Source organism: Campylobacter sp. BCW_4332 (assembly GCF_001763175.1).
Taxonomy (GTDB): Bacteria; Campylobacterota; Campylobacteria; order Campylobacterales; family Campylobacteraceae; genus Campylobacter_D; species Campylobacter_D jejuni.
Window position 1 is genome coordinate 114,430 of sequence record NZ_MJYF01000037.1, and the last position, 57,671, is coordinate 172,100.

Below are 57,671 nucleotides of genomic sequence, written 5' to 3' on the forward strand. Positions count from 1 at the left end.
TGCAGGGTGTAAAGATGTAGTACATTTGCATGGCTTTTTGCCTGAACTTCGCTGCTTAAAATGTGAAGAAATTTTTAATATAGGCTATGAAAAAATTACAGATAAACAATGCCCAAAATGCAAAAGCAAGAATTTAAGACACAATATAGTTATGTTTGAAGAGCAAGCTCCTGCTTATGCGACGCTTTATTCTTTGCTAAATCAAACTTCGCTTTTTATCAGCATAGGCACAAGTGGGGCGGTTTTGCCTGTAGGGCGTTATGCTTCAATGTGCGAAAAAAGTATTTTAAATATCTACGAAAAAGATGCGAATTTAGAGCGGTATTTTGATAAAATCTATATAGAAGATATTATAAGCGCTATTGATAAAATTGCACTTGATATAGAAAATTTTATGAAAGATGGTAATGTTTGATTCTTTTTTAAGTGGAGTTTTTTTGGGCTTTGGAGTGAGTGTGCCTTTTGGACCTGTAAATATTTTGATTTTAACTTATGCACTAAAAGCTTTTAAAAATTCCATAGCTGTTGGACTTGGAGCATTTAGTATAGATATGCTTTATCTTTTTTTGCTTCAATTTGGGCTTTTAAATTTTTTAGACAATGTTATTTTTATGCGTTCTTTGGCGATTTTTGGTTTTTGTTTTTTAACCTATATGGCGTATTTGATGCTAAGAAAAAAGAAAGAAAGCTTAAATTTAGAGCATAAAGAATTTAAAGAAAGTCTTTTGAAAAGTTATATTAAAGGAGCTTTTTTAAATGGCTCAAATCCTTTTGTGATAGGATTTTGGCTTAGTGCTGCAAGTGTGGTTTTAAGTAGTGATCATGCTTATTTGATGACTTTAGGGCTTGTTGTGGCTATACTTTTTTGGGTAAGTGCTTTAGCCTTTGTGGTGGCAAGATATAGTCATGTTTTTAGTGCAAAAGTTGTTTTTATAATTAATATAATTTCAGCTATAATTATAGAGTATTTTGCTCTTAATTTATTATATAAAACTTTCTTAGGATAAAAAATGAATGCAAAAGAATTTTTAATCGAGCTTTTAAAATTTAAATCTGTTACGCCAAATGATGATGGAGCTTTAAATTTCATCGCTATGGAACTGAGTGATTTTGAAGCTTTTTTCATAGAAAAAGAAGGCATTAAAAACCTTTTACTCACTAAAAAATTTAAAGATGAAGGCGAGCATTTAGCTTTTGGTGGGCATGTAGATGTGGTGCCTGCAGGCGAGGGTTGGAGTAATAATGCTTTTGCGCCTGTGGAAAAAGAAGGCTTTATCTATGCAAGGGGTGCTCAAGATATGAAAAGCGGAGTAGCAGCCTTTGTGGATGCGGCAAAGAATGCGGATTTTAAAGGAGCAAGACTTAGTCTTATTTTAACAAGTGATGAAGAAGGCGAAGCTATATATGGAACTAAGGCTGTTTTAGAATGGATGCAAGAAAGAGATATGCTACCTGATTATGCTGTGGTTGCCGAGCCAACCTGTGTTAAAAAAATCGGCGATAGTATTAAAATAGGGCGTCGTGGTTCTATCAATGGAAAACTTTTAATCCGTGGAAAACAAGGGCATGTTGCTTATCCTGAAAAATGTATCAATCCTGTGCATGATTTTGCGCCAGTTTTAAAGCTTTTAGCGGGTTTTGATCTCGATCCTGGAAGTGCTGAATTTAGTCCTTCAAAAATCGTTATAACTGATATTCGCGGAGGTATAGGGGTGTGTAATGTTACTCCAAATGATTTAAAACTTATGTTTAATGTTCGCAATTCCCCTGATACAAGCTTAGAAGATGTAAAAAGTTATGTAGAAAAAATTTGTCATGGTTTAAACTATGAGTTAGAGCTAAAACAATCAAGCGAAGCTTTTTTGACAAATATCGATAATAAAATCGTTCAAAAAATGAATGAAAGCGTTCAAAAAATCACTCATGAAGTGCCAGAGCTTAATACCAAAGGCGGTACAAGTGATGCAAGGTATTTTGCAAAATATGGTGTAAAAGTAGTGGAATTTGGGGTTTGTAATGATAGAATTCACGCTATTGATGAAAGAGTAAGCATAGAAGAATTTGAAAAGCTTTGCCTTGTTTTTAAAGACTTGATAGAAAATTTTTAAAGGTTTAGGATGATTATCAATGGACAAAAGCTTGAGTTAAAAGAGCTTAAATTTATGGATTTTATCAAAGAAAAAGGCTTGAAAATAGAACTTATCGCTTTAGAATTAAATGGAGAAATCATACCAAAAAGTGAATTTGAAAATTTGATTTTAAAAGAAAACGATAAAGCTGAAATCGTAAGCTTTGTAGGAGGCGGTTGATGAGAGTGAAATTTAATGGCAAAGAACTTGATACAGACTTTAAAACAAGTTTGGAATTTTTTGAAAATATCAGCAAAAATGAAAATGATGTATGGATTATCAATGGTTTTGCAACAAAAGAGAATATCGCTTTAAACGAAGATGATGAGCTTTTTTGTATAGAAAGAAATACTTTACCTCCAAAAGATGCACTAGATGCTATGATGAGAGCAAGACACACTCCAAAACTTCATGATAAACTTAAAAATGGGCGTGTGGCAGTTTGTGGTTTGGGCGGACTTGGATCGCATATAGCGATAAATTTGGCAAGAAGTGGTGTGGGATTTTTAAAGCTGATTGATTTTGATGTGATTGAGCCTAGTAATTTGAATCGTCAAGCTTATCGTGTAAGTGATTTGGGTAAATTTAAAACCGAAGCTTTAAAAGAGCAAATTAGCGAGATTAACCCTTATATCAGCGTTGAAATTTGCACTTTAAAAATCGATGAGGATAATTTAAAGTCTTTGCTTAAAGATATAGATATAGTTTGTGAAGCCTTTGATAGTGCTATCGCAAAAGCGATGATGGCGCAAAATTTTCATAGATTTTACAAAGATAGTATTTTAATTTGTGCTTCAGGGCTTGCGGGCTATGGTGATAGCAATAGCATACAAACAAGAAAAATTGCTAAAAATTTCTATGTATGTGGGGATTTGGTAAATGGTGCTAAGCTAGGAAATGGACTTATGGCACCAAGGGTAAATATTTGCGCAGGACATCAAAGCAATCTTGTTTTAGAGCTTTTAGCAAATAAGGAGTAAAAATGCAAGAAAATTTAAAAAATGATAAATTAAAAATAGGCAAATACGAGTTTGATTCAAGATTTATTTTAGGTTCTGGAAAATATTCGCTAGAGCTTATAAAATCAGCCATAGAAGAAGCTAAAGCGCAGATTATTACTCTAGCCTTACGCCGTGCAAATACAGGGGAAATTGCTAATATACTTGATTATATCCCTAAAAATATCACACTTTTACCCAACACTTCAGGCGCAAGAAACGCCGATGAAGCCTTACGCATTGCAAGGCTTTCAAGAGAGCTTGGTTGTGGAGAACTTATCAAGATAGAAGTGATAAGCGATAGTAGGTATTTGCTGCCTGATAATTATGAAACGATTAAAGCTTGTGAGCTTTTAGCTAAAGAGGGTTTTACACCCCTACCTTACATGCATGCTGATCTTTACGCAGCTAGAGCTATGCGTGATGCAGGAGCTGCGGCTATCATGCCTTTGGCAGCACCTATTGGGAGCAATAAAGGCTTATGTGCTAAGGAATTTATACAAATTTTGCTTAATGAAATTGATTTGCCTATCATTGTAGATGCGGGCATTGGAAGTCCTGCACAAGCTTGTGAAGCTATGCAAATGGGAGTAAGTGCAGTGATGGTAAATACAGCTATAGCTGAAGCTAAAGATATAGCCTTGATGGCTAAAGCTTTTTCTTTGGCAGTAAATGCGGGAAGAGCGGCTTTTTTAGCAGGTTTGGCAAGTGTGAGCGAGGCTAAAGCAAGTTCTCCATTAACAGGCTTTTTAAGGGATTAATCATGCAAGATTATATGCAGCATTTACCTCACATGCAGGAAATAAAAAGCGAAATTTTAAACAAGGTTTTAACTCAAGTTCAAAGCTATGATGAGAGTCAATTTAGTGCCAAAGATGTTAAAAATGCTTTAAATCAAACACATTTAAGCATAGAGCATTTAAAAGCCTTGCTTTCAAGTGCGGCAGAAGATTTCATAGAAGAATTAGCCTTTAAATCCGCTAAAGTCAAGCAAAAATATTTTGGAAATTCTATCTCTCTTTTTACTCCGCTTTATTTGTCAAATTATTGTAATTCTAAATGTGTTTATTGTGGTTTTCAAAAAGGCAATAAAATCGCAAGAGCTAAGCTAAATGAAGCTGAAATTCACGAAGAAATGCAAGCCATTGCTAAAAGTGGTTTAGAAGAAATTTTAATGTTAACAGGCGAGGGTAGGGAGTTTGTAAGTGTAGAATATATAGCAAATGCTTGCAAGATAGCTAGAGAGTATTTTAAGGTTGTAGGCGTTGAAATTTATCCTATGAATGAAGAAGAATATAAAATTTTGCATGAAAAGGGTTGTGATTATGTGACTGTTTTTCAAGAAACTTATAATCCTTTAAAATATTCTAAAATTCATTTAGCTGGCGAAAAACGCATTTTTCCTTATCGCTTTAATGCTCAAGAAAGAGCTTTAAAAGCGGGTATGCGTGGAGTGGCTTTTGGGGCACTTTTGGGTATAGATGATTTTAGAAAAGACGCTCTTGCTACGGCACTTCATGCACATTTTTTACAACAAGCTTATCCGCATGCTGAAATTTCTATTTCAGTACCACGTTTAAGACCTATTATCAATAATGCCAAAATCCATCCTAAAGATGTGAGTGAAAAACGCCTTTTGCAAGTACTTTGTGCTTATAGACTTTTTTTACCTTTTGCGGGCATTACCATTTCAAGTCGTGAAAGAATAGGTTTTAGAGATGAGGTTATCAAGCTTGGTGCTACTAAAATGAGTGCAGGAGTAAGTGTGGGTATAGGTGAGCATAAGGGCGAGAAAAAGGGTGATGAGCAGTTTGAAATTTCAGATGATAGGAGTGTAGATGAAATTTTAAGCATGCTTAAAAGATCAAATTTGCAAGCTGTGATGAGTGATAGCATTTATGTGGGATAAAAAAATCATCGCCATAAGCGATAGAAAATGTGTGCAAATAGACTTCTTAAAGCAGATTGAAAAACTTTCTAAGGCTAAGGTAGATGCTATAGTTTTAAGAGAAAAAGATTTAAGTGAATTTGAATACTATGACTTAGCAAAAGAAGTTTTAAGCATTTGTACAAAGCAAAAAGTGACTTGTTTTTTACATTCTTTTGATAAGGTTTGTTTAAAATTAGGGCATCATTATTTTCACGCGCCGCTTTCTTTGCTAAGAAAAGAGCCTAAATTAATAAAATATTTTCATATACTTGGCACTTCAGTTCATAGTAAAGAAGAGCTTTTAGAGGCGATGAGCTATAAGGTAAATTATGCTTTTGTAGGACATATTTTTGAAAGTTCTTGCAAGGCGGGTTTAGAATCTAAAGGGCTTGATTTTTTAAAATCTTTGCTTGAATTTAGTCAAATTCCACTTTATGCTATAGGTGGTATCAATGTTCAAAATATAGAAAATTTTAAGGATATAAATATAGCAGGTATTTGTATGCGTGAAATTTTAATGAAAGAAAAAGATTTAAAAACATATATTCAAGTTTGCAAAGAAAGATTATCTCGTGAGTAGTATTCAAAAAAAGATTTTTTGGCTTAATTTTTTCATCGTTGTGATTGTAGCTTTTAATCTGCGTGCTCCTATTACGGCTATAGGGCCTATGATAGATGTGATTAAAGATGCGTATGACTTAAATTCTACTTTTGCAGGAGTGCTTACAAGTTTACCTTTGATAGCCTTTGGAAGTATTTCTTTTATAGTGGGATATTTTTCACCCATTAGGGCGATTATCGTTGGGATTTTTTTAATCTTTATTGGCGAAATTTTGCGTTCTTATACAGGGATATATGGCTTATTTTTGGGTATGTTAGGCATAGGTTGTGGTATAGCAATCGCTAATGTTTTATTGCCTAGTTTTATTAAAGAGAAATTTCCTAAAAAAATAGCAAGTATGATGGGGGTTTATAGTCTTATTTTAAGCATTTCTTCTATAGTAGGAGTGGCTTTAGCTATACCTTTGCTTAGTGTGTTTGATTTAGCAGGTGCTATGGTTTTTTGGGCGGTTTTTTCTTTTGTAGCTTTGGTGGTTTATTATCCTCAAGCTAAAAATGGTAGATTTTTTCGTGCTAAGAAAAAAAGTTCTAAAAAAATCAATCTTTTTACAAATGCAACCACTTGGAAGATTACCCTTTTTATGGGATTTCAAAGTTTTTTAGCTTATTCTTTGTTTTTTTGGTATGTTCAAATCGTTGTAGAAAAAGGTTTTGATAAAGAATTTGCTACAAATATGGTTCTTTTTGCTCAACTTGTTGCAGCTCCAGTGTCCCTTTTTGGCCCATTGCTTTTAGGAAAATTAAGACAAAATTTACATACTTTTTACATAGCTAGTTTGTGCAGTATGTATGTGATCGCTTTTGTTATGCTCTTTACTTTTGATAGTAAAATTTCTATTATCATCAGTGCTTTTATCATGGGTTTTCCATGGGGTGGAGTTTTTGGCATTGCGTTGCTTTTTATTGCACAAAAAAGTTCAAGTACTCAAGTAGCAGCGAGACTTTCTGCTTTAGCTCAAGGTTTTGGGTATTTAATCGCAGCACAAGGACAATGGATTATAGGTTTTTTGCATGACAAATTTGAAAATTTTTCACTTGCTATTTTGATGTTGATTTTTGTAGGGATTTTGGTAAATATCTTTGGATATTTATCGTATAAAAGCCAAGTTATTAGATAGTGCTTTTTCTAGTAAAATATCCCCACCATTTTTTTGTGCTATATTTTGCAATCTTGTAGAAATATCTTCTAAGTTAAGTTTTAACATTGCTTTGAAAAAATCATCAAGATTGATCGAATCTTGCGTGAAAATTTGACATAAAGCTTGATCCTGTAAAAATTTAGCATTAAAGTATTGATGATTTTTAGCTGCATAAGGATAAGGTATAAAAATAGTGGGTAAAGTATTAGCACAAAGTTCAAAAAGAGTACTTGCACCTGCTCTTGATATAGCTAAATCCGCATTTTTCATTTTTTCTTCCAAATTTGAACTAAAATCAAAAATATCAGCTTGGATATTTAAGCTTTGATAATGTTTTTTACACTTTTCAAAATCATTTTTTCCGCATTGATGGATGATTTTGATGTTTTGCTCTTGAAGCTTTGGGGCGAGATTTAAAGCTAATTCATTTATAAAGCTAGCTCCTTGTGATCCTCCTAGGAAAATAATATTTTTTAATTCTGTGCGAGTCCTAGCATTATCAAAAAATTTATTTGCCACAGGATAAGGACTAAATTCTTTTTCAAAGGCGCTAAAAAATTTTGTAGCGAAAGGTTTTAAAAGCATGTTTAAAGAGCCACTTTTTGAATTTTGCTCGTGTATAAAAAGAGGCAAATGTGAGGATAAAGCCGCAAAAGATGCGGGAGCTGCACTATATCCACCTACACTAAAAACGGCTTGGATGTGGTATTTTTTAAAAATTTCTCTACAATCTTTGGAGAGTTTTAAGGTGTGGAGTAAAGAACTGATTTTGCCAAATTTGCTTTGATTAACCACTCCTTTAGAGCTTAAAAAAATTTTTTCCTTAAAGCGTACTTCATTTTCAAACCAAGCTTTATCTTGACCATTTTGACTGCCTATATATATACATTCTATATTTTTTTTAATCGCACTTTCTAATAAGCAACGCACTATGGCTAAATGCCCTCCAGTTCCGCCACCTGTTAAAGCTATTGTCATAATTTAACCTTTTTTGAAATCATTAATACATATCCTATGCCTATGCAAATTGCCCACATTGAACTTCCTCCATAGCTTAAAAGTGGAACCGCTACACCTTTTAGTGGAGTAAGAGAAATAATACCAAAAGCATTCATAAAGAAAGAAAAAAGTAAAAGTAAGGCTATGCCTGAACAAAAAATAAAATCTTGTTTAGCTTCGCATCTTCCTGCAATTCTAAAAATTCTTAAAATCATCCAAAGATAAATATAGCAAATAACTCCAAGACCTAAGAGTCCTATTTCTTCAGTAATTCCTGAAAGAACAAAGTCAGTATGCACTTCACTTAAAAAGCCTAATTTAAAAGTTCCAAGTCCTAGGCCTTCACCAAACATTCCTCCATGGGCTATAGCATTTAAAGAGTGCGAAATCTGATAAGGTTCGCTGTTGCTACTTACTCTCAAAGCATTTGCTAGCCAATCAGGAAGCATAGGTAAAAAAGCATCTTGTATATTCCCCCACCAAGAAGCGATTCTTTGAATTCTTCTTTGGTTGCTAAAAATTACCATTATACCTATCATCATAATGATTAAAGTTCCAAAAGCAAAAAGCCTTTTACTAGCTCCTGCAAAAAAAGCTAAAGCTAGAATCAAAAAGAAAGAAATTACGCTTTGTCCTAAATCGTTTTGAGTGATATAAATATATCCTATAACTATAGAAGCTAAGATGCAATAAGGTAGAAGAATTAAAGCCTCGTGTCTGATAGCTTTTTTGCTATCATCAATACGCCTTGTATAGCTCCATGCTAAAAAATAAATCAATCCTATTTTAAAAAATTCCACAGGAGAGATAGAGAGTGGGCCTAAGCGTATCCAGCGTTTAGCTCCTCCGCTAGCTGTTGCTAATGCAGAAGGTAAAAATGGTAAAATGATAATAAAGATAAAAGAAATAATCAAAATAGCTAAAATAATTTTTTTAGAAAGTGCTTTATCAGGATCCAATCGAGAAACAAAAAACATTATAAGTATGCCACTAATTCCAAAAAAAAGCTGACGAATAAAAAAATGAAACTCGCTATAGTCAAGAAAAAGAACAGTAAAAGCTGTAAGAGAGTATGAAAATACTATTCCTATGGTGATTAAAATACAACTTAAATAAAATAATCTTTTATCAGCAACCATTATAATTATAACTTTTCTTTATTGGAATTAAAATTTTAAAAAGTTTTATTATAACTAAAATAAATTAAATTTTTTGCTAAGTTTTTGTAAGGAAAATTTGCTAAAATTAACAATAAAAATATAACAAAAAAGGCAAATTATGAATCAAATCCATAAAATTCTCATAGCAAATAGAGCTGAAATAGCTGTTAGAGTAATCCGTGCTTGTAGAGATTTACATATTAAAAGTGTTGCAGTTTTTACAGAGCCTGATCGTGAATGTTTGCATGTAAAAATCGCAGATGAGGCTTATCGCATAGGAACGGATGCTATAAGAGGATATTTAGATGTTGCTCGTATTGTCGAGATTGCTAAGGCTTGTGGTGCTGATGCGATCCATCCTGGTTATGGATTTTTAAGTGAGAATTACGAATTTGCTAAGGCTTGTGAAGATACTGGAATTATTTTTATAGGTCCAAAATCTGAAGTAATCCATAAGATGGGAAATAAAAATATCGCTCGTAAGTTAATGGCTAAAAATGGCATACCTATTGTTCCAGGGACTGAAAAATTAAATTCCTATAGCATGGAAGAAATTAAAATTTTTGCTGAGAAGATTGGTTATCCTGTTATTTTAAAAGCTTCAGGTGGTGGAGGTGGACGCGGAATTCGCGTTGTTCATAAAGAACAAGATCTTGAAAATGCCTTTGAATCTTGCAAAAGAGAAGCTTTAACATACTTTAATAATGATGAAGTATTTATGGAAAAATATGTAGTTAATCCTAGGCATATAGAATTTCAAATTTTAGGAGATAACTACGGAAATATTATCCATCTTTGTGAAAGGGATTGTTCTATCCAAAGAAGACATCAAAAGGTAATTGAGATAGCACCTTGCCCTGGAATTTCAGATAATCTTAGAAAAACCATGGGTGTTACAGCTGTGGCAGCTGCTAAGGCTGTAGGTTATACAAATGCTGGAACTATAGAGTTTTTGCTTGATGATTATAATCGCTTTTATTTTATGGAAATGAATACAAGAATTCAAGTTGAACATCCAATTACTGAAGAAATTACAGGTATTGACCTTATTGTAAGACAAATTCGTATTGCAGCAGGAGAAATTTTGGACATAGAACAAAGCGATATTAAACCTAGGGGTTTTGCTATTGAAGCTAGAATTACTGCTGAAAATGTATGGAAAAATTTTATTCCAAGTCCTGGAAAAATAGGAGAATACTACCCAGCTCTTGGACCATCTGTTAGGGTTGATAGTCATATTTATAAAGACTATACTGTGCCGCCTTATTATGATTCCATGCTTGCAAAGCTTATTATTAAAGCAACAAGTTATGATTTAGCGGTTAATAAACTTGAGCGTGCTTTGAAGGAATTTGTGATTGATGATATTAGAACAACAATACCATTTTTAATTGCTATTACAAAAACAAGAGAATTTAGAAGAGGGTATTTAGACACCTCTTTCATAGAAACACATATGCAAGAATTATTAGAAAAAACAGAAGATCGTCATCAAGAAAATAAAGAAGAAGTTATAGCTGCAATAGCTGCTACGCTTAAAAAAATACGAGAAAGTAGAGAATAATAGATGGATTTTTTAGACAGTCTTAAAAGTATTAAAAAAGAAATGCAAGCTAACGCCAATACTCCAAAATTAGCGAAGAAATCAAGCAAGAGTGGTGCAAGTGTAAAAAATTTAGAAAAACTAGCTAAAGATATTCGCGAAAAAAATCAAGAAGCAAACATAGATAAGGAAATGCAAGAAATTTTCTTAAAGCAAGAAAAACTACAGGATGAATTTTCCGGATTTATCAAAAATGCAGATATTAAGAAAATTTAATGCTTGAGATTGGTTTTTGTACTCTTGAAGATCAGTGTCCTTACTTAAAAGATAAACGCTCAAGAATAGAGTATAAATACATTGAAAATTGCCCTAAAGAAATCAATAATGGGCTAATAAAACGAGGTTGGCGTCGTTTTGGTAGGTATTTTTCACGCCCTATTTGTAAAGATTGTGATGAATGTTTAAGTCTTAGAATTTTAGTTAATGAATATAATTTTTCAAAAAGTGAAAGAAGGGTTATAAATAAAAATATTAACACCAAAGTTATGCTTAGAACACCCAATTTAAGCAATGAACATTTGTTTTTATATGATAAATACCATCGTTTTATGGAAGAAAAAAAGAACTGGAAGCGTTATGATTTAAGCTTTAAGCAGTATTATAATCTTTATGTCGATGGTTTTATGAATTTTGGATATGAGCTTGCATTTTATATAGAAGATAAGCTCGTTTGTGTTGATTTGATTGATATTTTAGAGGATGGAATTTCAAGCATTTATTGTTTTTATGATCCTGATTTTTCGTATTTTTCTTTGGGTAAATTTTCTTTGCTCAATGAAATACAAATAGCTAAAAAAATGAACTTAGATTATATTTATCTTGGGTATTTTGTAAAAAAGTGTCAATCTTTATCTTATAAAGCCGATTATACACCCAATGAAATTTTAAAAGGCACTAAAGAGCTTTTTGAAAATGAGGTTTTATGGGAGAAATAGATGCAAATCGTGCAAACTTTAGAAACTATCAATGTTAATACAGATGATATTAGCGTATTTCAGTATTTTAAAGACTTGATTACCAAAAATTTCACAAAGGTCATAGGACGAAAAAATAAAATTTTTTCTTTTTTTGAAGAAAATGAAATTCCACAGCGTCGTTATTTCTTAAAAGTTTTAGATCAAAAATATCGCAAAAGTACAAATGAAGGTATAGAGAATTTACAAGATGCTCATTTTAAAACTTTTAGATTAAATTTTGAGCAAAATAATATGCTTAAGCCTATGTTGTTTATCAAGATTGATTTTGCTGCGGGTAGAATTTTGATGAAGTTAAGCTCTAATGAAAAATTATTTGTTACCTATATAAGAAATTATTTTCAAGATCATAATATAGAATATAATGAAATGACAAATATTCTAATTTTAGAATATAAAAACGAGAATACTCTTGAACTTTTTGAAGCTTTTGCAGATGAGAGCGAGCATTTAAAATATTGCGTGAATTTTGAAGTTGACCGAGAAGAGTATAAAAAATTTCGCCAAAATATTCACAATAAAGAAAATATGAAATGGAAATTTAATGCTTTAGCTAAGCTTTTTAGTAATTATTTTAATACTTTAGAATGTACTCCGCAAAATGATCTTAGTGAAATCAGACAAAAATATTTGATTTTGGTAAAACTTTATCATCCTGATTTTCATCAAGGAAAAAGTGCAATAGAAAAAGCTTACGCAAGAGAACAGTTTGAAAAAATACAAATCGCCTATGATAACTTAAAAGCACTTTATAAGAATAATACTTAAAAAAATTAAATTAATCATTTTGGTTAATTTAATTTTTCTCTCTCATAAATTTTTCTTAATTTGTTATCTAGTTTAAAACAAAATTTAAAAAGTGCAGGTACTACGAGTAAGGTAAGCAAAGTCGAACTTATAAGCCCAAAGATAATGGCTATTGCCATAGGAGAATTAGCTTCATAGCCCGCACCCCTTGAAAGAGCGAGTGGGAGCATAGCAAAAATCATAGCAAAAGTTGTCATCAATATAGCCCTTAAGCGTGATTTTCCAGCGATTAAAAGAGCTTTATCGGGATCTAAACCTTCATGACATTTTTTATTAGCTACATCCACAAGCAAAATAGCATTTTTCCCCACCATACCAAAAAGTAAGATGATGGCAATAAGTACAAAAAGCGAAAAATTATGCCCCGTGATAAAAAGCCCTATAGAAGCTCCGCCAAAGGCTAAAGGCATGGTTATCATGATGATTAAAGGCAGAATAAAACTTTCATAAAGTGCGGCTAAAACAAGATAAATTAAAACAAAAGCAAGTACTACTGCCATAGCAAAACCTTGCACGGTTTCACCTAAAAGATTGATAAAGCCTGAAAAAGCATAGCTAAGACTTGCATTATTGTTTAAAATTTTATCCATATTATCTAGTAAAAGTTTTTGCACCGATCCTAAAGAAAGATCATTCACTCCAGCTGTGATTTTCACAGAGCGGTTTTTATTGTAACGATTGATAGTTTTTAAATCCTTACTGTATATAAAATCCACCACGCTTGAAAGTTCTAAATTTACACCTTGGTTGTTTTTAATGCTAATGCGTTTTAAAGCTTCTATGTCTTTTTTAAATTCTGGAGCAAAACTTAGTATAATATCATCTTTTGAATTACCTCTATCCATACTTCCTACGCTAAGTTGCGAGAAAGAATACCCTAAAACCCCAGCGATATATTCAGGATTGACATCTAAAAGTTTGGCTTTTTCTTTGTTGATGTGTAAGGCTACTTCATCTTTTGTAGCATTAGCATTATCGCTTATATCTACAATGCGTGCATTAGTGCCCAAAATTTCTTTTGCTTGAGAAGCAGCTTCTTTTAGAGTGTTTAAATCATCTCCCAAGATTAAAAACTGCACGGGATCATCAACGCCTGCACCTTCTATCTTTGGAAGTTCTAAAATTTTGATTTTTAAACTTTCATCTTGAAATTTTTGACGATACAGGCTTACTATAGCGCTTTGTCTTAAATTTCTTTCGTCTAAATTTTTAAGTTTAACATAAATTTTAGCCTTTGTAGCATCTTTGGCATCATCATAGCCTACAAGTAAAAAAGCGTATTTGACATTGCTATCATTTTTGATTTTTTCAAGCAAATTTAAACTTTTTTCTTTCATGGCTTCTAAACTTAAATCCTTTTTGCTTTCAAGTAAAACTTGAATTTCGCTATCATCTTCCATAGGTAAAAAATCAAGTCCTATACGGGTAGCTAAAGCAAAAGAAAGCCCTACAAAAACAAGAGTGGCTAGGATAAATTTTGCTTTATTTTGTAAAATTTTATAGAGTAAATTTTCATACTTTTGCTCTATTTTTTCAAAAAAAACTTCTGTTTTTTCATAAAACTTACTTTCTTTTGGATTTAAAAATCTTGCTCCAATACTAGGTATTAAAAATACAGAAACCAAAAAGCTTATCACTATCCCACTTGCAACGCTTATGCCTAAGGCATTGAAAAAAAGCCCTGGTATAGAGTTCATATAAGAAATAGGGATAAAAACACAAAGTAAAACTATACTGATGCTTAAAACGCTAAAACCTATTTCGTTGATACCTAAAAAAGCAGCTTGTAAAGGCGGATAAGTTTTTAGTTTTTTAGCAATATTTTCAATCACTACTATAGCATCATCGATAAAAATTCCTATGCTTAAGGTTAAAGCTATGAAAGTTAAGCGGTTTAAATCATAGCCTAAAAGATCGATAATAAAAAAAGTTGAAATGATAGAAGTAGGTATAGCTATGCAAGCAATGAGAGTTGCACTTAAATTTCTTAAAAATAAAAATACAATTACAAGGGTTAGAAAAATCCCCAAAACCATATCAAAAATCACTTGAGAAAGATGCTTGTGGATATTTAAGCTTTTATCGTAAAGCACATTAATGCTTATATCTTTTGGAATTTGTTTTTCTAAAATAGGCAAGGCATTTTTGACATTTTTAATCATTTCAAGGGTGTTATAATTTGTGATTTTTCCGAGTTCTAAAAGCACCCCTTCTTTACCTTCGTATAAAGCACTTTGTTTTTCATCTTCATAAAGGCTTGAAATATTAGCAATATCGCTTAAAAATACTCCTGTTTTTATGCGAAGATTGCTAAGTTCTTCTAAATTTGTGGCTTCAAAATAGCCTTTGATGATATAGTTATCTCGATTGTTATTAAGTTCGCCTAGGGCTTGTTTAAAATTTTGACTTTTGATGATATTTGCTACATCAAGGGCGTTAAGATTGTATTTTCTAAGTTCATTTGGTTTTAATTCTATGCGAATTTGGGGTTCTAAAAAACCCTTAGCTTCGATTTTACCTACTCCTTCAACTCTTTGCAAAAAAGGTTTTATTTTATCATTGATTTCGCGCATGAGTTGTAATTTATCTTTAGAATATAAAAAAAGCGAAATAGCAGAACCAGAATCTGAGCTGATTTTTTCAATTTCAGGCTTAGAAGGTAGGCTTAAAGTTCCTATTTTATCACGCACATCATTAGCAGCTACTTCAAGATTTTTACCTAGTTTAAACTCGACTACACTCACACTAAAATTATCATACGCAGCTGAGGTTATGGTCTTTACTCCATCAATCTCACTTAGAGCATTTTCTATTTCTTTAGTGATTTTTGATTCTACGAAATTTAAATCCCCATTTACCTTGCTTGTAATCTTTATAAGAGGTATGGAAACATTAGGAAATAAATTTACACTCATGCTAAAAGCAGAGATTAGCCCAAAAATCATAAGAGCTAAGAAAAACATTAGCACAGTAATTGGTCGGTTTATAGCTAGTTTAAACATTTTTAATCTTTAGTGATGATTCTACCTTCGCCAAAAAGCCCTGGTGTTAAATTTGTAGTTTGCACTTCAGCATAAATTTTTCTTGTTTTTACTTCTATACTTGGATAGATAAGGCTGATTTTTCCTTTCAATTCTGCACCATTTTGATCGATTTTGTAAAAGAAATCATCGCCTAATTTAACTTTATCTTTGTATTTTTCATCAAAACTTAAAATCAGTTTGCTTTGTGGATAGGAAAAAATTTCTATTAAAGGTTGAGCTACTCCTCCTACTCCTTCACCCACTTGTATAAATTTATTTGCGATAATAGCATCATAAGGTGCGCGCAATTCTTTTTTTGTCATGATATTTTTATAATAAGCTATATTGATTTTTGCTTTGTTTAAATTTAAATTAGCTGCATCAAACTTAGCTTTCATATCTTCATAGCTTTGTTTGTCTATAACATTTTCTACAGCTTTGATTTTTTGCATTTTGCTTTTGGTATTTTCGTATTCTACAAGAGCAAGTTGATAAGAATTTTGGGCATTTTGAAGAGCTATTTTTTCACTTTCTTGATCAAGAGCAAGTAAAAGTTCTCCTTTGCTGACTTTTTGTCCAATTTCTACAGGAATTTTTTGAACTAAACCTATGCTTTCAAGGGCAAGTTTACTTTGTTTTGATGCTTCTACATTGAAACTTGCATAAATTTCTTCGCCAAAGGCGCAATTAAAAGCAAGAAGTAAAAATAGAATTTTTTTCATTCTTTAACCTTTGAATTAAGATCTATACCTGCATTAAAATAATAATTTGCTTTAGTAATTTCAAATTCATTTTTAGCAAGCTCTAAATCGCTTTGTGCTTTAAATTTAGCCTCTAAAGCTTGAAGATATTCCACATAAGAAACAAGTCCTGCTTGGTATTTTTTATCTACACTTTCAAAAGCTAAATTTGCAGCATTTAAGCTAAGATTAAGAGCTAAAATTTGTTCTTGTAAAACTTTTAAACTTTTGTCTAAATAATTTAATTCTTCTTTATTTTTTCTCTCACTAAACCTTGCGTTTGCATTGGCTATTTGAACGTTTAAACGCTCTTTTTCAACTTCTTTAGCCCTTGCATTGAAATCAAAAATTTTCCATTCCATACCTAAAATAAACTGATTACCTTGAGAATATTTTTCTAAGAATTGATCCGCTAAATTTGCAAAAGGAGCCGGAACTTTTGGATTATAATTGTTTTTATAAAAGTTAAAATTATCTTGAATATAAAATTTTGGAAAATATTCAGCTTTTGCTAAATTTACACTTTCTTTAGCAAGATTGATTTGTTCTTTAGCTATCATTACTTTATAGTTTTGACTTTTTTCTTGTTGCGGATTTTCTAAAAAAGCATTCCCTTGCACTTTAAAATCTGTATCGCTTAAAATTTTAATCTCTTTTTGTATATTGGCAAGTTTTAATTCATTTTGACTGAGCTCTAATAAGCTTAAATGATATTTGGCTTTAATGCTTTCAAGTTCATGTTTAGGGCTAAGTCCTGCATCGTAAAATTTTTGCAATCTTTCAAAAGTTGATTTTAAAAAAGCTACTTTTTGTTGATTGGCTAGTAAAATTTTTTCAAGACTTAGGGTGTTAAAATAAAGTGTGATTGCATTTAAGGCAAGGTAATTTTTGCTTTGTTCTTTGTCTAAAAGGCTTAATTTTTCTTTGCTTTCTAAAGCCCTTAAATTGGCCTCTCTAGCACCCCCATCAAAAAGCAAAAAATTAAGAGAAACTTTAGCAAATAAACTTTCTTGTGGATCGATAATGAAGCGATCTTTATTGTTGGCTACATAAGCTGAGTTTAGACCAAGAGAGGGTAGGTAATTTCTAAAAGCTTGTTCTTTGTCCAAATTTGCTTGTTCGCTTTGCATTTGTTTAATGAGATAGGATTCGTTATTTTGACTTAGTGCTATAAATTCGTGCAAATTAGAAGCTAACATTGCTAAGGGATAAAGAGCTAAAAACATAGCTGATTTTAAATATTTTTCAAACATTTGATATTTTAGTATGCTTTATATAAATTTCAATTGAAGTTTTTTATATAAAATAAAATTTATTTGTTTTAAACATAAATTTTGTTAAAATCCTAGCTTTAAAATTTTATATTTAGGATGAAATTTTGTCGGTAAAAAATATTAGAAATTTTTCTATTATAGCTCATATAGATCATGGAAAATCTACTCTTGCAGATAGGATTATTAGCGAGTGTGGTGCTATTAGTGATAGGCAGATGAGTTCACAAGTTATGGATACTATGGATATAGAAAAAGAGCGTGGTATCACTATAAAAGCACAATCGGTGCGTTTAAATTATAAATTTAATAACGAAAATTTTGTTTTAAATCTTATTGATACTCCTGGCCATGTGGATTTTTCTTATGAAGTGAGTCGTTCTTTGGCAAGTTGTGAAGGGGCTTTACTTGTAGTAGATGCTTCTCAAGGTGTTGAAGCACAGACTATAGCTAATGTTTATATAGCGCTTGAAAATAATCTTGAAATCATTCCTGTGATTAATAAAATCGATTTGCCTAATGCTGATATTGAAAAAGTCAAGCATGAAATCGAGCATATTATAGGTATAGATTGTAAAGACGCCATTTGCGTGAGTGCAAAAACAGGAGTGGGTATAAAAGAGCTTATAGAAACAATTATTACTAAAATCCCTGCACCAAAAACAGATGATGAAGCTCCTACTAAGGCTTTAATTTATGATTCTTGGTTTGATAATTATTTGGGTGCTTTGGCTTTAGTTAGGATTTATGAAGGAAGTATTGCTAAAAATGATGAAGTTTTAGTCATGAGTACGGATAAAAAACATATAGTTCAAGATCTTTTTTATCCTCATCCTTTAAGCCCAATTAAAACTCAATCTTTACAATCAGGTGAAGTAGGCGTGGTGGTTTTAGGGCTTAAAACTGTAGGTGATGTACAAGTAGGCGATACTATTACTTTAGTAAAAAACAAGGCTAAAGAAGCCATAGGCGGTTTTGAAAAGGCTAAAGCTTTTGTCTTTGCAGGACTTTATCCTATAGAAACGGATAAATTTGAAGATTTAAGAGATGCTTTAGATAAGCTAAAACTTAACGATAGTTCTATTACCTATGAGCCTGAAACTTCTTTGGCTTTAGGCTTTGGTTTTAGGGTAGGGTTTTTAGGACTTTTACACATGGAAGTGATCAAAGAAAGACTTGAAAGAGAATTTAATCTTGATTTAATTGCTACAGCTCCAACTGTGACTTATGAAATTTATCAAACCGATGGAGAACTTGTTAAAATTCAAAATCCTAGCGAGCTTCCTCCTGTTAATAAAATCGATCATATAAAAGAGCCTTATGTTAAAGCCACTATCATTGCTCCAAGTGAATTTTTAGGGAATTTAATCACTCTTTTAAATCGCAAAAGAGGAGTGCAGGTTAAAATGGACTATATCACACCTGAGCGTGTTTTGCTAGAATATGATGTACCTTTAAATGAGATTGTGATGGATTTTTATGATAAATTAAAGTCCTTAACAAAAGGCTATGCGAGTTTTGATTATGAACCTATAGAATTTAGAGTAGGGGATTTGGTAAAACTTGATATTAAAGTGGCGGGTGAAAATGTTGATGCGCTAAGCATTATCGTGCCTAATGAGAAAGCACAAGGTAAAGGAAGAGAGCTTGTTAGCGCTATGAAAGAAATAGTTCCTAGACAGCTTTTTGAAGTGGCCATTCAAGCAAGTATTGGAAATAAAATCATCGCAAGGGAGACTGTTAAATCCATGGGTAAAAATGTGACAGCAAAATGCTATGGTGGGGATATTACTAGAAAAAGAAAGCTTTTAGAAAAGCAAAAAGAAGGTAAAAAAAGAATGAAAGCTATAGGTAAGGTAAATTTACCTCAAGAAGCTTTTTTGAGTGTTTTAAAGATAGATTGATGATAAATTTAAAACTTGGCTTGAAATTTGCTTGTATTTTTAATACAATTTTAAAATAATTTTCTAAGGAGAAAAAATGTTTAAAAAATTTTTGATTTTTATAGCGCCTATTTTATTTTTGAGTGCTTGTGCAACTAAACAAGATACTTTTGCTCAAGTTAATCAAATTTCTAGAAATTCTCAATGCAGTTCTTGCGAAAGTCCTGATGGCTTTGAAGCAAAGATTAAAGGGCTTTTATACATTAGCGATGTTGGAATTCAATGTTGTGCCAATAAACGCACTTTAGACACTGGTATTGCTTTAAAAAAGGTTTATTTGCATAGATTTTATGATTTAAAAGAAGGACAAAAAGTTTTAAATGCTAAAGGGAAAAAGTTATTTGTTGATGTGAATTTTAATGCGGTATTTTATACTTATTTAAAACAAGAACTTGAAGCTAGAGGAATAGTTGTGCTTGACAATAACGATCAAAATTCACCTTATGTGAGTAAGATTGATTTAGAATTTATATCTTATGGAGCAACTCAAGATACTACAGGATTACATTCAAAACTAGTAGGAGTTTTACAAGTTAGCGATATAAACAAAAATAAGAAATTTACAATCCGCACCAAGCAAGATGTACAAGGTTTCGATGATCTAAAAGAAACAACTTTTTATACTCATTTGTTAATAAAACAAATGGCAAATAAAGCAGCTAGTTTAATCTCTGAACTTTGAGGTGTATAAATTGCGGAGCTTTTGCTCTGCTTTGCTTTTGTGATTTATGTGAGCTAGAGCTTTCTGAATTTTCCTTAAATGTAAGAAAGCTTGATAATAATTTCAAAGTCTATTCTTTTTATAAATACCATGAGATACAACACTTGCTTCACTCTAAACATTATTTTTATGGTTATTTCGTTTATAAAATGCTTGCTAAATTAAGTTTTGCAAAATTTAAAGATTTTTTTGATCCTAGAATGACAATTAATGTTATAGCTTTAGATGATAAGGTTGAAGATATGCTTTATTCACATTCTGCTATTTTAGCTAGATATCTTAAAACAAAATTTGTAAAACCTGTTTTTAATATTTTAAAAGCACAAAATCATATTAAATATTCTGGAAAAAGTTTAGAATTTCGTCAAAAACATAAAAGAAATTACAAACTCTTAAAAACCATTCACGAACCTGTAATTTTAGTAGATGATATTGTAACGACTGGTTCTAGCCTTTTGGAAGCTAAAAAAGTTTTAGAAGAAAATAAAATTTCTGTACTTTTTGCTCTTGTTTTAGCTGATGCAAAAGTTTAATATGCTATAATCAAAACTTTGAACTAATAGAAGGATTTTTATGGAGAATATTTTTAGCAAAGATTCTGATATTGAACTTGTAGATATAGAAAATTCTATAAAAAGTAGTTATTTAGACTATTCTATGAGTGTTATTATAGGTCGTGCTTTGCCTGACGCAAGAGATGGTTTAAAGCCTGTTCATAGAAGAATTTTATATGCTATGCAAAATGACGAGGCAAAAAGTAGGACAGATTTTGTCAAATCAGCCCGTATAGTGGGTGCTGTTATAGGTCGTTATCACCCACATGGAGATACAGCAGTTTATGATGCTTTGGTTAGAATGGCTCAAGATTTTTCTATGAGATATCCAAGTATTACAGGACAAGGCAACTTTGGATCTATAGATGGCGATAGCGCTGCTGCGATGCGTTATACTGAAGCAAAAATGAGCAAACTTTCTCATGAACTTTTAAAAGATATAGATAAAGATACGGTCGATTTTGTTCCAAATTATGATGGTTCAGAAAGTGAACCTGATGTTTTACCTTCTAGGGTTCCAAATTTATTACTAAATGGTTCAAGTGGTATAGCTGTAGGTATGGCGACAAACATCCCACCTCATAGTTTAAATGAGTTGATAGATGGAATTTTATATTTGCTTGATAATAAAGATGCAAGCTTAGAAGAGATTATGCAGTTTATCAAAGGTCCAGATTTTCCAACAGGTGGAATAATTTATGGTAAAAAAGGTATTATAGAAGCTTATCGCACAGGGCGTGGTCGCGTGAAAGTGCGCGCTAAAACTCATATTGAAAAAAAGACAAATAAAGATGTTATTGTTATAGATGAGCTTCCTTATCAAACCAATAAAGCTAGACTTATAGAGCAGATTGCAGAGCTTGTTAAAGAAAAGCAAATTGAAGGAATATCTGAAGTAAGAGATGAGAGTAATAAAGAAGGAATCCGCGTTGTTATAGAGCTTAAACGTGAGGCTATGAGTGAAATTGTTTTAAATAATCTATTTAAATCTACCACTATGGAAAGTACTTTTGGTGTGATTATGTTGGCAATTCACAATAAAGAACCTAAAATTTTCTCTTTGTTAGAACTTTTAAATCTTTTCTTAACCCATAGAAAAACAGTTATTATTAGAAGAACGATTTTTGAACTTCAAAAGGCAAGAGCAAGAGCTCATATTTTAGAAGGTCTTAAAATTGCACTTGATAATATAGATGAAGTGATTGCTTTAATTAAAAACAGTTCTGATAATAATACCGCAAGAGATTCTTTGGTAGCTAAATTTGGTCTTAGTGAGCTTCAAGCTAATGCTATTTTAGATATGAAACTGGGTCGTTTAACAGGACTTGAAAGAGAAAAAATCGAAAATGAACTTGCAGAATTAATGAAAGAAATTGCAAGACTTGAAGAAATTTTAAAAAGTGAAACCTTGCTTGAAAATTTAATTCGCGATGAATTAAAAGAAATTAGAAGTAAATTTGATGTGCCACGTATTACTCAAATTGAAGATGATTATGATGATATTGATATTGAAGATTTGATTCCTAATGAAAATATGGTTGTAACTATTACGCATCGCGGTTATATTAAGCGTGTGCCTAGTAAACAATATGAAAAGCAAAAACGAGGCGGAAAAGGAAAATTAGCCGTTACGACTTATGATGATGATTTTATAGAAAGTTTCTTTACGGCAAATACACATGATACGCTTATGTTTGTAACAGATCGTGGACAGCTTTATTGGCTTAAAGTTTATAAAATTCCTGAAGGCTCAAGAACGGCTAAAGGAAAAGCAGTGGTAAATCTTATCAATTTACAAGCTGAAGAAAAAATCATGGCTATTATTCCAACCACGGATTTTGATGAGAGTAAATCTTTATGTTTCTTTACTAAAAATGGTATTGTAAAGCGTACAAATTTGAGTGAATATCAAAATATCAGAAGTGTAGGAGTTAGAGCGATCAACTTGGATGAAAATGATGAGTTGGTAACTGCTATTATTGTTCAAAGAGATGAAAATGAAATTTTTACCAGTGGTGGTGAAGAAAATTTAGAAAATCAAGAAATTGAAAATTTAGATGATGAAAATTTTGAAAATGAAGAAAGTATAAACACACAAGGTAAAATGCTCTTTGCAGTAACCAAAAAAGGTATGTGTATCAAATTCCCACTTGCCAAAGTGCGTGAAATCGGCCGTGTAAGTCGTGGGGTGACGGCTATTAAGTTTAAAGAGAAAAATGACGAATTAGTAGGTGCAGTTGTTGTAGAAAATGATGAGCAAGAAATTTTAAGCATAAGCGCAAAAGGTATAGGAAAACGCACCAATGCTGGAGAATATAGATTACAAAGCAGAGGTGGTAAGGGTGTAATTTGCATGAAACTTACAGAAAAAACTAAAGATCTTATTAGCGTAGTTATAGTAGATGAAACTATGGATTTGATGGCTCTTACAAGTTCAGGCAAGATGATACGTGTTGATATGCAAAGTATTAGAAAAGCAGGGCGTAACACAAGTGGCGTCATCGTTGTTAACGTGGAAAATGACGAGGTGGTTAGCATCGCTAAGTGTCCTAAAGAGGAAAATGATGAGGATGAGTTAAGCGATGAAAACTTTGGTTTAGATTTGTAATAAGTTTAAAGTTGGAACGCTTATTGCTTTTTATTTTACTAATTACAATATTTTGAAGGTGTAAAAATGAAAAAAATTTATTTTATGCTAGCAATAGCAGGAATTTTCGCTGGTTGTGTACCAAGTGCAAACAGTGCAACTAAAAATTCAAGTGCAAATAGCACTGCTCCATCTCAAGATGTTATCGTGCAAAAAGTCGATAAAGATGATGTGCGTGATATTATCAGAGAAGAAAAAATGTTGGCTCCAGATGCTAGCGAAACGGAACTTAGTTTTACAGCAGTTGGTGAAGGGATTGCTCCGATGAATACAGTTTCTACTGCTCAAGCCCTAGCTTTAGCAAAAAGAGCAGCGATTACAGATGCTTACAGACAGCTTGCAAGTAAGCTTTATGGTGTGAAAGTGAATGGTAAGGATACTGTAAAAGATGCAATGCTTAGAAGTTCAACTATTACTGCGCAAGTAAATGGTTTGATTAAAAATGCAAGTATTATTGATGAGAATTTTAATCAAGGGCTTTATAGAGTAAACTTAGAACTTAAAATCGATGCAGACAAGTGGAAAGAATTGTTTGCTTATTAATCTTTCTTAGCTTTAAGCTTTTTGCCCAAGATGAATTTATTTTTTGGGCAGAGCTTTCTAGTAAAAATTTCATTCTCTTTCATCAAAATCGAAATTTATCCTTAGCAATGACGCAAAGTGAAAATGTTGAAGAACAATGGGTATGTGAAATTTCTTATAGTGATCAAGATTTAAAAGTTTTACCTCGAACTTCTTTAGGATTGATTGATGATAATATGCCAAAAACAATTAAATTTAATTTTTTAAATTCTCATAAAGATGAGTTAAGTGATTGCTTTATAGGAGCTAAAATCAGTGTTAAGGATATTGTTAATACTGACTTATTACGTGCTCAAAGTGAAACCTATGTTAAAATTTTACCCTTGCGTTTTACCGTGGAATTTGGCGAACAAAATGCGATAATTTATTATCTTAAAAAAAAGTAAATTCAAAATTAAGCGCAAATTGGATACTATAGCAGAAATTTTTTAAAAGGCTTAGGATGAATTTAGTCATAGTAGAAGATGATATTAATATGCGTAAATCCTTAGAAATTGCATTAGCAGAGTATGAAGAATTTAATATTAAATCTTATAAATCTGCCACTGAGGCTTTAAAAAAAATAGATGAGAATACAGATTTGATTATTACAGATATTAATATGCCAGGAATTGATGGCATAGAATTTGTTAAAGCCTGTGAAAATAAATATGATTTTATTATTATGACAGGAAATGCTACTTTAAACCGTGCTATAGAAGCGGTTCGTTTGGGAGTAAAAGATTTTCTAACCAAGCCTTTTGATGTTGATACTTTAGTCGAGGCTATTAAGCGTGCTAAAATCATAAGAGAAAAAACAGCCGATAAAAAAAGCAAAAAAAATGAAAAAAAAGAAGAAAATAAAGATTTTTTTTCAACTTCTCCTAATTTAGAAAAAACATTAAATTTAAGTCAAAAAGCGGCTAAAACTGATGCCTCTGTAATGTTTTTTGGAGAGAGTGGAGTAGGAAAAGAGGTATTTTCTCGTTATATTCACACTCATTCTAAACGCTCTAATAAGCCTTTTGTTGCTATTAATATGGCAGCCATTCCTGCAAATTTGATTGAAAGTGAGCTTTTTGGTTTTGAAAAAGGTGCTTTTACTGATGCCAATGCAACTAAAATAGGGCTTTTTGAAATGGCTAATGAGGGTACTTTGTTTTTAGATGAAATTGGCGAAATGCCTTATGAAATTCAAGCCAAACTTTTAAGAGCTTTGCAAGAAAAAGAAATCACACGACTTGGAAGTACGAAAAACATCAAAATAGATGTAAGAATTATCAGTGCAACTAATGCAAATTTAGATGAAAAAATAAAAAATGGCGAATTTCGTTCAGATTTATATTATCGTTTAAACACTGTTCCTATTAATATTCCGCCTTTAAGAGAGCGTAAAGAAGAAGTTTTGGGTATAGCTCAAAAGGTTTTAGAAGATACTTGTAAAGAATATGATTTTAAGGAAAAACAGCTCAGCCAAGAAGCTAAAAATGCTTTACTTGAATATGATTTTCCTGGTAATATTAGAGAATTAATATCCGTTGTACAAAGAGCTTGTATTTTAAGTGAAAATGATGAAATTTCAAGTGAAGATTTGTTCTTAGAAGCTAGAAGTATAAAAAAAGATGTAAAGAATTTAGAAAAAGAATTGATTTGTGAAGTTCTTTTAAGTGTAGATTATGACAAGGATCAAGCTTCTCAAATTTTAGGTATGGATATAAAAATTTTAAATGAAAAAATTAAAAAATATCAAATAAAGGATAAGTAATGTCAAAAAAACAAAAAATAGCCATTGTGGGTGCTACTGGTGCGGTTGGGGAAGAGCTTTTAAATGTTTTAGATGAACTTGATTTCCCAGTGGAAAGTATTTTACCTTTAGCAAGTGCAAAAAGTGTAGGTAGTGAAGTAGAATTTAAAGGCAAAGCTTATAAAGTCAAAGAACTTACTGAAAATGTATTTAAAGAAAATCCTATTGATATTGCTTTTTTTAGCGCAGGTGGAAGTGTGAGTGAAAAATATGCTAAATTTGCAGCAGAATCTGGTGCTGTTGTTATTGATAATACAAGTCATTTTAGAATGGAAAAAGATGTTCCTTTGGTGGTTCCTGAATGCAATCCTGAGGATATTAAAGATTGGAAAAAAACAGGGATTATTGCTAATCCAAATTGTTCTACCATACAAATGGTGCAAGTTTTAAAACCTTTAAATGATGCATTTAATTTAAAGCGTGTTGATGTAAGTACCTATCAGGCTGCAAGTGGAGCAGGAAAAGAAGGAATGCAAGAATTGGTCGAAGCCATGCAAAGTTTTTTTGCTTTTAAACTTGATGAGTTTAAATCTCAAACTTTTCCTTATACTTTAGCACTTAATCTTATTCCACAAATTGATGTTTTTATGGATAATGATTACACCAAAGAAGAACTTAAAATGGTCAATGAAACTCAAAAAATTTTACATAAAAATTTAGAAGTTTCAGCAACTTGTGTAAGAGTACCTGTTTTAAGAAGTCATAGCGAAGCCATTACTATGCATTTTGAAAAAGAAATAGATGTAAAAAAAGCTAAAGAAATTTTAGAAAAAGCACCAAGTGTTGTTGTCATAGATGATCCTAAAAATAAAAAATACCCTATGCCTTTAATGACAAGTGATACTAATGAAACTTATGTAGGAAGAATTCGCGCTGATGTGTATGATAAAAAAATACTCCATCTTTGGTGTGTGGCAGATCAAATTCGTGTAGGTGCTGCAACAAATGCTGTGCGTATTGCGCAAAAATGGTTAGAATTAAAAAATAAATAAGGAAAAAAATGTTAGAGAAAATATTTGAATCTTTACTTGTTAGAAGTCGTATTGTTACAATTTTACCCGTAATTTTTGGTTTAATTGGAGCTTTTGTATTGTTTTTTATTGCAAGTTATGATGTTTTAAAAGTTATATTTTATACTTATAATTATTTTTTTGATGCAGGTTCTAATGTGGATTTGCATGAGGATGTGGTGGCTTTAATTATAGGAGCTGTTGATCTTTATCTTATGGCTTTAGTTTTGTTTATTTTTTCTTTTGGAGTTTATGAGCTTTTTATCAGCGAAATAGAAGAATTTAAACAAACAAAACAAAGCAAGGTTTTAGAGGTGCATAGCTTAGATCAATTAAAAGACAAGCTTGCAAAAGTTATCATTATGGTCTTAGTGGTAAATTTCTTTCAAAGGGTTTTGCAGATGAAATTTGCTACTCCTGTGGATATGGCTTTTCTTGCTGGATCGATTTTAGCTCTTTGTGTAGGACTTTATTTTTTACATAAAGGTGGTCATTAACAAGGATTATCTTTTTTTGATATAATCGTTTTTTGTGTTTAAAGAATAAAAATGAAAAAAATATTTTTAATTGGTATGATTTTAAATCATTTTGTTTTTGCAGCTCCGTTAGATGAAGTCTTTAAAGATATAGAAGTTTCAGGGACTGTTCGTTATCGCTATGATATTAAAAAAGAAAAAAAATACAATAAAAAAACACATAGATATCAAAATAAAACACAAACGGAAATTACAATAAAATAAGGAAAATCATGATTATACGATGGTTGTTTATTAGTTCAATATTTGTTGTTGCGCTTTTTGGTATTAACTTGAAATCATTTTTTACTTATACCTTTGATGCAAATAAGCAATATGATATGGAAAAAGCGAAGGCTTTGTATTTTCAAAATAAATGCAATACTTGCCATGGAGATAATGCTGAAAAGAGTGTTATAGGATCTAGAATTTTAAAAGATATGTCTCCTGAGGATATTAAAGGAGCTTTGATAGGTTATACTCTTGATAGTAGTAGCTCTACAACAGCTTCTCAAATGGCTTTTTATGCTAGAAATTTAAGCCACGAGGATATAGATAATATTATTGCTTATATTAAAGGTGGAAATTTTGCGCTTGATTTGCAAGTAAAAGACCTTCTTGAAGAAGAACCTGCGCAAAAAACAAAACATAATATATTTCTAAAATAAAATGTAAAAACTATAATTAAAAGGAATGCTATGAAAAAACTAATTTTAACTTTAAGTGTTTTAACTATGGTAAATTGCTTATATGCTAAGGATATTAATATAGGAGTAGTTTTACCTTTAACTGGAACTGTGGCAGCTTATGGGCAAGATGTTTTTAACGGAATTGAACTGGCTAATAAGCTACAACCAAAACTTTCAAATGGAGATGTTATTAAACTTATCACAATAGATACAAAAGGAGATAAACTTGAAACTTCAAACGGAGTTAATCGTTTAATAGCAACAGATAAAGTCCTTGGGATTATTGGTGAAGCTACAACTCCAAATACCATTCAAGCTATTTCTATAGCAGAAGAGAAAAAAATTCCTCTAATAGCTCCAGTGGCATCTGGAGATAAATTGCTAGATAAAAAGAAATATGCAAGTAGAGTTTGTTTTAAAGACAGTTTTCAAGGAGATAAATTTGCTACTTATGTATCTAAGGATTTAGGGCTTAAAAACGCTGTTATCATCATAGATCAAAGCAATGTTTATTCTTTAGGTTTGGCAAGAGCTTTTGAAAATTCTTTTAAGAATAATGGTGGGAAAATTATAAAAAAACTTGTTATTAATTCAGGAGATAAAGATTTTAGAGCTGTGGTTTCGCAACTTAAGAGTTTAAATCCTGATTTTGTTTATATGCCTATTTATCATCCTGAAGCTGCTTTAATTGCGAGACAAGCAAGACAAATTGGTTTTGATAAACTTTTAGCAGCAGGAGATGGTGTTAATAATCAAACTTTTATAGATCTTGGCGGAAGTGCTGTTAATGGAGTAATTTTCACTGATAGTTTTGATTATAACAATCCATCTACACAATTAGGAAAAGATTTTGTTGCAGCTTATGAGAAAGTTAAAGGAACAAAAGAACTTCCAGCATTTTCGGCTATGGGTGCTGATGCATATTTTGTAATGTTGAATGCTATGAATGCTTGCGTTGATAATCTTAGCAGTGAATGTATTAATAGCAAAATTCATCAAACTAAAGATTTTCAAGCTGTTGGTGGTGTGATTAGCATAGATGAAAGCGGTAATGCTATTCGTTCTGTTGTGATTAAAGAAATTCAAAATCAAAAACAAAATTATAAAACAATTATAAATCCATAATTATTAAAATAAAGGTAGAGAATGAAAAAAAGTTTAATTTTAGCAAGTATTCTAAGTTTAAGTTTAAGTGCTGCGGAAGTCAAAATAGGAGTTGTTTTACCGCTTAGCGGAGCTACTGCAGCATATGGACAAAGTGCACTAGAAGGGATTAAACTTGCAAATTCAATGCAATCAACTTTAAGTAATGGAAATAAGGTTTCTCTTGCTATTATTGATACTAAGGGTGATAAATTAGAATCTTCGAGTGGAGCAAATCGTTTAATTTCTCAAGATAAAGTTATAGGTCTTATAGGGGAAATGGTTACTGCTAATACATTGCAAGTTATGCGCGTAGCAGAAGATAATAAAATTCCATTGATCGCTCCTGCTGCAACTGGTGATAGATTGCTTGATAAAAAAATATATTCTTCTCGAGTATGTTTTATGGACAGTTTTCAAGGTTCATCTTTAGCAAAATATGTTTTTTCAAAACTTAATTACAAAAGTGCTGTTATTGTAGTAGATCAAAGCACTGACTATTCCTTAGGTTTAGCAAAAGCTTTTGAAAAACAGTACAAGTCTAATGGCGGTCAAATTCTTAGAATTTTAAGAGTTAATTCAGGTGATAAAGATTTTAGAGCTATTGTAGCTCAAGTTAAAAGTTTAAATCCAGAATTTATTTTTTTACCGCTTTATTATAGTGAAGCTTCTTTATTTGCAAGACAATCAAAACTCGCAGGTTTAAATATTCCTATGGGCTCTGCAGATGGAGTTGCTGATCAAACTTTTATTAGTTTAGCTGGAGATGCAAGCGAGGGTTATATTTTCACAGATAGTTTTGATGCTAATAATCCAACTACAAAATTAAGCAAAGAATTTATCAGTGTTTATGAAAAAGCTAAAGGAACAAAAGAAGTTCCAAATTTTTCGGCTATGGGTGCTGATGCGTATTTTGTAATGCTAAATGCTATGAATGCTTGCGTTGATAATCTTACTAGTAAGTGCGTCAATGAAAAAATTCACCAAACTAAAAATTATCAAGGTGTTTCTGGTGTTATTAGCATTGATCAAACAGGAAATGCAACTCGTTCTGTAGTGGTTAAAGAAATTAAAAATCAAAAGCAAAATTATAAAGATATTATCAATCCTTAAAGGAAAAATAGAAAGATTATGGATTCTACTTTATTTTTACAACAACTTGTTAATGGGCTTAGTTTGGGTAGTATGTATGCCCTTATTGCTGTTGGCTATACTATGGTTTATGGTGTGTTAAGACTTATTAATTTTGCTCACGGCGATATTATGATGGTTGGTGCTTATGCAGCTCTTTTTTGCATGACTAACCTAAATGTTCCTTTTCTAGGAGCTTTATCTTTAGCAATGATTTTTGCTGCCTGTGTTGGAATGGCTACAGATAGAATTGCTTATAAACCTTTAAGACAGGCTCCTAGAATTTCATTGTTGATTACAGCAATTGGTATTAGTTTTTTCTTGCAAAATCTTTTTAATATGCTTTTTACTTCAACACCTAGAACTTTTACACCGCCAAGTTATTTTGAGGAAAGTGTTAATTTTGGTGGAGTGATAACAACTTATGGTTCTTTAATGGTTCCTGCTCTTACATTTGTTATTTTAATAGCAGTGTTATGGATTTTGTATAAAAGCAAATATGGTATAGCTATTCGTGCTTTAGCATTTGATATACAAACAGTAAATTTAATGGGTATAGATGCAAATCGTATTATTGCTATAGTTTTTGCCCTAGGTTCAGCTTTGGCAGCAGTTGGAGGTGTTTTTTGGGCTGCAAATTATTACTCTGTTGAACCTACTATGGGAACTTTAATAGGTTTGAAAGCTTTTGCTGCTGCCGTTTTAGGAGGTATAGGTTCTGTAGTAGGTGCAGTTTTGGGTGGACTTATTATAGGATTTACTGAAGTTGTTGTTGTGGCTTTTTTCCCAGATTTATCAGGCTTTAAAGATGCATTTGCTTTTATTTTTTTGGTGTTTATATTGTTATTTAGGCCTACGGGAATTTTAGGTATAAATTTTGAAAAGAGTAGGTTTTAATGATGGTTAAAATTAAGGTTTCACATTTAATCTTTTTAATTGCTTCAATTATTTTTATTTTCATTTCTCCTTATATTTTTGGGGACTATGGATTAAACATTGTTAATCAAATTGCTATTTTTATTATTTTGGCTGTGAGTTACAACCTTATTAATGGTGTAACTGGACAATTTTCACTAGAACCCAATGGATTTGTTGCGATTGGAGCTTATGCAGCTGCTTTAGTTCTTTTAAGTGCTGATGCAAAAAATGATCAGTTTTTTTTAGATGGTCCTAGTTCTTTTATTTTAGCTATCCATTCAAATTCCTTTATTCTAGCTTTAATTTTAGCTGGAATTTGTTCATCTTTGCTTGCCCTGATTTTAGCTTTTGCTGTATTTCGCGTGAGAGGGGATTATTTAGCTATTGTAACTTTAGGCTTTGGAATAATTATTAAAATAGCTGCTATTAATTTTCCTTCTATTACTAATGGCTCAAGAGGACTGGTAGATATTCCACAATTTTCCACGATCTATTGGACGGGTGGTATTGCTATTGTAGCGGTTATTTTAATTTTAAATATAGTTTATTCTAAATATGGTCGTGCAATGAAGGCTATAAGAGATGATGAAGATGCTGCAAGTGCCATGGGAATAAATACTTTTTGGATAAAAACTTTAGCTTTTGGCACTTCAGCATTTTTAGAAGGTGTAGGTGGTGGACTTTTAGCCTGTCTGTTGACTACCGTATCTCCAACTCAATTTGATTTTTTACTTACTTTCCAGCTTTTGATTATTATTGTTTTGGGTGGACTTGGTTCTACTACAGGTGCTATCATAGGTGCGATATTGGTTATTGGTGGAAGCGAGTGGCTTAGATTTTTAGATGAGTTAAATATAAAAATAGATTCTTTAAATCTTGATATCCAATCAACACCAGGACTTAGAATGGTTGTTTTTTCTATTGTTCTGATTTTAGTAATGCTTTTTGCAAGAAAAGGCATAATGGGTTATTACGAGTTGAGTGATGTGATTAGAGGGATTAAAAAGCGTTTTAAAAGGAGTAAAAAATGATTTTGGAATTAAAACAAATTTCAAAAAGTTTTGGTAGTGTTAGGGCTATTAATGAAACTTCTTTTAAAATCAATGAGGGTGAAATTTTTGCTTTAATTGGACCTAACGGGGCTGGTAAAACAACTCTTTTTAATATTATAACAGGTAACTATAAACCTAGTTCAGGTTCGGTTGAATTTCTAGGAGAAAGAATTGATCACTTAAAACCTCATAAGATTGTGCATTTAGGAATAGCTAGAACATTTCAAAATATTAGACTTTTTTCAAGTATGAATGTGCTTGAAAATGTTCTTATTGGTTTTAATAAACAAATGAAATATAATATTTTTGAAGCCTTTTTGCATTTAGGGCGTTTTGGAAAAATAGAACAAGTATTTAAAGAGAAGGCTTATGCAATATTAGAAGAACTTGGTATTGTAGAATTTGCTCATGAAAAGGCTACTAGCTTAAGTTATGGGCAACAAAGAAAAGTTGAGATTGCAAGAGCAATGGCTACTCAGCCAAGATTGTTATTGCTTGATGAGCCAGCCGCTGGGATGAATAGCTCCGAGAGCGATGAACTTGCTGAGCTCATTTTTAAATTACGAAAAGATTATAAAATTAGCGTTTTGCTTATAGAGCATGACATGAAATTTGTAAATAAATTGTGCGATCGCGTATTGGTGCTTGATTATGGAAAAACAATTTTTGAAGGTAAACTTTGCGATGCTGTAAATCATAAAGAAGTAATTGCTGCGTATTTAGGGGATTTTGATGCTAATAGTTAAAGATTTGCATGTTTATTATGGATTAATTGAAGCTGTTAAAGGGATTGATTTTAAAGTGGAAACAGGTCGTATTGTTTCTCTTATAGGTTCAAATGGAGCAGGTAAAACTTCAACTTTAAATGCGCTTTTAAACTCAGTTAAAAGAACTGGTGGGGTTAATTTCTTAGGTTATGATACTAAAAGGCATTTAACTCATACTTTAGTTCAAAAAGGTATAGCTTTAGTTCCTGAAGGAAGACGTGTTTTTATCAATTTAAGCGTAGAGGAAAATTTAAAAATAGGTGCTTTTAATAATGCTGAAAATTATGAGCATTTAAGAGAGCAAATGTATAAACTTTTTCCAAGACTTGCAAGCAAAAAGCATGCTTTAGCTGGAACATTGAGTGGAGGGGAAGCGCAAATGCTTGCGATTTCAAGGGCTTTAATGAGTGAACCAAAACTTTTGATGTTGGATGAGCCTTCTTTGGGACTTGCTCCAAAGATTGTGGGTGAAGTTTTTGATATTATTGTGCGTTTAAAAGAAGAGGGTATAACTATTCTTTTGGTAGAGCAAAATGCTTATTCTGCATTAAAAATAAGTGATTACGCTTATGTTTTGGAAAATGGTCGCATTGTAATGGAAAACGAGGCTAAAAATTTAATAGGTGATGATGAGATTAGAAAGAAATATTTAGGGCTTTAAAATTTAAAGGAAAAAGAATGAAAAATATAATAAAAAGCATAGGGGATTTAAAAGTTTCGGTTGTATTGTTTTTGCTTTTTGCGCTTTTTTGTGCTTTGGCAACTTTTATTGAAAGTGCTTATGGAACTCCTACGGCTTGGGCAATGGTTTATGATACTTTTTGGTTTGAATATATACAACTTTTACTTGGTATTAATTTACTATGCGGGATGTTTCGTTATAAAATGTTTGGGCTTAAAAAATTGCCTTTAATGATTTTTCATATTTCTTTTTTATTTATTTTAGTGGGTTCGGCAATGACAAGATATGCTGGTTTTGAAGGTATTTTACCTATTAGAGAGCATACTCAAAATTCACTTATAGAAAGTTCTAAGACTTCTTTGCGCATTTCTGCTATAAAAGATGGAGAACGCTATAGTGCGGTTAATGATCGTTATATAGGAAATTTGCCTTTTGCTAATTCTTTTAAATTAAAACTTAATTTAGGTGATGATCAAGCTGTATTAAAATATAAAGATTTAATCTTAAATGCTCATTATACTTATAAAGAAAATAATAATTCTGATCCTTTATTGGTTTTAATGCTTTCTCAAAAAGGATCTCAAGGTGTTGATGTTAAATTTGAAAAAGGTGAAGTTAAGAATATAGAAGGGGTTAACTTTGCTTTTATGAATGATAATGTTAAAGCACCTTTTGTAAAAATTGACGAAAATTTAACTTTAAGTTCAAGTGAAAACTTACATTTTCTAAGTATGTTAGATGGACAAAATTTAGACCTTAAAATTGGAGAAAAGGCAAATGCTAAGGAAAGAAGGCTTTATGAAATTAATGATATTAGTTTTGTAGTTAAAGCTGCTTCTTTGCATGCGCAAGAAGCTTTAGAAGGCTCCAATAGACCTCAAGATGAAAGTTTTTGGTTATGGTTTAAATCTGCTTGGTTGGAAGTGGGTAGAACTATCTTGATTTCTACTTTTGGCGAGCCTCAAAATTGGAAAAATTCTTTATTGTTGCATTTTAAAGATTTTGCCTTAAGCAATGAGAATAAAAACTTAGAATTAACTGGCTCTAATGCTTTAAAATTAGAATTAAGCTATAAAAATGAAAGTAAAGAATTTTATATTTTTGAATATAATAAACCTATTATGATAGAACTTGCGGGTCAAAAATTCTTTATTTCTTGGGCGCTTTCTTACGAACAATTGCCTTTTGATATTTATTTGAGAGATTTTGTATTAGATCGTTATCCAGGCTCTATGTCTCCAGCTTCTTATGCAAGTGAAATTACCGTAAAAAATAATAATGAAAATTTTGATTATAGAATTTTTATGAATAATGTTTTAGATTATGATGGCTATAGATTTTATCAAAGTTCTTATGATCAAGATGAAAAAGGGACTGTTTTATCTGTAAATAAAGATCCAGGTAAAATACCAACTTATATAGGTTATTTTTTGCTTTGTCTTGGAATGTTTATGAATTTTTTAAATCCACATTCTAGATTTAGAACTTTGGCAAGATTAATTAATAAAGACACTTTAAAACATGCAAGTGTGATTATTTTTATTTTATTGCTATCTTTTGGTTCTGAAAAGACTTTTGCTCAAGATTTAAATTCAACCTTACCTGTGGTAAATACTAATCATGCTAAAGCTCTTGCTACTTTAATAGTTCAAAAATCAGCAGATGGAAGAATGGTGCCTTTTGATACGCTATCAAGAGAAATTTTAGAAAAAATTCATCAAAGTGATAGCTATAAGGGTCAAAATTCTAACGCTGTTATGCTTTCCATGCTCGTTGATGTAGATAAATGGCAAATAGAACCTTTTATTTTAATGCCACAAAATCAAGCAGTTCGTGATGCTATTGCAAATATTTTAGAAATTCCTAGCGCTAAATATATTTCTTATAAAGATTTCTTTGATGAGAATAACCGATATAAACTTCAAAAATATGTTGAAAATGCAAATCGTAAAAACCCAAATGCAAGAGGAGTTTTTGATAATGAAATTATAAAACTAGATGAAAGAGCTAATGTTGTAAATTTAGTTTTTAGTGGTGAATTATTTAAATTTATTCCTGTTCAAAATAATCCAAATAATGTTTGGCTTGCACCTTTTTCTGCTGTAACTACTCTTAAGGGGGATGAAGGGCATATTGTTTTGGCTTTAATACAGAATTATTTTAGCGCCGTGGAAAATGCTTTTAAAGATGGTAATTGGACTAGAGCTGATGAAGGCTTGAAATTTATCAAAGAATATCAAGAAAAAATAGGATATAAAGTCATGCCTAGTAAAACCAAGGTTGAAATGGAAATTTTTTCTAATAAGGCTGAAATTTTCGTTAAACTCGCTCCTGTATATTTAATTGCGGGTTTTTTACTTTTGATTCTTGTTTTTTCTAAAATGGTCGTACCGAATTTAAAAATCTCTTTTATATTTAAAGTGGTATATGTTTTAAATGTTTTAGCTTTTGTAATTCATACAGTAGGTCTTGGACTTCGTGCTTATTTATCAGGTCATGCTCCATGGAGTAATGGCTATGAAAGTATGGTGTATATAGCTTGGGCATTGTCTTTATCGGGTATATTTTTCTCTAGAAAAAGTCCTATAGCCTTGTCATTAACTTCTATTTTATCCGGTGTTGTATTAATGGTTGCACATTTAAGTGAAATGAATCCGCAAATTACAAATCTTGTTCCTGTGCTCAATTCTTATTGGCTTAGTATTCATGTATCTGTTATTACTGCTAGTTATGGATTTTTAGGACTTTGTGCCTTACTTGGTATCTTTACACTGTTCTTAATGTGTTTTCTTAAGAAAGATGGAAAATATAATCTTAATATTTTGAGAAATATTACAGAGGCTACAAGAATTAATGAAATGGCAATGATTTTTGGACTTTGTTTGCTTACTGTAGGAAATTTTTTAGGTGCAATTTGGGCAAATGAAAGTTGGGGGAGATATTGGAGTTGGGATTCTAAGGAAACTTGGGCTTTAGTTAGCATTTTGGTTTATGCAGCAATTTTGCATCTTAGAATGATTCCAAAATATTGTAATCAATTTGTGTTTGCTTTATGGAGTATGTTTGCTTATTGGGTTATTATTATGACTTATTTTGGAGTAAATTACTTTTTAACAGGACTTCATTCTTACGCTGCAGGCGAAGCGGCTCAAATTCCTAATTATGTTTATTGGGGATTTGCGTTGATGGTGGTTTTAGCTCTTTTTGCAAGAAGGAATCGAAATTTTGTGGGCAAACTTTAAATGAGCCATATTTTTTTGGTTATTTTTTGTGCTGCTTTAGCGCTTTTATTGTTTTTAGGCATAATTGCTTATCTTATTACAAGTGATGGCAAAAAAACAGTTAAAAAGCAAAAAACTAGCCAAAAGCAGCATGTAGCTGAAAAGACTAAAAAATTTGATACAGACTTAGATAAAATGATAGTTGCTGCTTCCGATGTTAAGCTAACAGATGTTGAATTAAAAGAACTTGCCAAACTTTATGTGCAGACACATAAACTTGGTTCAAAAACTTCTAAAGAATTAGATGAAGCAACAAAAAAGAAACTAGAATTTGTTTCTGCTTTGGCTGCAAATATTAATGCAAGTGCACAAACAGTCAGTTACTTAAATAAAGAACTTAAGAAAATTTCTGGATCTTACAAAAAAGAAATTGATGCTTACGAGCATATGGGATTAGCTAAAAGAAAAATTAAAGAAGATAAATAATATGGTGCGCTCAAGAGGATTCGAACCTCTGGCCTTTTGAACCGCAATCAAATGCTCTATCCAGCTGAGCTATGAGCGCAAAAATAAGTTAAAATTATATATAAATATTCTTAAAATAAGCAAAATTTTGCTTATTTTGTTTGTTTTTTAGCTTTTTTACCTTCATCTAAATCAAATTCTTTAGTCTTTTTTGAATGATAAAATATAAAACCTACAATCAAAATACAGCAAATCAAAGAAAAAATATAAAGTGTACCATAAGGGCTATCTTTGAAAAAAAGATTATTAGTATTCATTCCAAAAAATCCTACGATCAAATTTAAAGGCAAGAAAATAGAAGAAAGTATACTTAAAAGATAAATACTTTTATTCATTTTTTCATTTTTAATTGCACTTGTTAATGCATAAAGAGTATCAACTCTTGCTAGATGTTCTTTGGTGTTTTTGCTTAAGATGCCGATGGATAAATTTAAAATTTTTAAATGTTTTTTGTATTGTGCTTGTTCACTAAGCAAAAGATTGAAAGCTTCGCTTAGAAGATTAATTTGCTTTAGATTTTTGTTGATTTTTTGTCTTAACACAAAGGATTTTTTGTAAAAATTTTTAACAAAACCACCTTTTAAGATAATACCTTCTTTGTGTTCTAAAAGATTTTGAAAATGAGTATTTTGTACTTTAAAATCTTCTAAAATGGATTTAATAAAATTTGAAAATTCTTCTATGCTAGAAAGCTTAAATTCTTCATTTTGAAGTTTATAAATTTTTTCATCATTAAAAAGCCAAGTTTCCAAATTTAATCCCACATAAACAAAAATTTTTTGTCCATAAATTTCACTATAGAAAGTTTCTAAATTCTTTGCTTGTAGGATTTTTTTTAGATTTTCGTGTAGTTCTAGCATTTTATTTGCCTCTTAAGTGATAAAAATTTCTTTTAAATTGTGTAAAAGAATTATTCAAAATTGCTTCACGCATCTTTCTTGTAAGTTCAAGATAATAATGTAGATTGTGTAAACTTGCCAAACGAAAAAAAGTAAGTTCTTTAGCTTTAAAAAGATGGTTTAAATAACCCCTTGAAAAATTACGACAAGTATAACATGAGCAAGTAGGATCTATGGCTTCATGATCGTTGATAAATTCTGCTTTTTTGATATTAAATTTTCCAAAACTTGTGAAAAATGTTCCATTTCTTGCATTTCTAGTTGGCATCACACAGTCAAACATATCTACTCCTCGCTCAACATTTTCCACCAAATCTTCAGGCGTTCCTACACCCATTAAATATCTTGGACGATTTTCATCTAGATAAGGGTTTAAGTTTTGTACTGTTTCATACATCAAGGCGTTTTCTTCGCCCACGCTAAGCCCGCCTATAGCTAAACCATCAAATGGCATTTCGTTTAAACTTAAAGCACAACGCTTTCTTTCTTCATAATTTGTACCACCTTGGATAATACCAAAAATATTTTGCCCTATACCTATACCTTTATTTTGCATACTTTTATGATAAGCAATAGCCTCTTTTGCCCAAAATATAGTACGATCAACAGAAATTTTAACCCTTTCTTTGGTTGCGGGTAGAGCTACTAAATCATCTAAAATCATCATAATATCAGAGTTAAAATCATATTGAGTATTTAAAACACTTTTTGGAGTAAAAAGATGACGACTCCCATCGATGTGACTTTTAAATTCTATGCCTTCATTAAAATGTTTGGAATTTTTACTTAAAGAAAAAGCTTGAAAACCACCACTATCGGTTAAAAAACTTCTATCAAATTTCGTAAAACCATGCAAACCTCCAAAATCTTTTACCACTTTGGAAGTTGGACGCAAGTACATGTGGTAGGTATTTGCTAAAATAATTTTTGCATCAAGCTCGTTTTTTATATCATTAGCATCAAGACTTTTAACCGCTCCTACTGTGCCAACAGGCATAAAAACAGGGGTTAAAAAAGTGCTGTGTGCGGTAGTGATTTCACAAACCCTTGCCATTCCATCTTTATGCTTTAATTTAAATTCCATTTGTTATAATTTCCTTTTTGGAGTTTAAAATGAATAATATTTTAATTATAATAGACGGTATTTTAGCAAAGCATTTCTTAGAAAGGCTTTGTTTTGAAAAAGGCTTAGGTTACTTTTTTACAGTAGTGTGTCAAAATAGTGAAAAAAATAACTTAAATATTTCTAGTGAGTATATTGACTTGCATTATTTTGATCCTACAAGCACAGCGCGTCTTGAAAATATTATGAGTAAAGATTTTAAACAGGCTTTTATTTATATGCAAGATGAATTTGAAACTAAAAAAAGTTATGAGGCTTTGCGTTCTTTAAATCCAAATTTAGAAATAGAAATAATGGATTTTTGGGGGTTAAGTGTTAATGATACTCATGCAAATTTAGCTGATGCTAGAATGACTTTAAGCCGTAGATTTATGGATTTTTTACCAGATATTGCTTTAACAGCTCAGTATATAGGGCTTGGGGTTGGAGAGATTATGGAAGTAAAAATTCCAGCAGGGTCTATTTTTGCTTATAGGCACATAAGTTCAATACAACAAAAAAGGTGGCGCATAGTCCTTATTTATAGAAATTCTAAGATTTATTTTGTAAAACCATCTTTTGTTTTAGAGCCAAATGATAGCATTTTGATCGTTGGAGATCCTGTTGTTTTACAAAGTATTTTTCATAATATAAGAGGCAAAGCAGGGCAATTTCCTATGCCTTTTGGAAGTAATGTTTTTGCTTTAATTGATATGAAAAATATGAATCAAAATATGCAAGAAAGAGTGCTTGATACTACTTTAAAATTAACTCAAAAAAGCAATGCAAAAAGATTTTTTATACATGTTATCAATCCTAAATTAGGGGTAATGTATGAAAAATTAAAAAAACTTTCTGAGAATAAAGAAGGTGTTTTTTTTGATTATTTCAACACGGATTTTAAACAAATTTCCACATGGTTGCAAAATAATGATATAGGATTAGTTGTAACCGATATAAAAAATTTTGAGAAAGAAAAACAAGCTTTTTTTGATTTAAAAATTCCTATTATGAAGGTGGGTGAAGCTTCTTTTGATGAGCTTAAAGAAGCGATTATTTTAAGTGCCGATGAGAGTGAACTTGAAAATAATGCAAATGTCATTACTGATTTAAGTAAACAGCTTGATTTTGGAGTTATTTTATATTATTATAATCCAAATTCTCAAAATACTACAGATATGGAGGAGTATTTTAGAAGTTTATCTAAGCTTTATGATAAAAATATACAAATTATTAATAAAAATGATGAAAACCCTCTTTTAAATTTGCAATATCGCGAAGATTTGTTACAATTTGTGAGTTTTCAAAAAGAATTACTAAATAGAGATTTTGGCAGAAATTTAAGTACAAATTTAAATAGGCATTATTATAAAATGAGACAAAATTACCAACTTTTCATACCAGTAGAATAAATAATTAATTAAATGTGATAGAATAAACGCAAAAAGAGTAGTTCAATGCAAGTAGAAGTTAAGTTAAAAGAAAATGCTTATAAGGTTTATATTGATGAACTTGAAGAATTAAAATTTGATAGTAAGGTTTTTATACTTTCAAATCCTAAGATTTCAGGTCTTCATTTGAAAACATTACTTTCTAAAATTAAGGCAAAAGAAATTTTTATTGCTACTGTAAAAGATGGTGAAGAATATAAAAATTTAAGCACCATAGAAGAAATTTTAAACCAAATGTTTAATTCTAAATTGGATAGAAAAAGCGTGCTTATAAGTTTTGGTGGTGGCGTGATTAGTGATATGGGCGGATTTGCTGCTAGTATTTATCAAAGAGGTATTGATTTTATAAATATTCCTACTACACTTTTAGCTTGCGTTGATGCAGCAGTAGGTGGAAAAACAGGTGTTAATAATAATTTTGGTAAAAATCTTATTGGCACTTTTTATCAACCTAAAGCTGTATATTGTGAGAGTTCTTTTTTAAAGACTTTGAGTTCTAGGGAACTTGCTGCAGGTATGGCTGAATTTATTAAAATGGCGACAATGTTTGATGATAGTATACTTGATTTTATAGAAAAAATTGATGAAAAAAGTTTCTTAAATGCTACTTGCGAGAATGAAATTTTTACTCAAATTATAGCAAGAAGCATAGAACTTAAATCAAGGGTTGTTGAACAAGATGAAAAAGAATCAGGGCTTAGAATGCTTTTAAATTATGGACATACTTTTGCTCATGTTATAGAAAATTTTACAGATTATAAGTTTTATTTACACGGAGAAGCAGTAGCTATAGGTATGGTTATGGCAAATCAATTAGCTTTAAATTTAGGGTTTTTGGATAAAATGCAAAGTCAAAAAATAAAAGATATTTTACTTAAATTCAGTTTGCCAATATCATATAAAATCAATAATGTAGATGAATTTTATGAAGCTTTTTTCATGGATAAAAAAAGCTCTAATAAAAAAATCAATTTTGTTCTTGCTAGTCCTTTGGGTAAGGGTTTGATAAAAAGCGATATTTCTAAAGAAGATATAATTGCAACTTTAAGAGAATTCCAATGAAAAAAATTATTATTTTAACCTTTTTTGTTGTTTTTGCTTTTGGTGATGTAAATCGGACTATTATTAATAATATAAATGAGAAAATTAATACTTTAAATACTGTAATCAGTGCTAGTATTTGGAATATACGTTATGAAAATTTTATAAAATATCAAGATATAAATGATGAATTAATCATTTTAAATCTTAATTTAAAAAAGACTTCCGATATTCACCAACAAGAAGAACTTAAACGCAAGATAGCAAATTTAGAAGAGCAATTGAGCTTGCTTAAAGAATACAAAGATTTAAATTTTGCACAAAGTCTTAGCGCCCCTGATAATATAGAAACTTTATCTAAGCTTACTAATCCTTTGGCTATTATAGGAGCTTTTTCTCATATTAAGAAATTAAAAGGAGAAAAGGAAGAATATATATTTAAATTTAATGATTTTAAAAATTTAGTAGATAAAATTAGAGAAAAAAACTCAGAACTTAAAGAATTGGTTGAGCTTAAACCAAGTGTTGAGAATATAGAAGCTTTAAAAGCTTCGGATAAAAAATTAGAAGAATTTGAGCAAGCTTTAAATTTTGCTAGTGTTTCTTATTCTGTTTATGAGAAAAAAATTGATGAAGAGCTTTCTCGAGTAAGTGCTGAGATTAAAATTCAAAGCTTAAGGGCTGTAAATATACTTGTTGCTATTGTTATTGTTATAGCTATAGCTTTTATGTTGAAATTTATTGCTAAAAAATATATTAAAGATAGTGAAAGATATTATACCGCTACGAAGATTATTAATTTTATTAATATAAATATTATTTTTCTTATTTTGCTCTTTGCTTATATAGAAAATATTACTTATCTTGTAACTATACTTGGTTTTGCTTCTGCAGGCTTAGCTATTGCTATGAAAGATATGTTTATGTCTATGCTTGGATGGTGTGTGATTATTTTTGGTGGAAGTTTTAGAGTAGGAGATCGTGTAAAGGTTTTTCAAAATGATACTACCTATATAGGAGATATTATAGATATTTCTTTTTTACGCATTACTCTTTATGAAGAGCTTACGCTTGAAACTTATAGTAAACATCGTCGCAGCGGACGTATTATATTTATTCCTAACAACTATGTTTTTACAAATTTGCTTGCTAATTATACTCATCATGGTATGAAAACCGTGCTTGATGGCATTGATATAAGTGTTACTTTTGATAGTAATCTTGATAAGGCGCAAGAAATTGTGGAAAATATTGTTACACGCCATGCCAAAGGTTATACTGAGCTTGCTAGAAAAAATATAGCTCGTTTACAACATGAATATAGTATTAAAAATCCTAAAGTGGAGCCAAGGTTTTTTATGTTTTTTGAACATTGGGGAATGCGAATTTCTGCATGGTATATGACCAATGCTTATGCGGCTTTGGTATTAAGAAGTACGATTAGCAAAGAGATTATAAAAGAATTTAATAAGCATAAAGATATAAAAATTGCTTATCCATCGCAAAATTTATATTTGGGAAATTTAAATCAAAATCATTTTGAACAACATCATGAAAATATGCATTTTCATGCAAGGAATAAAGATTGAAAGAAAAAGTTTTTTTTAAAACCTTTGGGTGTCGCACAAATATTTATGATACAGAGCTTTTAAAAAGTTATGTAAAAGATTATGAGATTATAAATGATGAGAATAAAGCACAAATTATCGTTGTAAATTCTTGCACGGTTACAAATGGAGCTGATAGCGGGATAAAGTCTTATGTAAATACCATGCAAAAAAAAGGCATTAAAGTTATACTTACAGGTTGTGGTGCTGTAAGCAAAGGTAAGGAGCTTTTAGATAAAAAGCAAGTTTTTGGAGTGCTTGGAGCGTCAAATAAAGATAAAATCAATGAATTTTTAGGAGCAAAGACAAGTTTTTATGAACTTGGAAATTTAAATTTTATTGATAAAGATATAGTTTGTGAATATGAAAATCATACCAAAGCTTTTGTGAAAATTCAAGAAGGTTGTGATTTTGCTTGTTCTTATTGTATTATCCCTAGCGTGAGGGGAAAATCAAGAAGTGTGGATGAAAAAGCTCTTTTAAAACAGGTTGAAATTTTGGGAGCTAATGGTTATAGTGAAATTGTTTTAACAGGGACTAATATAGGTTCATATGGGCTTAAAAATGGCACAAGTTTAGGCAAGCTTTTGCGGAAAATGGGACAAATTTCAGGTATAAAACGCATAAGGTTAGGTAGTTTAGAACCCGCACAAATTGATGAGAGTTTTTTAGAAATTTTAGATGAAACTTGGCTTGAAAGGCATTTACATATTGCATTGCAGCATACAAGTGAAAAAATGCTTCGTATAATGCGAAGAAGATCGCATACGGATAATGATTTAAAGCTTTTTAATACTATAGCAAGCAAAGGATATGCTTTAGGGACGGATTTTATAGTAGCTCATCCAGGTGAGAGTGAAGAGCTATGGCAAGAAGCTTTGAAAAAATTTAAAGAATTTCCACTCACTCATATTCATGCTTTTATTTTTAGTCCTAGAAACAACACGCATTCTGCTACCATGAAGGATGTGATAAATGGAACTTTAGCTAAAGAAAGGCTAAACACTTTAAAATCCATAGTAGAAAAAAATAATTATGAATTTAGGAAAAAAAATCAAGTTTCACTTGAAGTTTTGATAGAAAATCAAAAAGATGGTTTTTTTGAGGGTTATGATCAGTTTTTTAACAAGATCAAAATTAAAAGTGATAAAGATATAGCTAAAGAATGGATTGTTATATCTGAATATGAAGTGCAAGAAAAGTCTAACTTTGCAATTTTAAAAGGCTAGATAATGAAAAATAAAAAGATAATTTTAGCATCTTTTATGGTTTTATGTATGCTTTTGGGAATTTTATATTTTAAAAATGAACCTAAATATATAGATGAAAATCTTTATCAAAGTCTATTAAGCCAAAATTTAATCCAAAAAGCTGTGATTGATAAAGACGAAATTTGGCTTAAGGCAGAAGGTGAAAATTACGTAATTATAAAAGATGGCATAGATATAAAAACACTTTTAGCAAAAGTTCCTATAGAGGTTAAAAAAGATAACACGCTTTGGGTGTTTTTTATTTTACTTGTTTTTATTATCGCACTTTTTATAAGTCTTGGTTATTTTGCCCGTAAAAAAGAATTGGCTAAATATCCTATATCAAATAAGAATCACATTCAAGCTCAAAATTCAAATATTAATTTAGAAAGTTCTCATATAAAACCTGTGATTTCAGATATTACTTTTAATGATGTAGCAGGTGTTGATGAAGTTAAAATGGAACTAAGCGAACTTGTAGATTTTTTACAAAATCCTAAAAAATATAAAGAATTTGGTGTAAAAATGCCAAAAGGTGTTTTAATGGTAGGCCCACCAGGTGTAGGAAAAACATTGATAGCAAAAGCAGTTGCAGGAGAAGCAGGGGTGCCATTTTTTTATCAAAGTGGTTCAAGTTTTGTTGAAATTTATGTAGGTATGGGTGCAAAAAGAGTTAGAGAGCTTTTTTCAAAAGCTAAAATGATGGCTCCTAGTATAGTTTTTATCGATGAAATAGATGCTGTAGGTAAAGCAAGGGGAGAAATGTCAAATGTTGAAAGAGATAGTACTTTAAATCAACTTTTAACCCAAATGGATGGTTTTGAGGACAATAGCGGGGTTATAGTTATAGCTGCAACAAATAAAATCGAACTTATGGATTCTGCTTTATTGCGTTCAGGGCGTTTTGATAGGAGAATTTTTTTATCTTTACCTGATTTTAAGGATAGACTTAAAATTTTAGAAATTTATATGAAGGATAAAAATAATAATATCAATTTAAATAAAATCGCTAAAGCAAGCGTAGGTTTTAGTGGAGCAGGACTTGAAACTTTGGTCAATGAAGCGGCAATTAATGCTTTAAGAAGAAATAGTGCTTTAGTTGAGGAAAGTGATTTTTATGCTGTATTAAATAAAGTTCTTTTAGGCAAGAAAAAGATTTTAAGTTTTAATGATGAAGAGAAAAAAATTCAAGCCACTTATCAAGCTGCAAAAGCTTTGAGTGCATATTATTTTGACATAGGATTTGATAAAATAACTCTCATTGAAGATTGTTTTAAAGAATATGAGCATAATATAAGATCAAAATCAGAGCTTATCAATCGTATAAAAGTTTATTTGGCTGGTTCTAGAGCTATGAAATTAATTTACAATGAAAGTTATACCAACTCGCAAGATGATTTTTTAAAGATTAAAGAATTGCTTGATTATATGTTGAGTTTTGATATGTTAGAAGAGTCAAATTTAAATGAACAAAAAAAAGAAATGGATGAATTTTTAAATTCTATGAAGGATAAAATTTTAAAATTATCAGAGCTTTTGCTTAAAAAAGAAAAGATAGAACATGATGATGTTAAAAATATAATGCAGATTTGATTATATTTTAATCATCAATTTCTTTGTGCAAGATAGTTCCATTAAAATCTATAAGAATTTTTACATCGTTATCAAATTTAATCTTGTAATGGTTGATTTTTCTTTCGATTTCTCTAGCTTTTGTATTTGGAAATTCGTTTTTAATGATATTAGCTAAATTTTGAGGTAAAAAATCTAGTTCAAAAGGAAAGGCTTTATTTTCAATTTCTTTCCAAGCTCCATCTATGTCAAATTCAAGTTCTGTCCCATCGCTAAGATAGACTTCATAGGAATTTTTGTCTTTTTGAACGATCCCTATAGGTGCTTTGAAATTATGTTGTAAAAATTCTTTAGAAACACTTGGCAAATTATCAGCAGAAATTATTATATCAGCGTTTAAAGATAAACTTAAAATAGTAATAATACTTAAAAATTTAATTTTCAATATTTTTCCTAATTATTTTTTAGTAAAATTGTAAAGAATTTATGTGAATTTTATGTGAATTTTAAGACAATATTATAAAAAATAAAGGTTTAATACTTTGCTTACAATTTTTTTAATTTTTTTAAATGTTTTATGTTATTTTTTGATTTCTTATGATTATTACAATATCCTTGGTTTGAATATTTTATTTTTTAATGGAGCTTATTGGCAACTTTTAAGTTCAATGTTTTTACATGGAAATTTAACTCATCTTATATTAAATATGATAGTTTTATTTCAATTTGGGCGTATATTAGAAACTTATTTGGGTGCTTTGCGTTTTGTTTTTATTTATTTTATTGGCGGGTTGTTATGTTCACTTTTAAGTGTTTTTTATGTGTATTTTGATTTTAAATATTTTGGAGAAAATATAAATGTCATAGGTGCTAGTGGTGCAATTTGTGTTTTAATGGGTTTTTATGCTGTTCTTGATAAAAATAGCACAAAAGGACTTATAGTGGCAATTTTACTTATGAGTTTTGCGCCATTGCTTATGGGGGTAAATGTTGCTTGGTATGGTCATATTTTCGGGTTTATATGTGGTTATATTTTAGCTAAAATAAAAGAGGTAAAATGAAAAAAATTTATATTATAAGACATGCAAAAGCAAGTAAGAGAGGAGATATCGATGATTTTGAAAGAAAGCTTACTAAGAGTGGAAAGGAAGATTTAAAAAAACTTTTTAAAAATCTTGCCTTGCATGAAATTCATCCTGATTTAGTGTTATCAAGTCCTGCTGTTAGAACCGCTAAAACAGCGAAAAAAATAGCCAAATTTTATAATTTTGATAAAAATAAAATTTGTTTTGATGAAAGATTGTATCTTTGCAATGTTGAGAATTTGCTAAAAATTCTGCAAGATATTGATGATGAGTTTAATGAAGTGTTTTTAGTGGGCCATAATCCTGGTTTAATGGAGCTTGGAGAGTTATTAAGCTCACTGTGTTTAGCTTCTTTTCCAACTTCTTCTATCTTGTGTTTAGAATTTGATATTAAGGAATTTAAAAATTTAAAAAAACATAGCGGAAAATTAGTTTTTTTTGAACATGTACGCAAGTTAAAAGAAGAAAAAGATTTAGGTTTTTAGTGAGAGATTGACTCTTACTTCCAACCTTCTATATAATTTTTTAGTTTTCTTCCTACTTTAGGGTGTTTGAGTTTTTTTATAGCTGAGCTTTCTATTTGTCTCACTCTTTCTCGAGTGACATTAAGCTCTTTCCCAATTTCTTCTAAGGTTCTATCGCTTTCATCATCCATTAAGCCAAAGCGCATTCGAATTACCGCTTTTTCCCTATCGTTTAATTGATCTAAAACTTCATCAATTTGTTCTTTTAAATCATCCTTTAAGATATGATCCATTGGAGAAAGTGAATTTCTATCTTCAACAAAATCTCCAAATTTACCATCATCTTCATTTCCTATTGGAGCTTCAAGAGAAATTGGTTCTTTTGTAATTTTAATAACTTGTTTAACCTTATCTACGCTTAAACCTACTTCTTTAGCTATAACGCTGACATCAGGTTCTTTTCCATCTTTTTGTAGATGTTCGCGGATAATTTTGTTAATTTGATTGATGGTTTCTATCATGTGGATTGGAATTCTTATGGTTCTTGCTTGATCAGCTATAGCCCTTGAAATAGCTTGCCTGATCCACCAGGTTGCATAAGTGGAAAATTTATAACCCCTTTTGTATTCAAACTTATCCACAGCTTTCATCAAGCCTATATTCCCTTCTTGAATAAGATCTAAGAAAGGTAGACCACGATTTGTGTAGCGTTTGGCTATGCTTACAACAAGACGCAAGTTTGATTTTGCCATTCTTCCTTTTGCTTCATCAGAGATTTTTTTACCACGTTTAATTTGCTCTAAAATTTCTTTTAAACGTGATTTTTCAAGATCAAAGCTTTTTTCACTGGCTTCTTTAGTTTGAAATAGTTTTTTAATTTCCATATAAGTGCTTACCATGGTTGTTTCTAAAGCTCGCTCTGCGATTTCTTCTTTGCTCAATTTTGTAATATCTTTTAAAATATCTGCATGGCGTTTTTTAAGTTCATCAGAAAACATAGGTAAGCGGTATTCTAAACGCTTAAGTTCTTTGTCAAATTCTTCATCACTTTTTAGTGCAGTTTCCATTGATTTTACAATTTCACTAATAAGTTTTGAAGTAGGACCTAGATCCATTAATTTTTCTTTTAAAATATTTTTTTTGAATGCAATACTTAATTTATCTAAAAGCTCATCTCCGCTTTCTTTGTCTTTGGATGTTTTTAGCCAATCTTTTTTAGCTTTTTCTAGAGCTTTAAATTTTTCTATAACTTTTAAGGTTCTTTCATCTTCTTTTTTGCTGTTTTTTTTAGTATTTTCTTCATCCGTTTCTAATTCTGTTTCGTTTTCTTCATCTTCGTCTATATCAAGTTCATCAAGTTTATCATCATTTTTTTCTTCATCGTCAAAGCTTTTAAATAATTCTTTTACTCTTCTTTCTCTGTTTATTAAAGGTTCTTTATAATCTAAAATAAAATCTATCAAATAAGGTACAGAACAAAAAGCATCAATAATAATATCTTCACCAAGTTCTATTTTTTTAGAAATTTCAATTTCTTCATCTTTGTTTAATAAAGCAATTTGTCCCATTTCTCTTAAATACATACGAACAGGAGAGTCTGATCTGCTCCATTCTAATAAATCGTTTTCATTGGCTAAATCAAATTCGTTCTCAAGGCTTGTATCTTGGAGTTTTTGTTTTTCTTCTTGAAGTCTTTTTGCATCTTCTATGTTTTTCATTTGTGCAATTTCGGCCGCTGAAAAAAGTTGCACTTTGTGTTTTTTCACTAATGCTTGCACTTTTTTAGCGGTTGATGCACTTGGTTGTTTTGTAAGATATTTTACCAATTTTTCATATGTGATATAATCTTTTGCATTTTCTTGAAATAATTCTTCTAATTCAGCTTCTTGAGTTTTGGCGTTCATTGATTATCCTTGAAATTTATATAAGCTTTAGATTTTATCTAAAAATTGCTTAACTTTCTATATAAATCGGTTATTATGCTTATGATTTAAATATTTTTTCAAATTTTTCTAAAGCTCTGTTAAAATTATAATTTTTTCTTTTTAAGGTATAAAATTTACGCTTTAGGTTGATATTTTTTAACTTGATTTCATAAAGTGTTGAATTTTTTAATTCTTTTTCTATGCTTTTTTTGGAAAAAATAGAGATTGCTTTTTTTTGTAAAACAAGTTCTTTAATCGCAGCCATTCTATCAAGCTCAAGAAAAATATTAAGTTTTTTTGAGCTTACACCAATTTCGTTTAAAAATTTATCCCTTAAGCCTGAGCCTACTTCTCTTAAAATCCACTTTTGTTCTAAAAGTTCATCGATATAAAATTCTTTTTCATTGAATTTTTTATCACTTGTAGCTACTATAAGTTCATCATTTTGCCAAAAATTTATTTCTAAATTTTCATACTCCACTAAAGCTGGATCAAGTTCTGCTTCAATGATTGCAAATTCTATATTTCCGTTTTTTAGCAAATTTAAACATTCTTTTGAATTCTGCGTTTGAGAGCGAATTTCTATGTTTTTAAATTCTGCTTTAAAATCAAATAAAATAGGAGCTAAAAAATGTTCAGAAATGCTTTGAGTTGAGGCTATTTTTATTTCCCCTAAGAGCATACTTTCGTCGTTTAATTTTTCCAAGCTTTGGTAGTAGGCTTGTATAATTTTTAACCAATTTTTTCCTAGTTCTAAAGCTTTTGGTGTAGGTAAGAGTTTTTTTCCAAGTCTTTCAAATAAAATGCCATCAAATTTATTTTCTAAATTTTTAATTATTATTGAAACATTAGGTTGAGTTATGGAAAAATTGTTGGCTGTATGAGTTGGACTTTGAGTGTTTAAAAGATCTAAAAATATTTCCATATCTTTGATTTTCATGAGTGATTCCTTTATTTAATAAAAAAAAATTATTATAAAAATTAAAATAATATATTTTTATAATTTTAATAAAAAAAATATAATAACACAAAATTTAGAAAAAGGAAAATAAATGAAAACAAGTTTTTTAGCACATAGCATGGCTATAGTGCGTTCAAATTTTAAGGGTTTGCTTTTTACTGCTTGTATAGTGATTTTTGCTATGTATTTTTCTAGTGTTCAAAGTATCAAAGATACTACTCATTTGGCAGCGACTGCTTTTGCTATCATCATAGGAGTGTTGCTCTCTCCTTGGTTTTTTAAATACCAACATCATTTTCAAGCTGGAGTGCATTTTAGTGCAAAAAAGCTTTTAAGACTCGGTATTGTTTTATATGGTTTTAATATTACTTTAACTGAGCTTTTAAGTGTAGGGTTGAAAGGGTTTTTACTTTCTGCTATAGTGATATTTTTTGTTTTTATTATTGCTTTATTTGTAGGAATGAAAATTTTTAAACTCGATAAAGAAACTTCTATGCTTGTTGGAGCCGGAAGTGCGATTTGCGGTGCGGCAGCGGTTTTAGCGTTGGAGTCAAGTTTAAAAAGTGATCCTTTTAAAGGAATTTTAGCTGTAGGTACGGTGGTGATTTTTGGACTTGTGTTTATGTTTTTGTATCCTATAGCTTTTTCTTTAAATCTTTTTCCTTTTTTTGATCAAAATGCTATGGGGGTTTTTATGGGGGCTACTTTGCATGAAGTGGCAAATGTTGCAGGTGCCGCTGAAATGGCAAAAGATATGGCAGGATTTGAGCAAGGTGCTTCTAATGTTGCAGTGATTATAAAAATGATGAGAGTGATTTTACTTGTGCCTTTTTTGCTTATAGTGACTTATTTTTTTGCTAAAAATCAGCATTCAAGCAGTGGAAAAACTGCAAAAAGTATTACTATTCCTTATTTTGCATTCGCATTTTTAGGTATGATAGTTTTAAATACATATCTAGCAACTAAAGAAAGTATTTTAGGTATTGCTACGAGTGATATTATTTCTTTAGGTAAAACACTTTGTACTTTATGTATTGTTTTTGCTATGGCAGCTTTAGGTTTGCAAATTGACTTTAAAAAATTTTTAAAGAGTGGCTCTAGAGTATTTGGTTTGGCTTTTGTTTTAGGGCTTGTTTTGATTTTTGGAGGATATTTTTTAACTTTGACTTTTAAAGATATACTTTGGTAATAACAATTATTTTTTGAAAAAATTTATTTTTATTAATCAAGTGATAATATAATTGTTTTTGTTTAATAAAATCTCATTTTGAAGGAGTTAAAATGAAAAAAATTGTTTTAAGTATTTTAAGTTCTTGTTTATTAGCATCTGCTTTAAGTGCCGTATCTTTTAAAGAAGATAGTTTAAAAATATCTTTTGAAGGGTATAAAACTAAGGATATGGTAGGAGTAGAAGGTGAATTTAAGAATGTAGAATATAAATTTTCTAAAAATACAAAGGATTTTGCAAGTTATCTTAAAGGAGCTAAAGCTACTATAAAGCCAAGTAATGCTTTTATGGGTGAAGGCAATGATGTTATAACCAATAATATCACAAAAGTGTTTTTTCCTGCTTTATTGGGAAATGCAGATATTAAAGTTGTTTTCCAAGATGTGATTGTAGGTGAAAACAAAGGCGTTATTTCAGCAAAAATTACCATGGATAAAAAAAGTACTATTGTACCTTTAACTTATACTATCAAAGATAATAAATTTGAAGCTAAAGGGCAGCTTGATTTGCATACTTTTAAAAATGGTTCTAAAGCATTAAAAGCATTAAGTGATGCTGCTCCAGGACATGGTGGAATCTCTTGGCCTTTGGTTGATATCAGTTTTAATGCTGATTTAGCAGAATAAAAAGTAGCCTTAGGGCTACTTTAAAATACAGTATTTTCTTAAATTATTTTCAAAAATTTCATAATTTTTTATATTTTCAAGTTCTTGATAAATTTCACTGCCTTTCCATAAAATAAAAATTGTATTTTCATCTTTTAGATTTTTGCAAATTTCAAGCAAAGGCTTGACATCCATTAAGGCTCTTGAAGTGATGATATCGGCTTTAAAGGTATTTTTACACTCTTGAACTTTTTCTTTGTAAATATGTAAATTTGAAAGTTCGCATTCTATTTTTAGTGTCCGCAAAAAGGCAGCTTTTTTGGGATTGGGTTCGAAAAGATGAAAATTGCTTTGCAGTAAAAAGGCTAAAAATACAGCTGGAAATCCTGCACCACTTCCTATATCGGCAATATTTTTTGCTTTAGAAAAATCATAAAAATCTAAAATTTTAATACTATCAAAGATATTTTCATCTATATTTTTTAAATGAGTAAGATTGTGAATGCGGTTAAATTTAGATAATAATTCTTTATAAATTTTTACCTTTTCTTTAAAGTTTTTTAAATCGTAGTGTTGTAAAAAATCATAATCTTTAAAAATCATTTATTTAAGATGTCCCATTTGAGTTTGTTTTATGTTTAAATATTCTACATTAAAACGGTTAGGTTCTATTAAAATCGGTATGCGTGTGATGATTTTTTCCTTAATGGACTCTAGTTTCTCGGGATTATTTGTGAGTAAATTAACCTTAGAAATTTCATAGTGTTTGAGTATAAATTCTACAATTTCATAAGTTCTCTCATCGGCTTTAAAGCCAAGCTGATGATTTGCTTTAATCGTATCAAAACCTTTATCTTGTAAAGCATAAGCATTAACCTTGTTAAAAAGTCCTATACCTCTTCCTTCTTGTCTAAGATAAATCACCATTCCGCCGTTTTTTTCTATATATTTGAGTGAAAATTCAAGCTGTTCTCCGCAGTCACATTTTAAACTTCCTAAAGCATCTCCTGTTAAGCACTCTGAATGAATTCTTAGATTGAGTGTGTCTTTTGGAGTATTTTTAAATATACATAAATGTTCTTTATCATTTTCTTTAAAACTTTGTATTTGGAAATTTCCCCATTTGCTAGGTAAATTCGCAATTTCTGAAATTTTTATTTTCATTTACTACTCTCTATAATCAAATTTATGTTAAGATTTTAGCAAAAAAAGGACAAAAAAATGTTTAAAAGATTTAGAAGATTAAGGTTTAATGAAAACTTAAGATCTATGGTAAGGGAAAATTCTTTAAGTGTAAATGATTTGATTTATCCGCTTTTTGTGGTTAATGGAACAGGGATAAAAAAAGAAATTTCTTCTATGCCCGATGTGTTTCAAATGAGTTTAGATGAAATTTTAAAAGAGTGTCAAAATGTAGTTAATTTAGGCATTAAAGCCATTATACTTTTTGGCGTTTTGGAAAATGAGAAAAAAGACAGTTGTGGAAGCGATGCTTTAGATGATGAAGGGCTTGTTGCAAGAAGTATAAGAGAGATTAAAAAAAATTTTCCAGATCTTTTTGTAATTAGCGATCTTTGTTTTTGTGAATACACAGATCACGGGCATTGTGGGTTTATCGATCCAAAAACAAAAAGCGTAGATAATGATGCCACTTTAGAAATTTCAGCCAAACAAGCCTTAGTTCACGCAAGAGCAGGGGTAGATATGATAGCACCTAGTGGGATGATGGATGGTATTATCACTACTTTGCGTGAAGCTTTAGATAAAGAAGGTTTTGAAAATTTGCCTATAATGGCGTATTCTACTAAATTTGCATCAAGTTATTATGGGCCATTTCGAGATGTAGCAGAGTCAGCTCCAAGTTATGGAGATAGAAAAAGCTATCAAATGGATTTTGCTAATGGTAAAGAAGCTTTAGAAGAAAGCTTAGAAGATGAAGCACAAGGAGCTGATATTTTAATGGTAAAACCCGCTCTTGCTTATCTTGATGTAATTAAAGAAATATCCCTTTATTCTAACTTGCCTTTGTGTGTTTATAATGTAAGCGGAGAATATGCTATGCTAAAGGCAGCTAAAAATGCGGGAGTGATTGATTATGAAAAAATCTTATATGAAACTATGATAGCTTTTAAAAGAGCAGGGGCAAAGCTTATCATCACTTATCATGCCAAAGAATTAGCTAAAATGTTAAAAGGAGAAAAATGAAACATTTTTTAACTTTAAGAGATTTTTCTAAGGAGGAAATTTTAAGCCTTGTAAATCATGCTAGCGAGCTTAAAAAAGAGCCTAAAAAACTTTTACAAGATAAAACTTTAGCAATGATTTTTGAGAAAAATTCTACAAGAACAAGAATGGCTTTTGAATTAGCCATAACAGAGCTTGGCGGAAAGGCTTTATTTTTAAATAGCAATGATTTACAACTTAGTCGTGGCGAGCCTGTAAAGGATACAGCTAGGGTGATAGGGGCGATGGTTGATTTTGTGATGATGAGAGTCAATAAACATGAAACTTTACTCGAATTTGCAAGATATTCTAAAGCCCCTGTGATCAATGCTTTAAGCGAGCTTTATCACCCTACTCAGGTTTTAGGAGATTTGCTTACTATCAAAGAATGGAATAAGATGCAAAATGGTATAGCAAAAGTTGCTTTTATCGGAGATAGTAACAATATGTGCAATTCTTGGCTTATTGCGGCTGCGATTTTGGGCTTTGAATTTAGTATAGCTATACCAAAAAACTATAAAATTAGCCCTGAAATTTGGGAATTTGCTATGAAACAGGCTTTGATTTCAGGAGCCAAAATTTCCTTAAGTCATGATAAATTTGAAGCCTTAAAGGATAAAGATGTAGTCATCACCGATACTTGGGTTTCTATGGGTGAAGAGAATGAAAAAGAACGCAAGATTAAAGAATTTGAAGGATTTATAATCGATGAGAAGGCTATGAGCGTTGCCAATAAAGACGCGATATTGCTTCATTGTTTGCCTGCTTATAGGGGTTATGAAGTGAGTGAAGAAATTTTTGAAAAACATGCAGATGTGATTTTTAAAGAAGCAAGAAATCGCCTTTATGTGGTAAAAGCCTTGCTTTGCTTTTTGGATTAATCAGAGAGGAAGAGAATGAAAGAGCTAGAAAAGTATAGCATTTGCTTAAAACGCATTGATGAATTTAGTCAAAATCTAGGAATAAAGAAAAAAGATAGAACGATTTTTAAAATGAAGCAAAGCGAGAATGAAAACGAAAAATGTTTAGTTCTTGAAAATGGAAGTTTTGATTCTCCTGAGCCTTGGTTTGTGATTGATGAAAACGATGAAATTCACACTTTGCTTTCTTTACAAAGTCTTAAGAATATACTTGAAAGTTTAAAACAAAGTCAAAAAGAGAATTTTGAATTGCGTTTAGAAAAGGCGATTTATCAACAAATTCCTGTAGATTTTAACGATGTTTGGACAGTTGCCATGGATGAAATCAAGCAAAAGGCACAAAATGGTACTATGGAAGTTGGTATTGATCTTGAAAAATTAATCTCTAAAATCAAACAAGAGCATCCAAATTTATTTGTAGATATGCAAGCGATGATAGAAAGGGTAAATCAAAATGAGAGATTATAAAGCTTTTGTAAAATACTCTAAAGCAGGACCACGCTATACTTCTTATCCTACAGCAGTAGAGTTTAATACAAATTTCAAATATGAAGAATATATAGAAATTTTAAAAAAGCAAGATAGGTCTTTATCGCTTTATTTTCATTTACCATTTTGTAGGAGTGCCTGTTATTTTTGTGGTTGCAATGTTATTTATACAGCCAAAGAAGAGAGTAAAGAAAGGTATTTAACTTATATTTTTAAAGAGCTTGATATTTTAAGTACTATTTTAGATACTAAAAGAGAAGTGGTGCAAATGCACTTTGGGGGCGGAACTCCAACTTTTTTTAGTGCTAAACAACTTCAAAATTTGATTTTAAAAATCAGATCTATTTTTAGAAATTTTTCTAAAGATGCAGAGATTAGCTGTGAGATCGATCCGCGTTTTTTAAATGACGAACAAGCCACAGTTTTAACACAAAATGGCTTTAATCGTATCAGCTTTGGAGTGCAGGATTTTGATGAAAAAGTTCAAAAAGAAATTCATCGCATCCAGCCTTTTGAATTAACACAAAATGCTTTAAATCTTGTAAGAAGTAAAGGCATAAAGTCTGTAAATATGGATTTAATTTATGGTTTGCCTTATCAAAATTTACAAAGCTTTACACAAACTTTAGAAAAAGTTATGCTTTTAAATCCTGATCGTTTGGCGATTTTTAATTACGCTCATGTGCCTTGGCTTAAGAAAAATATGAGAAAATTTGATGAAAATACCTTGCCAAGTCCTGATGTTAAACTTGAAATTTTAGAATTTTGTGAGAATTTTTTGAGTAAAAACGGCTATAAAATGATAGGTATGGATCATTTTGCAAAAGAAAATGATGAGCTTTTTAAAGCTTTAGAAAATGGAACTTTACATAGAAATTTCCAAGGTTATACTACTAAAGGTGGTGCTGATTTAGTCGGTGTTGGGCTTACAAGTATAGGCGAAGGACAAAGACATTATGCGCAAAATTTTAAAGATATGTCAAGTTATGAGGCTGCATTAGATAGAGGAGTTTTGCCTTTTGAAAGAGGCGTAGCTTTAAGCGATGATGATGAGCTTAGAAAAGCAGTGATTATGGAGTTAATGGCAAATTTTAAGCTTGATATCAAGTCAATAGAAAAAGAATTTTGCATTGATTTTCAGGAGTATTTTAAAGAGGATTTAAAAGCTTTAGAAGAATACAAAGATTTTATTAATTTTGATGAAAATTTTATCAAAGTCAATGAAACAGGTGTTTTGCTTATAAGAAATATTGCTATGTGTTTTGATGCTTATATGAAAAACATTAGTGAAGATAAAAAAGTATTCTCAAAAACGGTGTAAGATGAAATTTAGTCAAATAAGTGATGCTTGTGTTAAATGTGGCAAATGTATACCTGTTTGTACTATACATGAAGAAAATCGCGATGAAATTACCAGTCCAAGAGGATTTTTAGATCTTTTATCTGCTTATAAAGAGGGAATTCTAGAACTTGATAAAGAAGCTAAGAAAGTTTTTGAATCTTGTTTTTTATGTACCAATTGTGTTGAAGTGTGTCCAAGTAAATTAAGAGTAGATAATGCCATAGAAGAAG

57 protein-coding genes, 1 tRNA gene and 1 pseudogene (2 of these 59 only partly in view) are annotated in these 57,671 nt (G+C 30.6%); 46 read left to right on the forward strand and 13 right to left on the reverse strand.

The features are described from left to right. The 9 genes in view from AJN64_RS03735 to AJN64_RS03775 are tightly spaced (at most 9 nt apart) and all read left to right on the forward strand, a layout consistent with a single transcriptional unit that may run on beyond the window. Positions 1-415: the 3' portion of an SIR2 family NAD-dependent protein deacylase gene (locus AJN64_RS03735; RefSeq protein WP_002921448.1), read on the forward strand. The gene continues 287 nt to the left of window position 1, outside the view; the window shows 415 of its 702 coding nt (coding positions 288-702); the start codon falls outside the window, past its left edge; its stop codon occupies positions 413-415. Then, a complete protein-coding gene (locus AJN64_RS03740; RefSeq protein WP_002861777.1) occupies positions 408-1,007 on the forward strand; it encodes a LysE family translocator in 600 nt (199 codons plus the stop codon). Before AJN64_RS03735 ends, AJN64_RS03740 begins: the two co-directional genes overlap by 8 nt. Positions 1,008-1,010: 3 nt before the next feature. Next, positions 1,011-2,108, forward strand: coding sequence for a succinyl-diaminopimelate desuccinylase (gene dapE / locus AJN64_RS03745; RefSeq protein ID WP_070292705.1), 1,098 nt, complete (start codon positions 1,011-1,013; stop codon positions 2,106-2,108). Between the two features lie 9 nt (positions 2,109-2,117). Beyond that, complete coding sequence (gene thiS, locus AJN64_RS03750) at positions 2,118-2,309, forward strand: sulfur carrier protein ThiS (protein ID WP_002853007.1); 192 nt, start codon at positions 2,118-2,120, stop codon at positions 2,307-2,309. Further along, positions 2,306-3,109, forward strand: coding sequence for a thiamine biosynthesis protein ThiF (gene thiF / locus AJN64_RS03755; protein WP_079264294.1), 804 nt, complete (start codon positions 2,306-2,308; stop codon positions 3,107-3,109). The genes thiS and thiF overlap by 4 nt, the downstream gene beginning before the upstream one ends. 2 nt (positions 3,110-3,111) lie before the next feature. Beyond that, positions 3,112-3,888, forward strand: a complete 777-nt coding sequence (locus tag AJN64_RS03760; RefSeq protein ID WP_070292706.1) for a thiazole synthase — start codon at positions 3,112-3,114, stop codon at positions 3,886-3,888. A 2-nt stretch (positions 3,889-3,890) separates the two neighbouring features. Continuing rightward, the gene (gene thiH, locus AJN64_RS03765; RefSeq protein WP_070292707.1) at positions 3,891-5,036 is read left to right on the forward strand and encodes a 2-iminoacetate synthase ThiH; all 1,146 of its coding nucleotides are present in this window, start codon (positions 3,891-3,893) and stop codon (positions 5,034-5,036) included. Next, complete coding sequence (locus tag AJN64_RS03770; protein WP_070292708.1) at positions 5,026-5,637, forward strand: thiamine phosphate synthase; 612 nt, start codon at positions 5,026-5,028, stop codon at positions 5,635-5,637. The genes thiH and AJN64_RS03770 overlap by 11 nt, the downstream gene beginning before the upstream one ends. Position 5,638: 1 nt before the next feature. Then, positions 5,639-6,796 (forward strand): MFS transporter, encoded by a 1,158-nt coding sequence (locus tag AJN64_RS03775; protein ID WP_070292735.1) that lies wholly within the window; start codon positions 5,639-5,641, stop codon positions 6,794-6,796. Here AJN64_RS03775 and murG read toward each other — a convergent pair. Both murG and ftsW read right to left on the reverse strand, forming a co-directional pair. Further along, a complete protein-coding gene (gene murG, locus AJN64_RS03780) occupies positions 6,767-7,795 on the reverse strand; it encodes an undecaprenyldiphospho-muramoylpentapeptide beta-N-acetylglucosaminyltransferase (protein WP_070292709.1) in 1,029 nt (342 codons plus the stop codon). The two genes, AJN64_RS03775 and murG, sit on opposite strands and share 30 nt — an antisense overlap. Then, on the reverse strand, positions 7,792-8,955 hold the full coding sequence (gene ftsW / locus AJN64_RS03785) for a putative lipid II flippase FtsW (protein ID WP_070292710.1): 1,164 nt from the start codon (positions 8,953-8,955) through the stop codon (positions 7,792-7,794). The genes murG and ftsW overlap by 4 nt, the downstream gene beginning before the upstream one ends. Before the next feature lie 139 nt (positions 8,956-9,094). Between ftsW and AJN64_RS03790 the strand changes: the two genes are divergently transcribed. From AJN64_RS03790 to AJN64_RS03805, 4 genes are read left to right on the forward strand one after another with little or no spacing between them, the layout of a single operon-like run. Beyond that, positions 9,095-10,540: an acetyl-CoA carboxylase subunit A gene (locus AJN64_RS03790; RefSeq protein WP_070292711.1), complete on the forward strand. Its 1,446-nt coding sequence runs from the start codon at positions 9,095-9,097 to the stop codon at positions 10,538-10,540. 3 nt (positions 10,541-10,543) lie between these two features. Beyond that, positions 10,544-10,795, forward strand: a complete 252-nt coding sequence (locus tag AJN64_RS03795) for a hypothetical protein (RefSeq protein ID WP_070247870.1) — start codon at positions 10,544-10,546, stop codon at positions 10,793-10,795. Continuing rightward, on the forward strand, positions 10,795-11,514 hold the full coding sequence (locus tag AJN64_RS03800; protein WP_002870578.1) for an arginyltransferase: 720 nt from the start codon (positions 10,795-10,797) through the stop codon (positions 11,512-11,514). The genes AJN64_RS03795 and AJN64_RS03800 overlap by 1 nt, the downstream gene beginning before the upstream one ends. Next, on the forward strand, positions 11,515-12,321 hold the full coding sequence (locus AJN64_RS03805; RefSeq protein ID WP_002861764.1) for an adenylosuccinate lyase: 807 nt from the start codon (positions 11,515-11,517) through the stop codon (positions 12,319-12,321). Positions 12,322-12,344: 23 nt separating this feature from the next. Here the strand turns inward: AJN64_RS03805 and cmeF are convergent, their stop codons facing one another. From cmeF to cmeD, 3 genes are read right to left on the reverse strand one after another with little or no spacing between them, the layout of a single operon-like run. Then, positions 12,345-15,362 carry a multidrug efflux RND transporter permease subunit CmeF gene (gene cmeF, locus AJN64_RS03810; RefSeq protein WP_070292712.1) on the reverse strand — a complete coding sequence of 1,006 codons (3,018 nt, stop codon included), beginning with the start codon at positions 15,360-15,362 and terminating at the stop codon, positions 12,345-12,347. Positions 15,363-15,364: 2 nt separating this feature from the next. Then, positions 15,365-16,105 (reverse strand): multidrug efflux RND transporter periplasmic adaptor subunit CmeE, encoded by a 741-nt coding sequence (cmeE, locus tag AJN64_RS03815; RefSeq protein ID WP_002880742.1) that lies wholly within the window; start codon positions 16,103-16,105, stop codon positions 15,365-15,367. Then, complete coding sequence (cmeD, locus tag AJN64_RS03820) at positions 16,102-17,376, reverse strand: multidrug efflux RND transporter outer membrane subunit CmeD (RefSeq protein ID WP_002880741.1); 1,275 nt, start codon at positions 17,374-17,376, stop codon at positions 16,102-16,104. The genes cmeE and cmeD overlap by 4 nt, the downstream gene beginning before the upstream one ends. A 125-nt stretch (positions 17,377-17,501) precedes the next feature. Here cmeD and lepA point away from each other — a divergent pair, with 125 nt between their 5' ends. From lepA to AJN64_RS03915, 19 genes are all read left to right on the forward strand, one after another. After that, positions 17,502-19,298, forward strand: coding sequence for a translation elongation factor 4 (gene lepA, locus AJN64_RS03825; protein WP_070292713.1), 1,797 nt, complete (start codon positions 17,502-17,504; stop codon positions 19,296-19,298). 76 nt (positions 19,299-19,374) lie between these two features. Continuing rightward, positions 19,375-20,019, forward strand: a complete 645-nt coding sequence (mapA, locus tag AJN64_RS03830; protein ID WP_002880739.1) for an outer membrane lipoprotein MapA — start codon at positions 19,375-19,377, stop codon at positions 20,017-20,019. After that, complete coding sequence (locus tag AJN64_RS03835; RefSeq protein ID WP_002880738.1) at positions 20,016-20,591, forward strand: ComF family protein; 576 nt, start codon at positions 20,016-20,018, stop codon at positions 20,589-20,591. The genes mapA and AJN64_RS03835 overlap by 4 nt, the downstream gene beginning before the upstream one ends. A 40-nt stretch (positions 20,592-20,631) precedes the next feature. Next, positions 20,632-23,220, forward strand: coding sequence for a DNA topoisomerase (ATP-hydrolyzing) subunit A (gyrA, locus tag AJN64_RS03840; protein ID WP_002880737.1), 2,589 nt, complete (start codon positions 20,632-20,634; stop codon positions 23,218-23,220). Positions 23,221-23,286: 66 nt separating this feature from the next. Then, the gene (gene flgP, locus AJN64_RS03845; RefSeq protein WP_002852972.1) at positions 23,287-23,802 is read left to right on the forward strand and encodes a flagellar assembly lipoprotein FlgP; all 516 of its coding nucleotides are present in this window, start codon (positions 23,287-23,289) and stop codon (positions 23,800-23,802) included. Continuing rightward, positions 23,778-24,227 (forward strand): flagellar assembly protein FlgQ, encoded by a 450-nt coding sequence (gene flgQ, locus AJN64_RS03850; protein ID WP_002880735.1) that lies wholly within the window; start codon positions 23,778-23,780, stop codon positions 24,225-24,227. The genes flgP and flgQ overlap by 25 nt, the downstream gene beginning before the upstream one ends. 56 nt (positions 24,228-24,283) lie before the next feature. After that, on the forward strand, positions 24,284-25,585 hold the full coding sequence (gene flgR / locus AJN64_RS03855) for a fla regulon two-component system response regulator (protein ID WP_002880734.1): 1,302 nt from the start codon (positions 24,284-24,286) through the stop codon (positions 25,583-25,585). After that, the gene (locus tag AJN64_RS03860) at positions 25,585-26,616 is read left to right on the forward strand and encodes an aspartate-semialdehyde dehydrogenase (protein ID WP_002880732.1); all 1,032 of its coding nucleotides are present in this window, start codon (positions 25,585-25,587) and stop codon (positions 26,614-26,616) included. The genes flgR and AJN64_RS03860 overlap by 1 nt, the downstream gene beginning before the upstream one ends. A gap of 8 nt (positions 26,617-26,624) precedes the next feature. Next, positions 26,625-27,131 (forward strand): YqhA family protein, encoded by a 507-nt coding sequence (locus AJN64_RS03865; RefSeq protein ID WP_002852919.1) that lies wholly within the window; start codon positions 26,625-26,627, stop codon positions 27,129-27,131. A gap of 51 nt (positions 27,132-27,182) precedes the next feature. Beyond that, positions 27,183-27,374, forward strand: coding sequence for a mini-MOMP protein (locus AJN64_RS03870; protein ID WP_002853004.1), 192 nt, complete (start codon positions 27,183-27,185; stop codon positions 27,372-27,374). 8 nt (positions 27,375-27,382) lie between these two features. After that, entirely contained in the window at positions 27,383-27,817 is a 435-nt protein-coding gene (locus AJN64_RS03875) for a c-type cytochrome (protein ID WP_002853959.1), read from the forward strand. A gap of 30 nt (positions 27,818-27,847) precedes the next feature. Continuing rightward, entirely contained in the window at positions 27,848-28,963 is a 1,116-nt protein-coding gene (locus AJN64_RS03880) for an ABC transporter substrate-binding protein (RefSeq protein WP_070210232.1), read from the forward strand. Between the two features lie 21 nt (positions 28,964-28,984). After that, positions 28,985-30,094 (forward strand): ABC transporter substrate-binding protein, encoded by a 1,110-nt coding sequence (locus AJN64_RS03885; protein ID WP_070210231.1) that lies wholly within the window; start codon positions 28,985-28,987, stop codon positions 30,092-30,094. 18 nt (positions 30,095-30,112) lie between these two features. Beyond that, a complete protein-coding gene (locus AJN64_RS03890) occupies positions 30,113-31,009 on the forward strand; it encodes a branched-chain amino acid ABC transporter permease (protein WP_002881774.1) in 897 nt (298 codons plus the stop codon). After that, entirely contained in the window at positions 31,009-32,061 is a 1,053-nt protein-coding gene (locus AJN64_RS03895; RefSeq protein WP_070292714.1) for a branched-chain amino acid ABC transporter permease, read from the forward strand. The genes AJN64_RS03890 and AJN64_RS03895 overlap by 1 nt, the downstream gene beginning before the upstream one ends. Beyond that, positions 32,058-32,828, forward strand: coding sequence for an ABC transporter ATP-binding protein (locus AJN64_RS03900; RefSeq protein WP_002881779.1), 771 nt, complete (start codon positions 32,058-32,060; stop codon positions 32,826-32,828). Before AJN64_RS03895 ends, AJN64_RS03900 begins: the two co-directional genes overlap by 4 nt. Further along, entirely contained in the window at positions 32,815-33,510 is a 696-nt protein-coding gene (locus tag AJN64_RS03905) for an ABC transporter ATP-binding protein (protein WP_070292715.1), read from the forward strand. Before AJN64_RS03900 ends, AJN64_RS03905 begins: the two co-directional genes overlap by 14 nt. Before the next feature lie 17 nt (positions 33,511-33,527). Beyond that, positions 33,528-36,773: a cytochrome c biogenesis protein gene (gene ccsA, locus AJN64_RS03910; RefSeq protein ID WP_070292716.1), complete on the forward strand. Its 3,246-nt coding sequence runs from the start codon at positions 33,528-33,530 to the stop codon at positions 36,771-36,773. A gap of 15 nt (positions 36,774-36,788) precedes the next feature. Then, a complete protein-coding gene (locus AJN64_RS03915; protein WP_079264403.1) occupies positions 36,789-37,238 on the forward strand; it encodes a hypothetical protein in 450 nt (149 codons plus the stop codon). Between the two features lie 2 nt (positions 37,239-37,240). Here AJN64_RS03915 and AJN64_RS03920 read toward each other — a convergent pair. The 3 genes from AJN64_RS03920 to tgt all read right to left on the reverse strand — a co-directional run bounded on the left by AJN64_RS03920 (position 37,241) and on the right by tgt (position 39,260). Beyond that, positions 37,241-37,317: transfer RNA gene (locus tag AJN64_RS03920), tRNA-Arg, on the reverse strand. Positions 37,318-37,369: 52 nt separating this feature from the next. After that, positions 37,370-38,137, reverse strand: a complete 768-nt coding sequence (locus tag AJN64_RS03925) for a magnesium transporter CorA family protein (RefSeq protein ID WP_002880601.1) — start codon at positions 38,135-38,137, stop codon at positions 37,370-37,372. A 1-nt stretch (position 38,138) separates the two neighbouring features. Then, on the reverse strand, positions 38,139-39,260 hold the full coding sequence (tgt, locus tag AJN64_RS03930) for a tRNA guanosine(34) transglycosylase Tgt (protein ID WP_070292717.1): 1,122 nt from the start codon (positions 39,258-39,260) through the stop codon (positions 38,139-38,141). A gap of 29 nt (positions 39,261-39,289) precedes the next feature. On the opposite strand from tgt, the gene AJN64_RS03935 reads away from it, so the two are divergent. From AJN64_RS03935 to AJN64_RS03955, 5 genes are read left to right on the forward strand one after another with little or no spacing between them, the layout of a single operon-like run. Further along, positions 39,290-40,690, forward strand: coding sequence for a COG3400 family protein (locus AJN64_RS03935; protein WP_070233092.1), 1,401 nt, complete (start codon positions 39,290-39,292; stop codon positions 40,688-40,690). A 45-nt stretch (positions 40,691-40,735) separates the two neighbouring features. Then, positions 40,736-41,791 (forward strand): 3-dehydroquinate synthase, encoded by a 1,056-nt coding sequence (gene aroB, locus AJN64_RS03940; RefSeq protein ID WP_070292718.1) that lies wholly within the window; start codon positions 40,736-40,738, stop codon positions 41,789-41,791. Beyond that, entirely contained in the window at positions 41,788-43,359 is a 1,572-nt protein-coding gene (locus AJN64_RS03945; protein ID WP_044793978.1) for a mechanosensitive ion channel family protein, read from the forward strand. The genes aroB and AJN64_RS03945 overlap by 4 nt, the downstream gene beginning before the upstream one ends. After that, complete coding sequence (gene mtaB / locus AJN64_RS03950; RefSeq protein WP_002861742.1) at positions 43,356-44,606, forward strand: tRNA (N(6)-L-threonylcarbamoyladenosine(37)-C(2))-methylthiotransferase MtaB; 1,251 nt, start codon at positions 43,356-43,358, stop codon at positions 44,604-44,606. Before AJN64_RS03945 ends, mtaB begins: the two co-directional genes overlap by 4 nt. A 3-nt stretch (positions 44,607-44,609) precedes the next feature. After that, positions 44,610-46,220 carry an AAA family ATPase gene (locus tag AJN64_RS03955; protein WP_070292719.1) on the forward strand — a complete coding sequence of 537 codons (1,611 nt, stop codon included), beginning with the start codon at positions 44,610-44,612 and terminating at the stop codon, positions 46,218-46,220. A gap of 7 nt (positions 46,221-46,227) precedes the next feature. Here the strand turns inward: AJN64_RS03955 and AJN64_RS03960 are convergent, their stop codons facing one another. Further along, entirely contained in the window at positions 46,228-46,644 is a 417-nt protein-coding gene (locus tag AJN64_RS03960) for a PepSY-like domain-containing protein (protein WP_004305692.1), read from the reverse strand. Positions 46,645-46,741: 97 nt separating this feature from the next. Here AJN64_RS03960 and AJN64_RS03965 point away from each other — a divergent pair, with 97 nt between their 5' ends. Together AJN64_RS03965 and AJN64_RS03970 are read left to right on the forward strand one after the other, a co-directional pair. After that, on the forward strand, positions 46,742-47,260 hold the full coding sequence (locus AJN64_RS03965) for a rhomboid family intramembrane serine protease (protein ID WP_004305694.1): 519 nt from the start codon (positions 46,742-46,744) through the stop codon (positions 47,258-47,260). Continuing rightward, positions 47,257-47,769, forward strand: coding sequence for a SixA phosphatase family protein (locus tag AJN64_RS03970; RefSeq protein ID WP_002861738.1), 513 nt, complete (start codon positions 47,257-47,259; stop codon positions 47,767-47,769). Before AJN64_RS03965 ends, AJN64_RS03970 begins: the two co-directional genes overlap by 4 nt. A 14-nt stretch (positions 47,770-47,783) precedes the next feature. Here AJN64_RS03970 and rpoD read toward each other — a convergent pair whose 3' ends face one another. Both rpoD and AJN64_RS03980 read right to left on the reverse strand, forming a co-directional pair. Then, the gene (gene rpoD / locus AJN64_RS03975; RefSeq protein ID WP_070292720.1) at positions 47,784-49,652 is read right to left on the reverse strand and encodes an RNA polymerase sigma factor RpoD; all 1,869 of its coding nucleotides are present in this window, start codon (positions 49,650-49,652) and stop codon (positions 47,784-47,786) included. A 79-nt stretch (positions 49,653-49,731) separates the two neighbouring features. After that, complete coding sequence (locus tag AJN64_RS03980; protein WP_070292721.1) at positions 49,732-50,613, reverse strand: LysR family transcriptional regulator; 882 nt, start codon at positions 50,611-50,613, stop codon at positions 49,732-49,734. A 112-nt stretch (positions 50,614-50,725) separates the two neighbouring features. Here AJN64_RS03980 and AJN64_RS03985 point away from each other — a divergent pair, with 112 nt between their 5' ends. Beyond that, the gene (locus AJN64_RS03985; RefSeq protein WP_044780252.1) at positions 50,726-51,823 is read left to right on the forward strand and encodes a YeiH family protein; all 1,098 of its coding nucleotides are present in this window, start codon (positions 50,726-50,728) and stop codon (positions 51,821-51,823) included. 92 nt (positions 51,824-51,915) lie between these two features. Beyond that, a complete protein-coding gene (locus tag AJN64_RS03990; RefSeq protein ID WP_002861734.1) occupies positions 51,916-52,488 on the forward strand; it encodes a hypothetical protein in 573 nt (190 codons plus the stop codon). A gap of 15 nt (positions 52,489-52,503) precedes the next feature. Here the strand turns inward: AJN64_RS03990 and rsmG are convergent, their stop codons facing one another. Both rsmG and ribA read right to left on the reverse strand, forming a co-directional pair. Continuing rightward, positions 52,504-53,070: a 16S rRNA (guanine(527)-N(7))-methyltransferase RsmG gene (gene rsmG / locus AJN64_RS03995; RefSeq protein WP_004305702.1), complete on the reverse strand. Its 567-nt coding sequence runs from the start codon at positions 53,068-53,070 to the stop codon at positions 52,504-52,506. Further along, positions 53,071-53,631, reverse strand: coding sequence for a GTP cyclohydrolase II (gene ribA / locus AJN64_RS04000; protein WP_002854114.1), 561 nt, complete (start codon positions 53,629-53,631; stop codon positions 53,071-53,073). 57 nt (positions 53,632-53,688) lie between these two features. Here ribA and hemB point away from each other — a divergent pair, with 57 nt between their 5' ends. The 5 genes and pseudogenes from hemB to AJN64_RS04025 form a co-directional block, all read left to right on the forward strand. Then, on the forward strand, positions 53,689-54,672 hold the full coding sequence (hemB, locus tag AJN64_RS04005) for a porphobilinogen synthase (protein ID WP_004305703.1): 984 nt from the start codon (positions 53,689-53,691) through the stop codon (positions 54,670-54,672). Next, positions 54,669-55,590 (forward strand): annotated as a pseudogene (gene argF / locus AJN64_RS04010) (ornithine carbamoyltransferase). Before hemB ends, argF begins: the two are co-directional and overlap by 4 nt. Next, complete coding sequence (locus AJN64_RS04015) at positions 55,587-56,078, forward strand: DUF2603 domain-containing protein (protein ID WP_070210225.1); 492 nt, start codon at positions 55,587-55,589, stop codon at positions 56,076-56,078. Before argF ends, AJN64_RS04015 begins: the two are co-directional and overlap by 4 nt. Beyond that, entirely contained in the window at positions 56,065-57,420 is a 1,356-nt protein-coding gene (gene hemN / locus AJN64_RS04020) for an oxygen-independent coproporphyrinogen III oxidase (protein ID WP_004305706.1), read from the forward strand. Before AJN64_RS04015 ends, hemN begins: the two co-directional genes overlap by 14 nt. Before the next feature lies 1 nt (position 57,421). Beyond that, positions 57,422-57,671 carry the 5' portion of a (Fe-S)-binding protein gene (locus AJN64_RS04025; protein ID WP_053872888.1) on the forward strand. 1,016 nt of this gene lie beyond the right edge of the window, so 250 of the gene's 1,266 nt are visible here — the first part of the coding sequence; it begins with the start codon at positions 57,422-57,424; its stop codon lies off the right edge, out of view.

Excerpts from the sequence above, each read along its gene's own strand:
- AJN64_RS03740 (WP_002861777.1), top strand. The coding sequence starts at position 408 with ATGTTTGATTCTTTTTTAAGTGGAGTTTTTTTGGGCTTTGGAGTGAGT.
- dapE (WP_070292705.1), top strand. The coding sequence starts at position 1,011 with ATGAATGCAAAAGAATTTTTAATCGAGCTTTTAAAATTTAAATCTGTT.
- thiS (WP_002853007.1), top strand. The coding sequence starts at position 2,118 with ATGATTATCAATGGACAAAAGCTTGAGTTAAAAGAGCTTAAATTTATG.
- AJN64_RS03760 (WP_070292706.1), top strand. The coding sequence starts at position 3,112 with ATGCAAGAAAATTTAAAAAATGATAAATTAAAAATAGGCAAATACGAG.
- thiH (WP_070292707.1), top strand. The coding sequence starts at position 3,891 with ATGCAAGATTATATGCAGCATTTACCTCACATGCAGGAAATAAAAAGC.
- AJN64_RS03770 (WP_070292708.1), top strand. The coding sequence starts at position 5,026 with ATGTGGGATAAAAAAATCATCGCCATAAGCGATAGAAAATGTGTGCAA.
- murG (WP_070292709.1), bottom strand. The coding sequence starts at position 7,795 with ATGACAATAGCTTTAACAGGTGGCGGAACTGGAGGGCATTTAGCCATA.
- ftsW (WP_070292710.1), bottom strand. The coding sequence starts at position 8,955 with ATGGTTGCTGATAAAAGATTATTTTATTTAAGTTGTATTTTAATCACC.
- AJN64_RS03790 (WP_070292711.1), top strand. The coding sequence starts at position 9,095 with ATGAATCAAATCCATAAAATTCTCATAGCAAATAGAGCTGAAATAGCT.
- AJN64_RS03795 (WP_070247870.1), top strand. The coding sequence starts at position 10,544 with ATGGATTTTTTAGACAGTCTTAAAAGTATTAAAAAAGAAATGCAAGCT.
- AJN64_RS03800 (WP_002870578.1), top strand. The coding sequence starts at position 10,795 with ATGCTTGAGATTGGTTTTTGTACTCTTGAAGATCAGTGTCCTTACTTA.
- AJN64_RS03805 (WP_002861764.1), top strand. The coding sequence starts at position 11,515 with ATGCAAATCGTGCAAACTTTAGAAACTATCAATGTTAATACAGATGAT.
- cmeF (WP_070292712.1), bottom strand. The coding sequence starts at position 15,362 with ATGTTTAAACTAGCTATAAACCGACCAATTACTGTGCTAATGTTTTTC.
- cmeE (WP_002880742.1), bottom strand. The coding sequence starts at position 16,105 with ATGAAAAAAATTCTATTTTTACTTCTTGCTTTTAATTGCGCCTTTGGC.
- cmeD (WP_002880741.1), bottom strand. The coding sequence starts at position 17,376 with ATGTTTGAAAAATATTTAAAATCAGCTATGTTTTTAGCTCTTTATCCC.
- mapA (WP_002880739.1), top strand. The coding sequence starts at position 19,375 with ATGTTTAAAAAATTTTTGATTTTTATAGCGCCTATTTTATTTTTGAGT.
- gyrA (WP_002880737.1), top strand. The coding sequence starts at position 20,632 with ATGGAGAATATTTTTAGCAAAGATTCTGATATTGAACTTGTAGATATA.
- flgP (WP_002852972.1), top strand. The coding sequence starts at position 23,287 with ATGAAAAAAATTTATTTTATGCTAGCAATAGCAGGAATTTTCGCTGGT.
- flgR (WP_002880734.1), top strand. The coding sequence starts at position 24,284 with ATGAATTTAGTCATAGTAGAAGATGATATTAATATGCGTAAATCCTTA.
- AJN64_RS03860 (WP_002880732.1), top strand. The coding sequence starts at position 25,585 with ATGTCAAAAAAACAAAAAATAGCCATTGTGGGTGCTACTGGTGCGGTT.
- AJN64_RS03865 (WP_002852919.1), top strand. The coding sequence starts at position 26,625 with ATGTTAGAGAAAATATTTGAATCTTTACTTGTTAGAAGTCGTATTGTT.
- AJN64_RS03870 (WP_002853004.1), top strand. The coding sequence starts at position 27,183 with ATGAAAAAAATATTTTTAATTGGTATGATTTTAAATCATTTTGTTTTT.
- AJN64_RS03875 (WP_002853959.1), top strand. The coding sequence starts at position 27,383 with ATGATTATACGATGGTTGTTTATTAGTTCAATATTTGTTGTTGCGCTT.
- AJN64_RS03880 (WP_070210232.1), top strand. The coding sequence starts at position 27,848 with ATGAAAAAACTAATTTTAACTTTAAGTGTTTTAACTATGGTAAATTGC.
- AJN64_RS03885 (WP_070210231.1), top strand. The coding sequence starts at position 28,985 with ATGAAAAAAAGTTTAATTTTAGCAAGTATTCTAAGTTTAAGTTTAAGT.
- AJN64_RS03890 (WP_002881774.1), top strand. The coding sequence starts at position 30,113 with ATGGATTCTACTTTATTTTTACAACAACTTGTTAATGGGCTTAGTTTG.
- AJN64_RS03895 (WP_070292714.1), top strand. The coding sequence starts at position 31,009 with ATGATGGTTAAAATTAAGGTTTCACATTTAATCTTTTTAATTGCTTCA.
- AJN64_RS03900 (WP_002881779.1), top strand. The coding sequence starts at position 32,058 with ATGATTTTGGAATTAAAACAAATTTCAAAAAGTTTTGGTAGTGTTAGG.
- AJN64_RS03905 (WP_070292715.1), top strand. The coding sequence starts at position 32,815 with ATGCTAATAGTTAAAGATTTGCATGTTTATTATGGATTAATTGAAGCT.
- ccsA (WP_070292716.1), top strand. The coding sequence starts at position 33,528 with ATGAAAAATATAATAAAAAGCATAGGGGATTTAAAAGTTTCGGTTGTA.
- AJN64_RS03925 (WP_002880601.1), bottom strand. The coding sequence starts at position 38,137 with ATGCTAGAACTACACGAAAATCTAAAAAAAATCCTACAAGCAAAGAAT.
- tgt (WP_070292717.1), bottom strand. The coding sequence starts at position 39,260 with ATGGAATTTAAATTAAAGCATAAAGATGGAATGGCAAGGGTTTGTGAA.
- AJN64_RS03935 (WP_070233092.1), top strand. The coding sequence starts at position 39,290 with ATGAATAATATTTTAATTATAATAGACGGTATTTTAGCAAAGCATTTC.
- aroB (WP_070292718.1), top strand. The coding sequence starts at position 40,736 with ATGCAAGTAGAAGTTAAGTTAAAAGAAAATGCTTATAAGGTTTATATT.
- AJN64_RS03945 (WP_044793978.1), top strand. The coding sequence starts at position 41,788 with ATGAAAAAAATTATTATTTTAACCTTTTTTGTTGTTTTTGCTTTTGGT.
- AJN64_RS03955 (WP_070292719.1), top strand. The coding sequence starts at position 44,610 with ATGAAAAATAAAAAGATAATTTTAGCATCTTTTATGGTTTTATGTATG.
- AJN64_RS03970 (WP_002861738.1), top strand. The coding sequence starts at position 47,257 with ATGAAAAAAATTTATATTATAAGACATGCAAAAGCAAGTAAGAGAGGA.
- rpoD (WP_070292720.1), bottom strand. The coding sequence starts at position 49,652 with ATGAACGCCAAAACTCAAGAAGCTGAATTAGAAGAATTATTTCAAGAA.
- AJN64_RS03980 (WP_070292721.1), bottom strand. The coding sequence starts at position 50,613 with ATGAAAATCAAAGATATGGAAATATTTTTAGATCTTTTAAACACTCAA.
- AJN64_RS03985 (WP_044780252.1), top strand. The coding sequence starts at position 50,726 with ATGAAAACAAGTTTTTTAGCACATAGCATGGCTATAGTGCGTTCAAAT.
- AJN64_RS03990 (WP_002861734.1), top strand. The coding sequence starts at position 51,916 with ATGAAAAAAATTGTTTTAAGTATTTTAAGTTCTTGTTTATTAGCATCT.
- rsmG (WP_004305702.1), bottom strand. The coding sequence starts at position 53,070 with ATGATTTTTAAAGATTATGATTTTTTACAACACTACGATTTAAAAAAC.
- ribA (WP_002854114.1), bottom strand. The coding sequence starts at position 53,631 with ATGAAAATAAAAATTTCAGAAATTGCGAATTTACCTAGCAAATGGGGA.
- hemB (WP_004305703.1), top strand. The coding sequence starts at position 53,689 with ATGTTTAAAAGATTTAGAAGATTAAGGTTTAATGAAAACTTAAGATCT.
- AJN64_RS04015 (WP_070210225.1), top strand. The coding sequence starts at position 55,587 with ATGAAAGAGCTAGAAAAGTATAGCATTTGCTTAAAACGCATTGATGAA.
- hemN (WP_004305706.1), top strand. The coding sequence starts at position 56,065 with ATGAGAGATTATAAAGCTTTTGTAAAATACTCTAAAGCAGGACCACGC.